The organism is Enterococcus sp. DIV1096b (genome assembly GCF_050498765.1).
GTDB classification, from domain to species: domain Bacteria; phylum Bacillota; class Bacilli; order Lactobacillales; family Enterococcaceae; genus Enterococcus_D; species Enterococcus_D entomosocium.
In genome coordinates this window covers 576715-634385 of the sequence record NZ_JBMHEK010000001.1, presented here as the reverse complement: position 1 = coordinate 634385, position 57671 = coordinate 576715, and the positions used below count along the sequence as shown (strand labels likewise).

Sequence of the window (57671 nt, the reverse complement as noted above, 5' to 3'; positions counted from 1 at the left end):
AGTTGCAATACTCATACAAATAGTCTTCCAGCATGTCAATGCGCTGATCGGGTAATGCTTTGCGGTTATCCTTTTCAAAAAAGCCTTTCAAGCGTAGCTGTTCATAACCCCAATCACCTACGATATAATCATAGCGTGCCAAAACTTCACTGTAACGCTCACCAAGTTTTTCAGGATCGAAGCCTTCACGATAATCCATGACCAATTTGTATTGTCGATTGCCAATCATTAATTCTTCATCATTCAACAAAGTCACCAACTCGCCTTTTTGCGGTTGTTTCGCTGGTTCTTCAATAATTTCTTCTAGTACAGATGTCATTTCATCTGTGATCGTTTGTTTTTCGGTCATTTTTTCACCACCTGCTGTTTATTATACCTTGTTTTATTCCTCAATGATAGTCGCGGTTTTCCTCAAAAAACCACTGGAGGAGTACCAACTACTGAATAGGGTATTTCTGACTCAAGTAATCACCGACCACCGTCCGAATAAAGTCTGGAAAAAGAAACTCAACAGTTCCAGCAATCTCGATCGTCGGGAAAAACGGAATAAACAAGTAGTGATCCACAAGAGTCAACGTGTAGCTTTGAGAGACATCAACTGGTTCTTGCTTCCACAAAACTTGGTGGTTTTTTTCATCAAAGCGAATGCCTTCATAAACCAGTTCGCCAAAAATCTTCCCTCGAAAGCCCATCCCCATAATTGGGAAATTGCGCAAAAAGTTGCGATTTTTTTCCATCTCTAAGACCAATCGAATGACATCCGCGCCTTGCAGCGTCACTCGAATCAAATGCATCGGATGGGGCAAAATCGTGTGCAGCTGATCTTGATCGACCCGTCCTTGTGGTAAATCATCTAAAAATAGCCCCGTATTTAAGATGGCGGCATCCGTCTGTCCTTTGGCACATAATGCCAAAAGAGCCTCCCGAACCAAGGAATGTTCACTTTGCCAATCCCTCGTAAACGCTGCTGGAATTTCTGCCACCTGATTTGCCCGCAGCAAGCGATGGCCGATCGATAGATATTCGGCGATCTCGTCCTCATCTTGCGGAAAAGCCACCAACGAATCCGTCGGAATCACACGTGCGCGATGCTTGATCGGGCGGTGGTGATCATCTAAGACCACTTCGACTTCGCCAATGTTAAAACCAAACTTGCCAGCTGCGCCAATTTGAACCCCATTGATGACTTCGCCCTTTTCAAACAAATGGTGCGTGTGGGAACCTAATATAACATCTAACTCTGGAAAGTCCCTCGCAATCTGGCGGTCAGCATTGATGCCTAGATGGCTCATCAAGACCAGCAGATCGACCTCGGGGCGCAAATGCTGCACCAATGAAGGCAAAATCTCCAAGGGTTCGCGAATGTCCCAACCGTTGGGGGCATATGTTAGCGGAAACGGTGCCGTAAAAGCGATCAAGCCGATTTTGGCTCCTTGATTGCTTTCCATGATTTTGTATTCTTGTGCCCACTTTGGCGGACGCAAATCCTTTTTATCAAATAAGTTGCCTAAAATGACCGGAAATGCTGCTTGGTCATACAGATGCTGCAAGACCTCTTTGGGATTGCCGACTCCCTCATTGTTCCCAATCGTCACCGCATCATAATGCCCTTGATTCATCAAGTCGACATTCGCCTTGCCGTCAGTTGCTTCTGTCAAAGGATGCCAGCGATCGACAAAGTCGCCTAAGTCGACCGCGATCACTGTCTCTTCGGTCGTATCCGCTTCTCGTTTTCTTTGATCCAAATAACGCCGCATCTTCGGCCAATGTTCTAGGTGGGAATGCAGATCGTTGGTATGGATAATCGTAATTTTTTCCATTGTGCGCCTCTTTTCAAATACGTCGCCTGAAATCACTATCCGTTTCTCTTGGCATCAAGGGTTGCCAGTAGAAAGACGACGGAATTCTCTACAAAATAAGCATAGCATAAAATCTCTGGGAAACCATTGGAATGCTTGGAAAAGAATGGTGACTTTTTGTAAAAAAGAAACAGTTACAGTGACAGTTGTTCAAAAGAAAAAATCACTTTTCTGACTGTAAAAAGGAAAGTGATTTTTTCTGGTTATTTGGGGGAATTGCAACCGATAACACGGCGGAGGCAATTCGTTGAAGCGAAAATAAAGAGTTCTTGAAACGAAGATTCTATCGAATATCGAGAGCAGGTAATCCATGTTTCAGTTCGTCAGAACTACTGATTCTTTGAGAGTATAAAAATCGCCAACGGAAAAGTTATCAGAGTAAGGTTCTAAACAGGAATAAAGCCTTTGTATCAAAAATACAACTTAACCCTCTGAGAGCTGCTATCGATTGCCTAGATTTAAAGCAGAATACAATTAGAACAGCCCTTGGTATCACAAAGACTTTCAGACAATAAAAAAACCTAAGACAGTCTGTCTCAGGTTTGAATGATCATCGATTCAATTAGTACTACTGCTTTCTTCAAAAGCAGGCAGTTTTTCAATCAGACACATGGAGAATCCTGCTTAGTGCTGCTTCCTTCCGGATCTGACACGCTTCACAAGACCTCCATTGTCCTAGCCTTTCGGCAAAACTTAGTATAACGTATTTCGTTAGAGATTGCCAGCCTTTTTTTGTTTTTTCTTTTCTCGTAATGCTCGGAAAAAATCTGTTAGCAGCTGGCCGCATGCTTCTTCTAAAATGCCGCCTTCCACATAGGACCAATGGTTGAAGCGCTCATCTTCCAATAAATTCATCAATGTACCAGCAGTGCCGCCTTTGGGATCGTAGGCACCAAAATACACTTCTTCCACCCGTGCCAATAACATCGCCCCACTGCACATCGGGCATGGTTCCAAGGTCACAAACAGCTGCGCTTGTTCTAAGCGCCAACTTCCGACAGTGCGACAGGCTTCCTCGATCGCAAACATCTCCGCATGCGCTGCGGCTTGTTGCTGCGTTTCTCGTAGATTGTGCCCACGACCAATGATTTTGCCATCCAAGACGACGACAGCACCGATCGGTACTTCTGCCACACCTTCTGCTTTTCGGGCTTCTTTGATTGCTTCTTCCATAAAGAACGCTTTTTCCTCGGCAGTCAAGGTACTTGTTTTTTCCACGACTTCACTTTCACTCCTCTACCTCGCACCATTTCGTGCATTTCCTTGTTAGTATAACGAAAAACGCTTAGAAAGACGAGAAAAACTCGCAAAGACCGATGTCCCTGCGAGTTTCAAATGGAATGATTGGCTTAAAAGACGGAATCAACAAAGCTCGTCAACTTGTCTTTGACATGTTCTGTCGAATCTTTGATGTTGTCTCCGTAAACAGAGATTTTGTTGCGGCCCTCATTGACTTTTTTCATCACACCTAACAACGAATCCAATTCATTGTCAGACAAGCCGTCTACGACATCCAACAATTTTTCATTGCCGTTGAATTTGTCATCGACAAATTTCTTTACTTTGTGTCGGTTGCAAGCGAAGCGTACTTTATTGAATACTTTGTCTGATACAACGACGGCAGTAGTGATCCCAGCGATCGCTGCAATGCTTAATCCAATCGTTACTTTTGATGATGTTTTCATATCGATCAGCTCCCTTATTTTGCTACTTCCATCATAGCACGAGGACTGAAATAAAAACACTATTTCGTTTAAATCGCTTTGAATCTTAATCCTTTTGGAAAGAAGTTTTTCACAGTTCCTTGGACTTGTTTTCCAAAACCGACGGGGATCTCATCGACTGTCAAAATCACCCATCCAGCATTTCCTGGCACGCTCATGGTTTCACCTGCCACATACTGCTGCCATTGCGGCAAAGTGATCGGCACTGTCGGTGCCCCTTCTTCTGCATGGATCGCCAATGCCAACGCATAACTAGGTTCGATCCGATTCTTTTTAACGACGCCGACATGCAAACCTGGGCGCATAAACTTGATCCCTTTTAAAGAAGGCATTTCTTCAGGAACGAGCCAGAGGTTTTCTCCTAGCAGCTGAGGTGTCGCATTCAGTGCCTGTAAAAAAGGAAACTCCTTGCGAAAGGCTTGCCACAACTTTTGAGTCGTTGCATCCAATGGGCTCTTGGCTGTCGCTCCTTTGCCTTTTTTCTTCTTTTTCACTGGCGCTGCTTCTGCTTGGGAGGTCAATTTCGCAGCGAAATGACCTTCTCCTTGGTTTAAATGCGGCCATAAGCGGATGGTTTTCTCGATCCCAGATGCAGCTCCCCACTCGCTGCGCCCATGAGATACATTGGCCAAGTCGATCGCTTCGATTGTGAAGGGATACTCCTCCATTAACCAAGCCATCATCGCTTCGTTTTCTTCAGGGGCAAAGGTACAGGTGGAATAGATCAGCTGGCCCCCCGGTTTTAGCATCGCAACGGCTTGTGCCAAAATGTCTTTTTGCCTGATCGCACACTGATCAGGTGTTTCTGCCTGCCATTCTTCTAAGGCGACGGGATCTTTACGAAACATCCCTTCACCAGAACATGGGGCGTCCACCACGATCTTGTCAAAAAACTGAGGAAAATGGCGGCTCAATTCTTGTGGAGCCTGATTGGTGACGACTACATTCGGAAAGCCCCAACGCTCCACATTTTCTGATAGGATTTTGGCACGCTTCGGGAAAATCTCATTTGCTACAAGCAGCCCTTTTCCTTGTAATTGGCTTGCCAGCTGCGTTGTTTTGCCTCCCGGTGCCGCACATAAATCTAAGACCCGCTCCCCTGGTTGAGCGGCTGCGATCGTTGCCACGATCATCGCACTAGGTTCTTGGCTGTAGACATAGCCAGCTTGATGGAGCAACGAACGGCCTTTGACTTCGCCAATATAAGCCGCTTCTGCATAGGGGGCGGGTACAGCAGCTGGTCCATATTTTGCCAGCATCGCTTGTGCGTGCGGCTTAGCAACATTCAAGCGAAAGCCTTTGACTGGCTGATTATCGGTTAAAGCGGTAAAAAAAGCTGGTGCTTCTTCTCCTAGCAACCGTTGGTATTTTTCAATAAATGGTGTTGGTAATTGCATACTACCCCTCCTCGGCTTTTTTATTCTAGCGACTGAGAAGCAATTATGCAAGAATTCCTTGAGCAAATGGCAAAAAAACTGCAGCTGAGTGAAGTGGGCGATTAAATCGCTTCGACTTCTCTTTGCTGCAGACCTTTTTTTATTTAAAAATCGCTTTTTTGACACTGCTTTCGATGAATGGCTCAGAGACACGGTTGTCCCAGAATTTGATCAGTGGGCCCACTAAAAAGGCACTGATGAAGGTTCCGATCCCGATTGGCCCGCCTGTGAAGAGCCCAATCAAGGCAAAGGCAACGTCTTGAATCACCCGCACCACTCGATAGTTGGCTTTCGTCTGATCGACGATGGTTGGGGCGATCGCGTCGTAGGGGGCGCTACCCAAATTCGCTGACATATAAAACGAAGCACCGAAGGTAAAGAAGATGATCCCGATCAACAAGAACAAGCCTTGCTGCCACCAGTTATTTGGACCGACGGATAACCAATCAAAAACGTTGGTATAAAAGTCGATGAAAAATCCTGTCAGCACCATATTGATGACCGTCCCGATGCCGATATGACGACGGCCAAAGATAAAAATCAATACTAGGACAGCGATATTGATCATCAATTGATAGACCCCAAGGGATAACCCTAGCAGCTCGCCGACACCGATATTGGCTGCTGTGTATGGGTCTAGCCCTACTCCGCCGACCCGCAGCAATGCCGCCCCGAATCCTAAAATGGCGACACCAATCAACGCATAAAGCGAGCGTATTCCTGTTTCTTTTTTCATTAAAATTTCCCCTTTTTTCTCATCTGTTCTTTCAAGTATAACGAGAAAAAAGCAAAATGGGAATTTCAACGCTTCACAGGGCTTTTTGTATGGAAGGGATCTGGCTTAGTCATCTCCTTTGCTTCTATTGAAAAGCCAGCGGCAATAATCATTGCTATTGCGTATCTTAGTTTTCGTTTCTTACAGATACGCGTGCCTCGTCCATTACTCGGGCTTCACTGGAACCATCACTTCAAATATCTGCAATTCTTTTTGTGTGGTAAAGACTTCATCTTGCCATAACAATTCCCAAACATCGCCATCGATTTTCAACTGCTTCTCTTTTAGAAAGGCTTGGATGCGGTGGGTAAAAGCGGCAATTTGTTCTTCTCCCTCACTGACAAATCCAGAAACATACGTACCAGCGGGACGTGTGATGATCAGCTTTTCCGGATAGAGATGTAGCCGATCTTGGGGAATCAAGATCAATGCCCGATAAGGCGATGCGTGAAAAGTCTGATCCTCCAACGTCGTTCCTGCACTTAAAAAGCCGATGGGATAGCCACTGAAGGCATCTTTATAATCCACTAGCGGATAAAAACGGGCGTACACTTGATAAGCAGATTCTGGATCATCGCCAGCGATCTCTTCGGAAACGATAAACGCCTCTGCTTCGTGCTGCGCTATCGTAAAGGTCTCAAAATCGGCTTTCTGTACTTTTTCATAGCGCTGGATGTAGCGATCGAAGGTTCGTTCCAATTCTTGTAGCGCAGCGATTTTGTCACGGACTTCTCCTCGCCGTTCCACAAGTTCCTTTTGCGTGTATTCCGGGTTGCGGTTTTTCAAAAATTGGCGAATGTCTTGCAAGGGCATGTCTAAAGAACGCAACATCAAAATCACGTCTAACTCAAGGCATTGTTCAAAGCCGTAATAGCGATAGCTGTTTTCACCAATCGATTGCGGTTTGAACAAATCGATTTGATCATAATAAATCAATGTGCGCCGACTCACGCCAGCATAAGCGGACATCTCACTGATGGTCAATTGTTTTTTCAAAAAAATTTCACTCCTTGCTTGACTGTAACGTAACGTTACAGTTTATTCTACCATAGAACGACATTTTTGGAGGGAAATCATGAAACAATTACAGTTATTTTATAAAGAAGAACGACGCTTCTTTTTCAGTTTATTTCTTTTGATGCTAGTCCAATCCTTCGGCACACTCTTGTTGCCGTATTTTCTGGCAAAAATCATTGATGAAGGAATCTTAAAAGTCGACACGACGGCCATTTGGCACAATGGCTGGTGGATGTTTGCCATTGCCATCGGCACCGTGATTGTCTCGGTAGGCGGTAGTTATTTATCTGCCCACCTTTCAGGAAAATTCGGGCATTTTTTGCGGATGCGCTTTTTCAAAAAAACACAAGAACTCTCTGTATCCGCTGTTGATGGCTATGGTACACCCACTTTGCTGGCACGTACCACCAGCGACATCAACAACATCCAACAAATTTTGATGATGGCGCTGCAAATGATTTTGCCAGCCCCAATGATCGTCGCAGCTTCGATTTTTCTAACCGGCACCGTCTCTTTACGGATGATTTGGGTCCCAATCGTAGCGATCCTATGTTTTTCAATGATCGCTTATGGGGTGATTCGCAAAGCGATCCCATTATCACAAATCACGCAAAAACTAGTCGATAACATGATGCGGATCTTACGAGAAACCTTTACCGGCGCTCGGGTGATTCGGGCATTTGACAAAGCGGCTTACGAAAAAGAACGGACAGATCAAACCTTGACGGAATATGCGAAAACCATGATTAAAGTCAATCGCCTCTTTGCTGTCTTGAATCCGACCGTCAACTTAGTAATGGGACTCTCGATTTCGACCATCCTAGTCTACGGCGGCTATCAAAGTCTTCAGGGCCACCTAGCTATTGGTAGTATTACTGCCATTATCGAATACACGATTTTGAGCCTTTGGTTTTTGACCATGGCAGCGATGGTGATCGTGATGGTGCCTAAAGGCTTGACTTCCTTACAACGAATCGAAGAAGTCTTAGAAGAACCAATTGATTTGATTGACGGTGACCAAACCTTAAAAAAATCCGCCTTGTCAGAAACGATCGCCGCTTTCAATCACGTGCAATTTACGTATGAAGGCGCCGAAGAACCTGTCTTAGAAGATATCAGCTTCGAGATCCACCGAGGCAAAACGACAGCGATCGTTGGCGGAACCGGCTCTGGCAAAAGCACCATCGCCAAAGCGCTGTTGCGTTTCAAAGATGTGACTGCTGGTTCGATCACGCTTTTTGGCCGCAACATCAAAGAGATCTCACAAGCCGAATTACGGGACCAAATTAGTTATGTCCCGCAAAAAGCGCTCTTGCTTAGCGGCACGATTCAAGAAACCTTGCGTTTCGGCAATCGTCCAGCAACCCATGAGGCGATGGCAAAAGCCGCTGAAGTTGCTCAAGCCAAGTCATTTATTGAAGGCTTGCCTGAAGGTTATGAAAGTCCGGTTGCTCAAAAAGGCAGCAATTTCTCTGGCGGTCAAAAGCAACGATTGAGTATTGCCCGAGCGCTGACAAAGCCCGCAGAAATCTACTTCTTTGACGACAGCTTTTCTGCTTTGGATTATCAAACAGACGCCAACTTGCGGCGTGCATTGAAAGAATACACGAAAGATGCCGCCGTCATTATCGTGGCTCAACGGGTATCGACCGTCAAAAATGCCGATCAAATCATTGTCTTGGATAACGGCAAAATGGTCGGTAATGGAACCCACGAAGAATTATTACGCACTTGCCAAACTTATCAAGAGTTTGCCTCATCTCAAGGAATGGGAGGAATGAAGGATGAGTAAACAAACAATGGATACACCAAAAAACATGAAACATACAAGCCGGCGCCTACTTCGATTACTAATGGAACAAAAAGCCCGCTTTCTGCTGATCATCGTCTCTGCCTTGTTCTTTTCCTTACTAATGTCCATCGCCCCTTTGATCTTGGGACGTGGACTGGATAATCTGATCGCCTTGTTTCAACAAGAAGGCTGGCAAATCAATGATTTTTGGCAAAGTATTTTAGGCCCGGTCGTCCTATTAGCGGGAACATGGCTTTTGATCAGTCTCTTTTCCTTGCTACAAGAGTATACGATGGCCAGTGTCAGTGAAACCCTGACCTTGACTTTACGCAAACAAATCAGTGACAAATTCAATCGCCTGCCTATCAGTTTTTACGACAAACATCATACCGGCGATATTTTAAGCCGAGTGATTCTCGATTTAGATAAAGTGTCCGAAGTCTTACAAGTCGGTTTGATGCAGCTGATCACCGCAACCATCAGCATTACCTTCGGCTTGATCGCCATGCTTTATCTCAGCCCATTACTGACGATCGGTGTGGTCCTGATTTTGCTTTTGAGTGCTTTTGTGACCACCGTTCTCGCACGAAAAAACTTGAGCTACTTTACCAAAAACCAAGAAACATTAGGTGCAGTCAGCAGTCGTGCGGAAGAGTTTTATACCGCAAATCCGCTGATCAAATCCTATAACCAGCAAATTGCCGTTGAAGCGGAAATGGCGGAATTGAGCGAAGCTCAATTTAAAGCTTTTCGTAAAGCACAGTTCGTCAGTGCAGCGATCCATCCTTTCGTGCGCTTTATCAATCAAATCGGCTTTATCTTAAGCGCCGTCGTTGGTGGTCTGATGGTGTTGCAAGGGCAATTATCCATTGGTCTTGTACAAGCCTATCTGCAATACATCAACCAAGTGTCTGAACCGATCACGCAAGCTTCTTATATTATGAATACCTTGCAAAGTGCCTTAGCATCTCTCGAACGAATTTTTGAGATCCTTGATTATCCTGAAGAAGAAACAGCGACCCAGCAACTGCCGGTACCGCAAACCATCAAAGGAAAAATCGATTTCCAACACGTCTCCTTCGGCTACAACAAGGAAAAACTCCTGATGGAAAACGTCGAATTTTCCGTCAAACCAAAACAAACGGTTGCGATCGTCGGACCAACAGGCGCTGGAAAAACCACCATGATCAATCTTTTGATGCGCTTTTATCCTTTGAACGGTGGAAAGATTTTGCTGGACGATCAAGACATGATGTCCTTTTCGGCACCGGCAGTACGGAAAAAATTCGGTATGGTGCTGCAGGATACATGGCTGTTCCAAGGAACCATTGCTGAAAATATCGCATATGGCAATCCCGATGCCACTCGGGAAGACATCTTGGCTGCAGCCAAAGCCGCCCAATGCGACCACTTCGTGCGGACCCTGCCCAACGGTTACGATACCGTCATTAGCTCCGAAAGCGAACTGTCTCAAGGACAACAACAATTATTGACGATCGCCCGGGCGATTTTAGCGGACCCAACGATCCTGATCCTTGATGAAGCCACCTCCAGTGTCGACACTCGGACGGAACAAATGATCCAAACGGCAATGGATCGTTTGACCCAAGGAAGGACCAGTTTTATCATCGCCCATCGTCTTTCTACCATCAAAAATGCCGACTTGATTCTAGTGATGAAAGACGGCTCCGTCGTCGAAAAAGGCTCCCATACTCAATTGCTGGCACAAGATTCCCTTTACGCCCAACTATATAACAGCCAGTTTGCAACAGCTTGATGAAAAAGCCGAAAGGTCCAACGATGTCTATGACGAATCGTTGGACTTTTCGGTTATTTGCTTTTCATCCCTAAGTAGCACAAGTGTTCCTGTACAAGAAACACTTGTTACCTACCAAAAACCTTTCCCTTGCCTTGCCAGTATCCATATTCCATAATCAGACGTGAGAGACGATCCACCAAACAGACCATATGGGAGTGTTACGAATGAAAAATTTTCAGATGACGTTTATTACTTCTACTACCACCATTCGTTGGTTGAAACTATTGAATCTCTTGGAACGGCATAAGACCCTTTCGAATCGTGAATTATCAAAAGCTGTCCAGAGTTCGCGGCACACGATCATTTATGATATGGAGGGGCTACGGAGCTACTTTGGAAGTACGCTAATGATCGAATCCACGTCGAATGGCTATTCTCTTCACGAATTACTACCGAAGGAATATCTTGAACGAAAACGAGCGCTCCTTCAGAATGAACCGTTATTCGTTATTCTTGAGCATCTGTTTAAGGGAGAATATCGGACAGTTTCCGAATGGGCAGACTATTTTTATCTTTCTGAAAGTTCCCTTTTACGCTATTTAACGCTTTTTGAAAAAGCCCTGAGGCCCTTTCAGTTATCTGTTGATCATAAGAATTTCCGTCTGATCGGATCAGAAGCGGATATTCGCAAATTTTTTCATACCTTTTATTATGAGTCAGACGCTACGCCTCATACGGTACGTCCAACGATCGCTGTACAAAACATCGTCTTAGATTTTTTTCGAAATATACGCGGCAAAACCAATAATACGGCTTCATTTTGGTATATCAGTTATTGGTTGTATATTGTCCTTGAGCGTACTCAAGCAGGAGAAACTGTCATTGTCTCCGATCAATTAAAAAAGATCGTCTTGGCAGATGAGCTCTTCCAAGAAATCCAGCCCCTCAATCAACGACTCCAAACGGCTTTTTCCTTGTCTTTACCGTCAGAGGAGCTGGTCTACCTTTTCGCTCTACTAGCAAGTAACCGTGGGATAAACAACTATCTCAGGGAAATATCATTTGTTAACCGCTTTGACCATTGGCCTGAGCTAAAAGAACTGACTGCCAATTTTTGCCAGCTCCATCAGATTTCCGATCATGATCAGTCCCGAGAGTTTGTTTTTCTCCATTCTTTCTTTATAACAGAAAAAATAAAACAGCTGATTTCCCCTACCTATAATCTAAGTATGGAAGAAATTTCCAGTTATGCACAAACGCAATACCCTAAAGAGTATGAGGAAAATACAGAGTTTCTTTTTAGGCAGCCCCTCTTTGAAGCAACCGCTCTGTCAGCAATCAGTGCCCGCTTCACTTTATACTTTGAAGGATTAAAAGAAAAATACTGGGGCAACCCACGCCGAATCGCCTTTCTTTTAGAAGGGGATGCGCATATTTGTCTTCACATCAATGCTTTTGCCGTAAAATATTTTGGTCGATATCATATTTTGCAATTTCCTGATTCCAGTGAGTTTTCTTTGGATTATGTGGAACGAAACAAGATTGATCTAGTCGTGACGAATTACGCAGAGTATTTGGAAGAGTATATTTTAGATGTTGAATGCCTCCTGATAAAATCGATCCCAGATGCAGATGATTGGAACAATTTCTTGAAAATCATCAACCCAAAAATCATCCATAATTTTGCGTTGCGAAACATCGAAAAAAGCACCTTTTCCATTCGTTTCTTATTGCCGACTAGTATTCTTTCTTCACTCTGGCACACTACTTAACGACCATTCAATCGTTGCACGGTACCATCCCAACTTGGGATTTGCACCAGCAGGCACTTCCAAGGCGACACTGGTGGCTGCCGTCTCTTGATCACCAAAACGATAGACCCATGTTCCCGTACTCTGACTGTCGCCAGTTAGTAGAGGCTGCGCTTCACCTGGCGTCAAAGTTACACTATCATTCACCGTGGAAAGCTCTGGCATACTGGCATTGGAATTTGCTGAGGTCGTCATAAGCCGTTGATTGGCTAAGCTGATTTGAGCACCGATCAAGGGCTCATTGTCTTCATTTTGGAAGCCCTGCGAATCAAGAGTCGCCGATAAACGCCAACTCGTCTCTTCTGCATCGTTACGCTGATCCGTGATTTGCACATAATTCGGACGTTCCTTAGTTTCGGTTGCCCCTTCGGCAAGATTCATATGCTGAGGCAGTGCGTGATACGTTCCTTTGGCACTGCGGATCGGCACCTGACCAAATCGGAACTGGGAAACAAAATCAAGACTGAGCAACCCTTGGTTCTCAGGAATGACCGACGGATTTTCTGGATTCACTTCTACATCCGGTTCTAATGGATCAACCGGTGGCAGTGGTCCAGTCTGGGCGATTCGCAGGGTAGTTGCAGCGGGAAACACAGCGTCCCGAAAAACAACTTCTGAGGCTGGATTCTGATTGCCGTGTTCGCCATTCGTTGTCGGCGGATTGATCACTCCAGCTTCTTTTGCCGAACCAGCAGAATCTTTCAGAAAGACTTGGATCTCATCCCCCGCTTTTAACTGCCGATCACTTACATCAATCGTAAATGTTCCATCTTCATCGATAACCACCGCCTCTGTATCAAACCAGGCGCCATTATGTGCAGCACTTAGCTCAACCTCTTTGTCTTCCGTGTGGCCATGGATCTCAGTTGTTTCTTCAAGAAGTACGTAGGAAGCAAAAGCTGCGGGCGTTGGCGGCAAAATAGGGAAAACCTGCACAGACTCGGTCCGTATTTGATGTTGGGCACCTTCTGTCAGTTCGCCGCTGGTTAATTCGACAGCGATGACTCGGACGATGGTTCCTGCTTCCAAAGGAGCCTCAAGAGGAATCTCAAAAATCCCTCCTTGCGCCTCTTCTCCATAGATACTGATCCCCGGTGTTTCTTCTGTATGTCCGACGGTTTTTGCAGTGACTTCTTCCTTCTCACCATCTGCTGTTTCAATTTCAACGGTCACTTTCGCTTCATCATCCCAAGCAGGGCGAGTGCCATCAAAACCAACAGGCAAGCTGACTCGCCCATGAATTTTTTTGTCCGCATTCGTCGGCACCCGTAACTCATCGACGATCGCCAACGCGCATTGTTTGAACTTACGCGAGAGTACGCTGTCAGTCCCTGATTGCCAAATGTCTCCGTATTCAATCTTTTCCTATATTCTCTACATTACACTGGAACGCAGCAAGAAAGGGTTACAAGTCGAACTTTCACCTGAACTAAAGGACATCTTTTATGCTTATCATTCATTGATTGCTCCAGATACATTAAGAGAGATCCTTTATTCCTATTTTCATTACCATCTGCCAGAGGACGAAATCATTTATTTGTTACTTTGTCTCATCTGTCGCCGAAAAATCAATCATCCTTCGATCGAAGAATTTTGCCGAAAGTATAATCGCTGGCCTGAGATCCAACAAGTGACAAAAGATTTCTATGCCCTAAATCAAGGCAATTCCTATGATGAACAAAAAGATTTACACTGGTTAGAATCATTTTTTACGATTGTGAAAATACGCGATATGCTCTCGCCCATCATGAATGTCAATATTGACGATCTTACGCAATTCGTCAAAGAGAAGTTTTCCTACGAATATAAGAGAAACTATGCATTTTTGGCAAAACACAAGCTAGTCAAAAAGCTGTATTCATCCTCCTATCTTGACGATTTCTGTGCCAGCTTAACGATTCATATGGAAGCGATCAAAGAAGAAAATTGGGGATCACAACGGACGATCGCCGTGATTTTTGAAGGAAACGAATATGTTTGTGAATATGCCGAAAGTATCGTGCGAAAATATTTGGGTCGCTTCCATACATTGTATTATCCTAATGCCAGTGAACTCTCTCCAACCTATTTAAAAGAAAAGCAAATTGATCTATTAGTCACCAATTATTCGGAGTATACGACAGAATACTTACTGGAAGTAGAATGCGTTCTTCTAAAATCGTTTCCAGATGCGACAGATTGGAATCGATTACTTAATCAAATCAATCCACGGATCTTGCGTCTGGTTGTGTTGGACAATGCGTAAGTCAACTTGCTAGACACTATCTTGTGGAATCATTACGGTCACAAAGCATTTCGAAGTGTTATTTTATAAAAACCATTCTTACCCAACGAGTGGTTGACACTCTGATTTATCTCAGCGATCACAGTGTTCATTTCTCGCTGAGATAAATCAAGCCATGGGGCGCTTTCTGGTTTGTGCCGATCCCTGCCATTTGTCGGTAATAGACATTTTTGTCCTTTTTGATCATTTCGACGATCTCTTCTTCTGCTAATTCGATTTCTTTAAAAAAGTCGTGTCGGAAAAAATCTAAAAACATTTGCAGTTGGGCATCGATTTCTAGCAAATCCGCCATTTGTTGTAGCACATTATCGTACTCGGTATAGCAAATTTCTTTGAATCGTGTTTGCAACTCTGTACATACTTGTTTGATTAGGGGAAATTCCTGCAAGTAACAAAGTTCGCTGTAATTTTTTAAATAGGCTTCTGGTGTCATATGTCCTTTTTTCATCATGATTGCATCATTCCTATCTTTCATCTGAGAATTATTTTGCACCTGGACCATTGTTAAAGTTTAAAGTCGATCAATGACATGAGTCTGCGCCAATCGGTTGAGTTCGGGATTTTATTGAACAATAAATACACGCCAGAACAAGAAAAATTCGACATATGCTCATTATAATTTGTGACGACGATATCAAATTGGTTCGCCTCAAAATAGCCGGGATTGATATCTAATACATTCGGAAAAAAGAGTTTCTGATAACTGCCTAGATACTTACGAGCAGTGACCTGAATTCGTTGCGAGATAAATTGATTCCCTTCTAACAGGAACGCAATTTTTTTAGGCTTCCCCCAGTACAATTCTTTCACACAGTCCATGTGAATGGTAAACACTGCGCTGATATCTACGATCATGTCTAAAGACAGACACTTCAGTTGTTTGAATTGTTTTTGTAAGAACGCTGTGTTTTGTGCCATTTCCTCTGGAAAATGTTTTTTTACAAATGAGATCAAATCGGGAATCACTTTGTTCAAGACCGGTGAAAGTTTATTTTTTAGTAAGATCGTCGCAAAAAACGACTGGATCAAAACCGTACTATATTCCAGCGCATACGGCGGTACGCCTGCCTCCTTTAGATAACGTTGGGTTAGTTGCAGGATCTGCGAGTCTTTGCCTAACTTGTTGCAAAAGTCCCTTTCCATATCAATATCAAACACCGTCCGTTTTCCCATCGATAACGCATAAAAGTAGATGATTTCTTTTTCGGCGATCGTCGTTTGCAAATGGTTCGATAGCATCGTCTTTAATTTTTTCAGCTCAAGATAATACTCTTTACGAAACTGCTTGACGATGGCTGGATCGATCGTGACGTAATGGCCATGAGAGGTTCGCTCTAAAATGATATAAAGCATGTAACTGATTTCCTCAAAGGCAAGATTAGAGAAATTGCTATCGAATTCTTCTTTTTTCAAGTTTAAACCGATCTCATGAATGATCAACGGCGGAAATACGGTATGCGGCGTACTATCGGATTCATAATAAAAGTTCAGAAAAAAATGGCGAATATTGACTTCCTCACCAATAAGATCAACGGTGGTTTTATTTAATGTCAGTTGGTACTGTGCTAAAATTGGGTCGATCTTTCGAAAATACCGCATCAACGTGGCAGGGGAAATAAACAAAATGTCTGACCACTCATTGATGGTCAATATTTCCCCTAAGAAAATGCTCTCAAAGATGCGAAACAACGGCTCGTTACTGATCAAATTCCGTTTTTTTTCTAAGTAGCTTTCTGTGTCGATGACTTGTAGCTGATAGCCACTATTTGACGTTTCCATTTCGATAGCATCTTCGAAATACTCTTTAATGTTTTGTAAATCTTCAATGATGGTTCGGCTAGAGCTTTTGATCACTTTTGACAACCCACGGATCGGTGTATGAGAAGCGTGCTCCATATGTTCTAGCAAATGTAGCCACCTTAGCGTCGTTTTACTAATGACAAAAGATGATTGGAATTGTCTCATAGATTCGCCTTCCTCTACTCGAAATAACTTTTTAATTCAGCCACGATTCGCTCACTGGCTTGTCCATCTCCATAGGGATTTTTGGCTTGCGCCATCTGTTTGTATGCTGCCTCATCAGACAATAAATGAACGATTTCTGAATACACATGCTCCTCATGGGTACCAATAAGTTTCAAAGTCCCTGCTGCCACCCCTTCTGGGCGTTCCGTCGTTTCACGTACGATCAAGACAGGAATCCCCAAGGAGGGTGCTTCTTCTTGAATCCCTCCTGAATCGGTCAAAACAAGGTAGCTGCCTGCCAGTAACTGATAGAATGCAGGGGCATCCAATGGTTCGATCAGCTCAATATTTTGCTGCCCTTCTAAATAGCGCTTGGCTAGTGTACGGACACGAGGGTTTTTATGCATCGGAAAGACCATCGTCAGTGCGGGATAAGCAATAGCGATGCGTTTTAGTGCACGAAACACTTGTTCCATGGGTTGCCCAATATTTTCTCGCCGGTGCATCGTAACTAAAAGGATTTTTTTCTCACTGATTGGTTTTCGGTCTTTTTTTTGTGCCAAGGTGTGGTACAAAGCATCAATAGACGTATTGCCAGTAACGACGATGCGGTCTTGTGGATGATTTTCTTTTAGCAGATTTGCCTGGCTTTGATCTGTAGGGGCAAAGAGAAAATCTGCTAGTTGATCAATCAACCGGCGATTCATTTCTTCTGGAAACGGATCATTCTTGTTACCTGTTCGTAGCCCAGCCTCCACATGACCAATCAAGATCTGCTGATAAAAAGCGGCCAGCGCAGCTGCCACTGCCGTCGTCGTATCGCCATGGACCAACACTACGTCTGGTTCTTCTGATTGAAAAATACCTTCGAGTCCTTCTAAAATACGACTGGTGATACTAGACAAGGTTTGATTTTCTCGCATGATAGCCAAGTCGTAATCAGGGGTCAGCTCAAACGCCGCTAATGTTTGCTCAAGCATTTCTCGATGCTGCCCTGTCACGACGATCTTTGATAGAAAGCGTGGATCATTTGCTAGTTTTTTTATGACCGGTGCCATCTTGATGGCTTCTGGTCGTGTACCAAAAATAGATAATACCTTTATTTTTTGCATCGTACTTCTCCTTTTTTTCAGCAATTTGAGCATTAATCAAGTTGCTTTTTGTAAATCTTCTGCCAGCGCTTCATATACGACGTTAAGGCATACTGTTGCTCAATCGTTGCTCTGGCTTGTTGGCTGCTTTTGATTCGTTCTTCCTCGTTAGCTAACAGACCGCTCAACGTCTCGATCATTGCTTGAATATCACCGGCAGCTACTAGGTAGCCGTTTTCACCCGATTGGATCAACTCTGGGATTCCCCCAACCTTCGTCGTTACATTGGGGATACCTGCCGCCATGGTTTCTAAGATCGCCATCGGCAAGCCTTCGTGATAAGAAGGGAGAAAATGGATGGCTGCCTTACGAAAAACAGCTGGTAACGCATCGGTTGCTACCCACTCATTTAAGAACACATTGGTGAGAGCCTCTTCTTGGAGCTGTTGGGCAACCTGTTGATTTTCTTGATCGCCAAATAACATAAAGCGAATCTCGGGAAAGGAAACAGCCATTGCTTTTGCAACTGCCAACAGATCAAAACTGCCTTTTCTTTGCCCGATCCTGCCAAGAGTGATGATCCATTTTGCGGTGGGGTCATAAAAGGATTCCTCCGGCACCGCTACGGCATTTGGCAAGACCTCGATTGAGGTATCGGTAATCGTTTGGTAAAATGCTGACCAGCTACTACTTAGCACTACGAGCTGATCCACCCGAGCTAAGGTAAAACGGACCCACCACTTTGCCCATGAAGGACTGTTTTGATAAAACTGGTCAAATTGCGAAGCATGCATATGAAAAATCGTCTTGCAATGTTTTGGTGCTAGCAACAACAGCAAACTCTTGCGATAGAAACTGCCCTTTTGCGCAACGTGGAAATGAAGGATCTGGCACCTTTCTTTTTTGATGTGCCGACGAAACGTAAGAAACGCTTTGAGCTGCGTCCAATATTTTCCTTTTTCCGACCAAGTCTTATGGACGACGAAACGCACGTCCTCTGGCGCTTTTGCTTTTTGGAAATTATGAATGACCGTTGCGATCCCCCCTTTTGCTGCTGGATCTGGACCGATAAGTAAGATATTCATGCTTTGTTGATTTTCCTTTCTTGTACAAATCTAGTTACCTGCTTTAGTTCCTTGCGATAAAGAACAACGACGAAGAGCATCAGCAGCAAAACGAGGCTCTTTTCCAGCCAAAGAGTCCGATTGAATGCCGTAAACAGCGCAAAGCAATACAGCATGATCGAAAGGCTGATTTGGCGTTTGACTGAGAACCCCTGCCAATAGGTCATCGAAAAATATGTACGGGCAAAAAAGAAGACCAAGTACCCTAATGCCGTAGCACAAGCCGCTCCTGTGGCGCCAATTGTCGGTACGAGTAGGAGATGACCAAGGGATGCGGCTAAGACCGCCAGCAAAGAGGCAGCAATATTCAAATGACTTTTCTTATAAAAAACGATCCCGAGATTGGTCGTTTCACTGATCGTCATCATCAAGGGATAAAAACATAACAAGGGAAACAAGTACTGGGCCTCTAAGTATTCTTGCGACAATAAGATGACGATCGTTTCTTTGAAAAAGACCATCAGTAAAAAGAAAATCGACAAGACGAACATGATAAAGTGACTGACTCGTTCGTAATAAATCAATGGTTTGCCTTTTTTGAACCATTCATAGGAGGTGGGAATCCAAAAATTGGCAAAACTAACTTGTAGAATCATCAAGGCACTTGCCACTTTGAATGCAGCCGTGTAGATACCCAAAGCGGCAAAATCAGCAAAATAGCGCAGCATCATTTTGTCGATAATCATTAACAGGCTATAGAGGAACGTTCCCACCACCGTCGGCAAGCCAAAACGACTCAGCTTTTTGATCAGGTTGCGATCGATGTGGCGAATGAGCGGCACAAAAAGCACCAGGTTTGCCAGAATCAACAGACAATCACCGATAATCTGACCGAAGAGCATGCCATAGACCACCGTAATAAACGTCGGCGGACCAAAAAAGAGAAACAGCAACGTGATGAACAAGACCATGAATTTCACCAAAATACTGTAAACGGAGAACTGGATCGCTTTGTTTTGCATTCGAACCGTTAACAAAAGAAACCGTTCAAAAATCAGCAGTCCCGACGAAAGAGCAAATAAATAAATCGCACGGGTGTACTGTGGAGACTCAAATAAAAGCTGCGAGAAATCTGCCACAAAAACCACTAGGATCAGCTGAAAGAAAAATGAACCGAGCAACGGGACGAGCATCGCTTGTTGCAATAACTCGCGTTTGTTTTCGTGGTCATGGTATTCCCTCGTAAAGGCTTGGTCGAAGCCGAGATAGATCACGTATATCAAAAAGGTCTGTGCAAGGAAAAACATACTGGTCTTCCCATATTCTTCGGGTGTCAAAAAGCTGGTCGTTACGGGCAAAAGCACCAAGTTTAAGACCGCCGAACCTAACGAACCGAGGGAGAAAAAGCCCAGCCTCAAAAGTAATTTTTTCAATCAGTTGTTCACTCTTTCTCTGTTAAAATAATGCCTCCACAAATCAATCCTAAAAAGGTGGAAGACAATGCCGAATACAAAACATGCCCGGCAAAAAAACTATAAAAAAGCACCACGATCAAGGCAAAACTATAAACCGATCGTTTTCGTGGCTGAAAGGCCAAATAGACAAAATAGGCGAGCATTAGCAGCAATAACGCTATTCCCAGTAGGCCTTGCCCGAAAAGGGTGTCGAAGAAGTCCATTTCAATTAAGCCAAGACGACCAAAGTGTGCCAAACGGTATTCAAAGCCTTGGCCAAAGACCATGGTAAAGTGTCGGGCCTCATCATTTAAGAAGGCGTTCATCCCACCAATCAAAAAATCACTTCTTGAACTAGAAAATAGCCGGATCAAGTCCCCGTCGAAAAGATGATAAAAATACACCATGCGAAGATAGGTTCCTTCGACGGCTTGGATCAGCAATGGTAGTCCTTGAATAAGCAGCCAAGCAATCGTAATAAAACTCAGAAACCAGATAAACAATTGTTGCAGAAATGCTTTACGTTCAATGCCTAGCACCAATCGGATTAAAAGATAGAACAACACACCGACACCATAAAACACGCCGGTTTTCGTACCGACCAAGACCAAACAGACGAAATTTCCAGCGAATAAACTAGCCAAAAACAGTGAAAACTTATGGGTCTGTTCTTTGATCGAAACAATTAGTGCCTGGACTGTAAAGGTGATTGAAACAATAAAGGCAAAGCTCGTATCATTATTGGCAAAGAAATAGCCTTTATACCCAGCATCAGAATTGTCATAAGTTTGGTAGCCTAGCCCTAAAAAATAAGGAATCAGTAGCCCCAAGGTGAAGCAGACACTGATAACAATAAACAAGCTGTCGTAGTGCAGTTTGGAGAAGTCGTTTTTTCGTTGATAGACATAATAAGGAATCAGTACCCATAAGAGGTATTTGATATACACCGATAGATCCTCGATCACCCACTGCCAGCTGTACCCTAGAAAAAGTGCTTGTAACAGAAAAATCGTAAGCGTCACAGCGATAAACCCATACGTTAAATATGTATAGTAGCTATGGGGAATCTTTTCTGTCACGATCATAATCACTAAGAACAAAAAGAACAGCAAACGGTAGAACACGCCAATGGGAAAAGGAATGCCCAGACTTAGAAATAAGCCGTTTAAGACGTCGATTATCGGAAAAATGGCCACAATCCCCAGGAAGAAGCGGTGATGGCTTTGCTGTTTTGATTTCATGCGTTTCTTCTTTTTTCTCCCCACACATACTGTAAAAAGCGTAAATTTCCTATGATATAGCGATCAAACATCCTGACTGGCTCTTGCGCAAAGCGATAAAACCATTCCAAACCTGCCCGCTGCATCCACAAAGGCGCTCGTTTGGTTTTGCCTGCGACGATATCAAAGCTGCCGCCAACGCCCATCGCAAATGGCACTTGCAACACTTCGCTGAATGTATCGAGCCAAATCTCTTTTTGCGGGCTAGAAAAAGCGACAAACAGCAAGTCTGGTTGCGTCCGTGCAATCTCTTTTGCCACGTCCAATGATTCGACTTCGGAAAAATAGCCATGGTGAAAACCCGCTATGTTCAGGTCGGGATAGAGCTGTTGGTCATGTTTGACGACGGCTTCTACGACTTCGGCAGTTGCTCCTAAATAATAAGGACGCCAGCCTTTTTCTGCTGCCAATTTGACCAGCTCGCGAAAAAGATCGATGCCTGTTACCCTTTCTGGTACCGGGCACCCTAAATATTTCGCTGCCCAGACAATCGACTGCCCATCAGCCGTGATCAAAGTTGCCCGATTGACGATCGATCGCAACGAGGGATCTTTTCGCATCAAGTTTATTTTTCCCGCGTTAATTGAAACATGCTGTGCGGGCGTCCCCTGTTCGATCATTTTCTCGATCTTAGTAATGGTTTCCTGAAAGCTTAAGGAATCGAGATTGCTACCTAAAAGTGATACACGTACTTGTTGCTCCATTAGAATGCTCCTTTGGGTAAGAAAACAACGCCAATCGTTTTCATAATTATTTTCAAGTCCAATAACCAGCTCAGGTTATTGATGTAATAGAGATCCAATGCGACCATCTCTTGAAAACTCAATTCGTTTCGTCCACTGACTTGCCACAACCCTGTGCACCCGGGTGTGACACACAATCGTTGCTTGTCTTTTTCTGAATAACTGACGACTTCTCTTTCTAAAGGAGGACGGGGGCCGACCAGTGCCATCTCCCCTTTCAAGACATTGATCAATTGGGGCAGTTCATCAAGACTCGTTTTTCTTAAAAAACGGCCTAAGCGCGTCACTCGCGGATCTTTCTTCAGCTTGAACATGGCCCCTTCAATTTCGTTTTTATCAAGGTATCGCCCTAATAATTGATCGGCATCAGGCACCATCGTTCGAAATTTGTACATCACAAACGTGGCCTCATTTTTGCCAACACGAACTTGCTTAAAAATAATCGGTGCCTGCCAGTTAGAAAATTTGATCCCTATACAAATCAGCAGTAACAGCGGGCTAAGGACGACTAATAAGCCCAAGCTAAAGATAGTTTCTATCGTGCGTTTCCAACGTAAATAGCTAGTCGCTTGAACCCTTGACTGCTTGTCTAAAGCGGGTCTTTCCACAAAGTTCCCCTCCTTAATAATAGTAATTTTCACCCGTGTCCGTGCCATTCGCCACGACACCTAAGATGTTTGCGTTAACTAGGCGTAGCTTTTTGACGGCATTTTTTGCGGATTGTTTGTTCGTTTTATCCGCATGAACGACTAAAAGTACACCGTCGACTTTCTTGGCTAGGATCAAGGCATCCGAAACGACATTGACTGGTGGCGTATCAATAATGACCACATCGTATAGTTGTTTGACCTCTTGCAAGGCTGCGGTCATTTTCGAAGAAGCGAGCAGATCATTAGGGTTTGACATAATGGCTCCACTAGTGATGATTGAAAATTCGCAATCTTCTAAAATCACTTGTTGGACACAGCTTTCGATCGAGATGTCCCGTCGGATATAGTTGGACAAGCCCACGTGCATTTCTTGTGAAAACAAATAATGTTGGGTGGGTTTACGCAGATCCGCATCGATCAATAAGGTTCGGTTCCCTTTTTGGGCATAGGCGACCGCCAAATTTGCCGAGACCGTGGATTTTCCCGTACCGCTTTCTCCTGAAGTAATCAAAATCGTTTGAGCATCTTGTTGTTGGCATAAATAGTCGACATTTTCGCGAATCAACTTGACTTGTTCGCTGATGATGGAATAATTTTCTTTCATGCTACGCATCACACACGCTTCCTTCCTCTAAAGCTTCTCGACTGGATGGTTTTAAACGAAGCAACTCGTTTTTCTTTGCTTATCTCTCCGATGACCTTTACCCCTAAGACCTCTTCGATTTCCGTATTCGAAGCAAAACTGCCCTCAAAAACCAACAGGAGGAACACATACGTAAAAGCGAAAAGAAGACTTAAAAAAGTGGTCAAGCTGTACAACAAAAACTTGTTTGGACGAGCAGGCGTTTCTTGTGGCAAAACGGTTCCTTCTGCTAAGATCGTGACATTATCAATGTTCATGATCTTAGGGATCTCTTCACTAAAAACGCTGGCGGTCGTATTGGCGATTTCGGCTGCGATCTTCGGACTTTGATGGTAAGCGTTGATTTCGATGATCTGCGAGTTGGTGGCATTGGTAACACTCAAAATCTTCGACAATTCAGCCACATCGTAGCTTCCCTCTAGCGCCTCACTGACTTCATTTAAGATGCGAGGACTCATGATGATCGTGCTATAGGTACTGACGAGTTGAAGGTCTGCCTGAATCGTCTGGTTTTCCAGACGATTGCCAGCTATCGTTTCTGACTGACTAATCAGCAACTGTGCACTTTTTTGATAAATGGGTTCAGCAAACAGGGTTAGATAAAACAACATCGCTAGTAAGGGAATATTAATGATCATAAGGATCCAGCCTATTCGTTGCTGAAGGACTTGCTTCAATTTTTTCATATTTATTTCTTTATTCATTGGTTTTCCCTTTCAATAACAGAAATAGCAATCAAACCATTTACTGGGCGCTTGGTAATGACCCAAGAGAATAGGCAGCCTCGAACCTCGTTTTACCTGTCACAATATTTTTCGTGTCAAAAACGATTTTTTGTTTCATCGCTTGAATGGCTGCCGGCGCTATGTCTTTAAAGGCATCATGGTCACAGAGGATCAATGCCAGATCACTGTCTGTTAGTGCTGCTTCAATTTGTGCAACATCAGAAGTGGCGACATAAGGATCATAGGTAGTGACTTGCAGAGCTTTCTTTTGTTTCAATCTTTTGGCGATCTCAACAGCCGGACTTTCTCTGGCATCGTCAATGTTGCCCTTATACGCCAACCCTAGGACCGCGATTTTGTTTCCACCATGAATCGCTAAGATTTCTTCGACTTTTTTTATAATGAATTCAGGCATCTCTGTATTGATCATCCGCCCCAATTGAATTAACTTCGCGTCATCAGGTGCTGCCGCGACAACAAAATACGGATCGACTGCTAAGCAATGACCGCCGACACCAGGTCCCGGTTGATGGATATTGACCCGTGGATGCTGATTGGCTAACTCAATCACTTGGAGTGCATCAATGTTTAGGCGATCCCCAATTTGGACCAATTCATTGGCTAGTGCAATGTTCAAGTCGCGATAGGTGTTTTCCATCAATTTCGATAGCTCAGCGATACTTGCAGAAGTCTCCAGCACGTTTCCTTTGACGAAGGTCTGATAAATGCGTTTGCCTTGTTGGGTGCAAGCGCTCGTCATGCCACCAATGATTCGATTGTTCATCACCAGCTCTTCAAAGATTTTCCCTGGCAAAACTCGCTCTGGGCAATGCAACAAATAGAGATCTTCTCCAATGGTATAACCTGCTTTTTCAAAAAATGGTCCAACGATGTCTTCCATCGTGCGGGGTTGAATGGTCGATTCAACAATGACTGTGTTGCCTTTTTCAAGATAGGGTAAGATAGCAGCCATCGCCGCTTTCACGTAGGACAAGTCGCAACTACCAAATTGATCGGCGATATTTGGCGTTGGTACGGCAATAATAAAGACATCCGCTTTTTCTGGAACCAACTGTGCATTGAATGTCTTTTTCGCTAAAGCTTGTGCTAGATAGCGATCAATGTCGGGTTCTTCGATTGGTGCCTGACCTGCTTGAAGTGATTGAACGACTGTTTCTGACACATCAACCCCAACGACTTCAATCCCATGGTTTGCAAAAGTAAGTGCTGTGGGCAGCCCGATATACCCCAATCCAATAACGTTTACCTTCATTCGCTCTTAACATCCCATTCTGCTAATTGTTCTTCACCGGGTTTATAAATCAGTTTTTTCGCCACTTGTCCTTCTTCTAAAGCAAAGGAAACTTGTCCAGTAATGGTTTCACCTACAGCGATCTCATTGCCAAACATCGCCATGGTATGATCAAGTTCAAGAAATTCTCCCTCTTCAGTTTCTAAAAGAAAATCAATCGAACCTAATCCAGCGGCAACTGACCCCATATTTTCTGCTGTGATGGTAAATGTATGTAATACTTGTTCCCCATCTTCTGTTTTCTTTTGATTGATTTCTTGTTTGTCGATGATGATCTTTAATCCACCAATGATCGATTGCGGCTCGGCATTGCTTTGATCCGTGATTTGTTCGATTGGTTCGCTGCCTTGGGTAGTATCCGTCTTTGCTTGGTCATCCGTCGAGCAAGCCGCTAAAAAACTCCCCATGAGGGCAAGGCTAAAGAGGCTAACGATTTTTTTCTTCATGTTCATTTGCTTTCTCTCTTTCTATCAATGAAGAGCCCCTTGCAACAGGCAAGGTACAAGGGGCTCTCGTAGTTTCTGTTTCTTATTCTGTGATTGAAACGGTTGCTTGTGCAATCTCTCGTGTACTTAAGTCAGCAAAGCGATGCAATGCATAGATCGTCATCTGGCTGTCTTTTGTCACACTGTTGGCTTGTTCTTGGTTCAAGTAGGCGGTAAAGGTACCATCCGCAAAACCGCTCACCCACAGGATCATGCCATCAATTTCAAGTCGACCAAAGTTGATGTCATCTCCTGTATAGGTTCCCGTAACGATTCGATCACCTAATGTGTAAGGGTTTGGCGTAATTGTGCCAACAAATTCTTTGTCGATAGTGACTACACTGCGATCCAATTCGGTGTCTACCGGACGGCCACTAACAACCTCCCGATGGTAAGCAACCAATTCAACTGTTTCCGCATCGCGAATCAAGTCGCGGGTCGTTTGATTGACAAAGTAAGTAAACGTCTGGTTTGCGGTGTTAAAGGTGCCTCCCCATGAAATTGAACGTCCATCAACGATCAAGTTGGCGAAATTCACATCGCCTGTAAAGGTTCCAGTAATTTCACTCTCTGTCACTTTGAAGGCTGCTGGTTGAATCGTGCCTGCTGCTTTGACGATTTCTATCGGCTGCAACACCAGCTTATGATCAATCGTTTGTCCATCGACTGTTTCACGATGGTAGGTTTGCAATTCTACTTTCGTTGCCGTTCTGATCTGTTCTCTAAATTGTGCGTGAACAAAGAATTCAAAGCGGCCAGTTTCTTTATTGAATGTGCCACCCCAGTTCCCTACTGACTGTCCATCAATCACTAAGTTGGCAAAATTGATATCTCCCGTAAAGGTTCCCGTAATCATGGTATCGGTGTAACTGTATTGATCCGGTGTGATCGTCCCTTGAAGTTGATCAATCACTGTTACTTCTTTGGTTTCTAGCACTTCGATGGCTTCCGTGTTACCGTTAATTTGGCGGTTCAACGCTTGGATCTCAACTTTATCGCCCGCTTTGATTCCAAGATTCGCTACATAAAACGAGAAGGTGCCATCGGCATTGAAGGTACCACCCCATGCATTAGAAGGCGTGCCATTGATCACTAAACGTGCAAAATTGACATCACCCGTAAAGGTCCCTGTAATCATTGTTTCGCCAACACGGTATTGATCCGGTGTGATCGAACCAGCCAAATCTCTAGTTAATTCAACGGTTGTCCGATCAAGTACTTTGCCATATTGATCCAAGGCTTCGATTTCTACGACATCATCTACGGATTGGATGCGATTGCCGATAAAGAATTCAAACGAACCATCAGCAAAATTCCCACCACGAACGGATGATCCATTTACATACACACGGGCAGATACAACATCACCGGTATACGACCCTCTCAGGAACTGATCGGCCGAAGAAACATTGTAGCTTGCTGGTGTAATCGTGCCTTCAGTGTTTGCTGGATCAGTGACAACGATCGTTGAAGCAATATTTGATTGCAATCCATCGATGCTTGCTTGAGCAGTAATAATTGTTCCCGCTGCTTGTTGATCAATCTCTACTTCAAAATTGCCATCACTGTCAACAGTGGCATTTTTCGTTTCAGAATCGCCTATAGTAATTTCCACATGTGCATCTGGTTCAGCTGTTCCGCTAACGGTAGTGGATGTGGTTGTCACCTCATTCAATGTTGTTTCGGCGATCGTTGCTCGATCAACCATGGTTTCTGCAATATTTGATGAAATGCCATTTAAGGTTGCTTGGGCGGTAACTACCGTACCAGCTTGTTGTTTCTCAATCGTCAATGCATAGATGCCATCACTACCCACTCGTCCATTCGCAATGATCGTGTCACCGGCTTTGATCGTAATCTCAGCATTCGGCTCAGCCGTTCCCGTCACACTTGTGGAGTCAGTATTTAGCTCGGAAATCGTTGTTTCGGCAATCGTTTCTTTTTCACTATCCTCTACAACTGTTTCTGCAACCGATTGAATACCATTGGACGTTGCGGTAACAGTCACTTTTGTTCCAACTGCTAATGGTGCGTTCGGAATCGCAAATTGATAAGTTCCATCACTTGCAACGCGTCCCGTTAAACTTCCTTGTCCTTCAATAGTGACTGCTAAATCGGCATTTGGCTCAGCTCGCCCCGTAATGCGCGTTGAGCTTGTGGTTAAGTCGTCAATGGTCGTTTGTTGAATCGTTGCGGTATCCACAAAGTCACCAAAAGCGATTTTTCCGATTTGAGAACTATTGAATGTTGCGTTAAAGATTGAGTCATTAGATTCAATTCGCGAAGTAACTTGTTTGTTCGTATAAGTATTTAGTGAGAAAGAACCTTGTCTAAACTCTGGATAATTAAAGCTGGGCTCTCCTGAAAAATCAGCTGATCTTCTCCAAGTTTGCATTCCTGTCGATGAGTGGATCGTGTAGTTCGTTGTTCCTGGATAGGACCCAATTGCGGTTCCATTCGTATGATTGTTTTGGATTCGAACATTTGATCCTTCCTGGAAAGTGCTTGATTGTCCAACGTTTACCGTTGAATACGTGCTTCTTCCCACGACATCCAGTGTTCCCCCAGTTAATACGGTCAAAGCACCTCGCAACCCCAATGCTTCTTGTGTTTTTTGCGTATTTGGCGCACTTGTGATCTTAAACGTTGCGTTCGAATTAACTACTACGCTTGAGGCACTTCCTTCGATCAAGACTGCTTTTGCTGTATTTGAAGGATTGTTTTGAGTAACGTCTAATAAACTGCCTTCACCTAAATCAATTCGACCACCACTTGCAAGATAAATCGCACGAGCTGTTCCGTTGTTATTTGCAACTACAGAAGCACCACTGCCGATATTCATCCGGACATTCGAAGTAGCCCAAATCAAGGAACCTGCATTTAATCGGTTTTCGCCAAAGAAATTAGCTGAAGAATTGCTAGCGGCTAAATAGAGTAAGCGCCCCGTTGCATGACTATTTTCATGAGTAACGTTTGTGAAGGAAACACTGGACGTTCTATTTTGATAGATCGTATTTGTTGCATGAGCCACGATTCTCACATTTCTGATACTTAATCCTTGATTTACCGTATTTCCATACAACCGAACATTATTCCCGAAGGTTAACGTATGACCATTACCTTCAATCGTTTTGGTCGTCCCTGTCCATGTCACACTACTAGTCATCGTGATGTTATTGGCTAAGCTGATTTGTGTAACCGTCGCATTGGCTAACGCTGTCCGTAATTCAGCATCAGATGTTACTTGGACACTTGCCCTTGTTGAACGGGTTTCAGCAGCGTCTTCTGATGATTCGTTAGAATTACTTTCTGAGGTTTCTTCATTTGGTGCATCCGCTTGTTCATCATTTTCTGCGACTTCATTATTTTCTGAAGAGTTCTCAGTAGAAACTTCTGTTTGAGCTTCTTCACTTTCAGTAGGAGAACCCTCTGTTTCCTGAACTGCTTGCTCATTGGTTGCTGTATGGTCATTTTCTGTGCTTTGAGTTGCTTCACTATCTGATAATAAATTTGGAGCTTCTATTCTCTCTTGTGTCACTCCTGAAGAATTATCAGTTTTTTCTGTCGCCATTGCATTTATTGGCAACGCCGATAAAGTTAAATGACTAATCAACAATAAACCTGTGACTTTTTTACTAAATTTGTTATTCATAAGTAACTCCTTTTTCTCTATTCTTTCTCTTGTACTTTAAAGATTCATTTCACGTTTTTATCAGTCACCCTTTCTTACTCCCTCGAAAAAAATCAGTTATAGCTCTTATCGGAACAACCTATTCGATACAAACTCTCTAAAAACCTAAATTAGAGCTATAAAATAATGCTTTTTTGACGAAATTTTATCGTTTTTAACGAGATTAAATTTACCATGGTTGATCATCAATCGATAAATCAAGATTTGCAAACCTGTATGAATAAATTGATTTTCATTTTCTTTTTAAATAGGGCATTTTAAAAGTTTGTGCAAAAAAAAGTGTTATAAAAAAAGACGATTCCTTATCATTTAAAAAGGATCGTCCATTTTTGTTATTACCTGTAACCACTTGACTCAATACGATGGATACAAGGTTTCTGCCTACTAATTCTTAGTATTATCACAAACATTTTTAACAACAGTTCCTTTCAACAGAACGCTTCTTTTCTTCAAAAAAGGTCCCAAAAAAAGCAAAATAAAAGAAATTGTATGTAATTTTACACATCTTCTAAAAAAATTCATTTTTCTTTGGTATACTAAACATAGATCTGCATATCATTAGATTTACGTTGCCCGTTAGTGAAGTTTCAGGCAACGTTTCTTTATGGGGGATAGATAAAAATGGAAGAGAAAAAGATTTTTGAGAAGCGGTGGTTATTAGCTACCAGTGAACAACGAGAGAAATACCATGCCTTGATTGCCTCTTACCCTTCGATCGAATGGACATTCAAAGAAAAAAGCTACCTTTTATGGCTTTGTCAGTTAGATAGTGATACGTTCAAAACCTTTGAAGCAATTTTTGATAAACTAGTAAATGCCAACTAACTGTTTCAACGTAGGCTGTTCTTTCACCAAAATAACCCAATCTTTTGGTATTCAGGAACAGTGGGCCTATTTTCAGATAACTCCCTTTTTTATTAGATGAACGAATAAAAGCCGCAACCGTTGATCGCAACGGTTGCGGCTTTTCCTTTTAATTTATCCACACATGTCCTCGTCATGCTCTTTTTCAACACGTATATTAGGCTGTGGGAGCGTTTAACGCTTGCCCTAACTGAGGATCGATTTTTTCAATCACTCTTTGCCAATCTTGATGATCGGGGATTGCTTTGAGCAAAAGATAATCTGTCGATAAGATGAACTCTGATAAATATTCACTATAATTTGTAACCACAAGATCAATGGCATTTCCCTTCAAATAATCGGTCGTCAATTCATTGATTTTTGGAAAAAATACCAGATGATCATTGCCGACATAACGCAAAAAGCGCGCACGAATCGTGTGACAGGCATAGAGATCGCCTTCTATTATCAATGCGATCCGTCTGACTTTTTGAGCATAGAGCTCCCTGATTGCTTCACTGTAAAGGGTCAGTGCCGCACAAATATCTACCAGATACTCCTGCTTGATCCCAAGAATCGCTTGGTGCTGCTTCATAAATGCCAGATTCCTTTGATAAGCGGCAGAACGATGCTTCTGCGCTTCATTTTTTACTTCTGTTAGCAAGTGATTTAAAACGGGCGCCAGTTGCTCATTGATTTTCTTTGACAGGAAAAAGGCGTGGATCATCGTCTTGACCCGTTGGGGCTCTTGAAAGGAAATGCCCCATTCTTGAACGAAGCGCTGACTCAGTTCTTCGAGTTCAGGATACAGTCCAAACGATGCAACGAATTGCTGCTCTTTTTCAGGCTCGGTCAAAGTCCGTTTCATCACGGTCACTAAATAAAGCCACATAATTTCTTGTTGCGGCAGTCTTACTCGGTATAGCGCTTCGATTTTAGGTGCTAAGTCATTCATTACGGCAAATGCCTCATGGGTTTCGATGATTTTTGCCAACGATTGAGAAATCTGAACCGTCTTTCCCAATTGGTAACGCTTGATCGCAATATACAAGCTATAATAAAAATCACTCGGAGAAACGCCTGTATTCACCAGCTCTGCGGGAATTTCTGAGAAGACATCACTGACTAGTGCAATCAGTTCTTTGGGGGGCAAGAGCGTATGAGGGGTGACATCTGATTCATAATAAAAATCTTTAAAGAACTTGCGAATATTGGCTTCGGAGCCACTCAAATTAACCGGTTGCAAGATCCACTCCACATGATACTTTCGCAACGTCACAGAAGCAGTATTCAAATAACGACGCATCGTACTTTCTGATACATACAAGCGCTGCGCCCACTCTTCAACCGAACAGAATTCACCGTGGAAAATGGCTTCCAAGATTTGATACATTCCTTCTTCTGCAACAAGCTCCTTTTTTTGGGACAAGTATTTTTTCGGATTCGTTTCCCTAAAATGATAGCCATTGGCTACAAGCGAAAATTCGGCTGCCTCTTGTAGATAGGTTTTCAATTCTTTGATATCCGAGCTGATCGTCCGTTGGGTCACATCAAGTTTGTTTGCTAAACTTGCGATGGAACAAGTCCGTTCTCGCTCAAAAGTATTTAACATTTGAAGCCAGCGAACGGTCGTCTTATTTAGCATAAAATTTAACTGCAATTCTCTCATTTTCCCCTCCGTGTTTCTTCCTCACCGACTAGTGTCTTTACTATAGTACAATATTTAGGTGCATAAAAAAACCTTCCTATTTCCCAAATTCACATTAAGAAGCTTCTTGAATGTGTACTTAAGTGAACAAACAAGGTATTCTCTATGTAGACTTATTTTTGTGCAACTGGAGGAATTCGTATGACAAATATGGTTTATGGGTACGCACGTGTCTCCACAAGACAACAGGATCTCTCGCGTCAGTTAGATTTACTTGACCGGTATGAGTGCAATAAAATTTATACGGAAAAGATCAGTGGTGTTCGTGCGAATCGTCCTGAATTAAATAAATTAAAAAAACGAGTGAAAGAAAACGATAAAATCATCATTGAAAGTTTCTCGCGACTAGGAAGAAGTACCAAAGATCTCATTGATCTTGTCTACTTTTTTGAAAAAAAAGGAGTAAAGCTTATCAGTATCAAAGAAAATTTTGATACGCAAACCCCACAAGGGAAATTGATGATGACTGTTTTCCAAGCCTTTAGCCAATTCGAACGAGACATCATCGTCGAACGGACCAAAGAAGGCTTAGAATCCGCTCGTGCTAGAGGAAATATCGGTGGTCGCCCACGAATCGATCCTGGACTGATTCAACACGCATTGAACCTTTATCAAAAAGAAGGAAAAACCGTTGTGGATATCTGTGCCCAAACAGGGTTAAAACGATCAACTTTTTATCGTTATCTTAGTCTGGAAAAAGAAGAGATCGTTTCTTGAAGGAATAGGTTCTTCTAGATTTTTAGTTCAAAATCAGGGTAGATCAGAAAATTTATTTAAATATGGGTAGCAAAAAATCACAGGAAGAGAACTATCTCCTAACTCTTCCTGTGATTTTTTCGATTATTTATTGTTCTTTCCTTTATTTGGAATGAAAATTGTTAAATGATCGTACTCTTTATCGTTATGATCATAGGCTTTCACATTAGTTAGTCCAAAGATGATGATTGTCTTAAATCAGCGAGAATCTCATCGTATCGCTCGCTATTCAAAAACTCATCTACTGACTGAAAATGCGCAGACGGTGCAGCTTTTTTTGCTCTTTCTTGAAGCTCTTTTTGAGTAATCACTAATGACGTTTCATCTGCTGATAAATCACGAATAGCAACATTTGTAACCTCAATATCATAACCTAGTTCTTGAACTTTTTTTCTAACAATCGCTGCCCCCATTGCTGAAGAGCCCATTCCTGCATCACAAGCAAATATAATTTTTTTAATTGAAAAATCTTTGCTAATTTTCCCTTTTCGCTTCATTTCCTTGGTCTTTTCTTCTGCTAGGAGAAATTCTTCATTGTTCTTATCCGACGTTCGATTTGTTAATTTATGAACAAGGGAAGCACCAATAAATGTGACCGCAGTTGCAACAGTGATTGCCAATAAAATACCAAAGTGGCTCCCCCGAGGAGTCACAGCCATGAAGGCAAAGATAGAGCCGGGCGAAGCTGGGGAAATCATTCCTGCTCCAGTAATCATTAGTGTTGCAACGCCACTCATTCCTCCTAATATAGCTGGAATCAGCAATAACGGATTCATCAGTACATAAGGAAAGAAAATTTCTGCTATTCCTCCAAAAAAATGGATAACGATGGCCCCAGGAGCGGTTTTCTTAGCTGTTCCTTTTCCAAAAACCATATATGATAACAAAATACCTAGCCCAACACCTGGATTATCAATTGCAAACATCATGGAACGACCATTTTCAGCTACTTGCTCTAAACCGATTGGTGCAAAAACACCAAAGTTAATGGCATTGTTCAAAAACAAGACTTTTGCTGGCTCCATAAAGATGCTTACTAAGGGCAAAAGATGGTTTTCAACAAGTACATTGACTGCATCAGTCATCATATAGTTCAATGTATTGAATATTGGACCTACTAATACATAGCCAATAACTGTCAAAATAGCAGCATAAATGCCCCCACTAAAGTTTTTAACAAGCATTTCAAACCCAGTTTTTACCTTTTCTTCATAAATGGAATCGATTTTTTTCATCCCCCAGGCAGCACTCGGTCCTACTATCATTGCGCCTAAAAACATCGTAACATCAGCACCTACGATCAACCCCATAGTCACCATTGAAGCTACTACTGCCCCTCGAGTGCCATACACTTGTTTCCCACCTGTATACGCTACTAGCAATGGTAGCAAATAGTTTAGCGTAGGTGGCACGATTTCATTAAATTTTTCATTAGGAAGCCAACCTGTGGGAATAAACAATGCCGCTAATAGTCCCCAAGCTATAAAAGCTAGTATGTTCGGCATGATCATACCGCTTAAAAATGAGCCCATTTTTTGCAGTTTTACCCGGATCCCAGCACTTGACACCATATTTGTCCTATTCATCTTATTCTCCTCTATCCTTAATTTTTAGTGACTTCGTCTTCCGCTATATCTTGATAACTAAAATATTCAAAAGTAGCTTCTTGCCTCATCCCTGTTAAATCATTGCAGTGAACGCCTACAAAAGCACCCGTAAATGCACTTCCTGTAGGTCCCAAGAATGGTTTTGCAATGTAATCATCTGAAAGTTTGTAAGTATCAAACATGAAAGAAAGTTCTTTCCAATTCTTCCCATCCAATGAATAAAAAAACTGATAAAAACGAGCATTGACCTTAACTCTCAGATACACATTCCCTTCTTCAGTGAGAACGATTGGATCTCTCAAGGGCCAACTAAGTTTTGCTCCTTCACATTTTAAAATTGTCAAAACTTTCCCTAATTGCTCGTTAGCCGTAACCTGTAGCGAGGTCCAATTCTTACTGTTGTAGTAACAGACCAAACCAGCACTTTGTTGAAAATACGAAGGGGAAAAATCAACCGCTATTTCAGCTATAAAATTTACAGATTCAAATCTACGGGCAAGTAAGGATTGTTCGAAAACTGAATACAAGGATTCCTGTCCGTATAAAACCAATCCTTTCTTTGTTATCTGTCCCATTTTTTGGCTAAACGGAATTCTTAGGGTTTGAAACTCGGAAGGAATCCCCGAAGCGAAATAATTCTTTTTAGGTGTACTGGACCAAGGGTGCTCTAGTAGGTTTGGTGTGGGTACGTACTTTTGCGCAACTTTTCCACCAGTCACGATCGGCCAATCGTCTACTGTCCATTCAATTTTTGCTAATGCCGATTCACGCCCTAAGGTACAAAATCCTCTTTCTTCAAATAAGCCTTTTCCTTTTCGTTTAATTGGACGGCTTGCTAAGTATGCGATATACCATTCCTCACTATCCGTTTTAATTAATGACGCATGTCCCGTTTTTTGCAAATCATTTTCGGGAGAATACCAAGCGGTCAGGATAGGATTATCAGGGTGTACTTCATACGGTCCATACAATGATATCGAGCGGGCCACAGTAACTGAATGCCCCCACTGGGATCCTCCCTCCGCTGTGAAAAGATAATAATAACCATTGATAAAATAAATATGTGGCCCCTCTGTTTTCTCTAAATGGGTTCCTTTAAAAATAATTTCTGGTTTTCCTACCAATTGTTCTTTCCCCTCATCAAATTCCTGAATAGCGATTCCGTAATTCCAAGGATGATCATTTCTAAAATCATAGATCATATTCAATAGATACTTTTTCCCGTCATCATCGTGGAAAAGCGACGGATCAAAACCACTCGCATTTAGAAAGATTGGTTCACTCCATGGACCTTCTATATCATCAGCGGTTACTAAATAGTTGCGGACATCTTTAAAGGCACGGTGTTCACGCATAATTGAATACACCAACCAAAATTTTCCGTCTGCGTATGTCAAACAAGGAGCCCAGACGCCACCACTATCTGGAACACCAACCATATCCAGCTGACTTATTCTATTTAACGGACGAACAAGTAAACGCCAGTTCTTTAAATCTTTCGACTCGCATATCTGTACACCGGGAAACCACTCGAATGTCGATGTGGCAATATAATAAGTATCCCCCCTTTTACAAATTGATGGATCTGGGTTAAAGCCTTTTAATATTGGATTTTGAATCATAAAATCATCCCCTTTTTTGAAAACGCTTTCATTCAGTTCCTATCTAAAGTATACTTTTATTAATAAATTTAGAAATGGTTTTTACCACGTTAAACTTACCAAAAACCACGGAGATCAAACTATGAAAAAGAGCTTATATAATCATCTAACGTTTCTACCGAATTTAGATACTAGTGTCCGTTTCTTTTCGGCACATACATAAAAAGTTCCTTATGGCTGGACTAGCTACTTAGACTCTCATAATGCTTTTGAAATCCTACTTATTTTATCTGGGAAGCAGAAAACCACGATCAACCAAAAGGAGTATTTATTGGATGCAGGAGATATCTTGATTATCCCTCCGGGTATGCTCCACTTAAATGCCTGTTACTCAGAAAATGGCTTACGCTACTTTACCGCACATTTCGATATCGATGAACCCGTTTTACGCTATGTACTAATGAAGAATATTCCCTTGATCTTCGAAAAACACACAGCTGAGAACACTACACTCCAAGTAATCATCAATGAATGGATCGATCTCTATGATAAAGCACCTAGTTTTTCACTTTCTGATAAAATCTTAACCATTCAAATTTTAACAAAACTGATTTTTGAACTTATAAGATTCACTGAACTGGATCCTAAAAAAAATACCAACATTCAAACGCTTAGTATCGCTAGAAGTATTGCAGAAGTTATCAATCACAATTTTCATCACTTTTTTGAAAGAAAAAATACTGAAAAGATCGATATCTTGATTAAAAAAATTTATGCTGAAGCGAATGTGTCTCCAAGTTATGGTCTTGAAGCTTTTAAAAAAATTTACGGTATTTCACCAAAAAATTATTTGGACTCACTTAAATTAAAAGAAGCCAAACGACTGTTAACTATCCCTGATATTACGATAGAAAGTATCTCGGAAAGACTTGGCTATTCGCACCCCGCACACTTTAGTCGACAATTCAAAAATTGGGTAGGCGTTTCACCAAACAGCTATCGCAAAACGAATATTGCCAATTTTGTATCCTGAATCATTTGTTACTAACAAATAAGGAATAGCGTAACAGCACCTTTATCTGCTGTCACTCTATTCCTTTAATATGCTTTACTATCGAAGTTGTCATTCCTCTAAACTATTTACCCAAATGCGTGTTGAAAATACTTTTCAACAATCCCTTTATTAGAAAACTATCATAGCAGATAAATGAACAAGTTAAAATTCAGTAGCCATTTGGATTACACTTTTATCTAGTTCTAATTTAGCAAGTTGTTTTGTTGATCCAACTGCTATTTTTTCTGTGATTTTTTTCGATAAAAAAGGATCACCCCACCGATTAAGAATACAATCCCGGTAACGCTTAGGAAGACACTACTTATTTCTCCTGTTTTCGGCAGTTGCTTAGCTGTTGAGTACTTTCTTTCAGTGGTGGTTTGCGGCCGGTAGCTGAGAGTTCATTTGATTGTTCTGATGGACCATTTTCATTTTTTCCCACACCCGCTGTTTCTGATTCCCCGGTCTCAGGTCCCGACTGTATTGGCTCTTCAGTCGCTGAATTAGATTCTTCCGTCTCAGGTATTTCTGTCTCAGGACACTCCTCTTCTGGAAGATCCGTTTCTGGTGCTTCGGTTGGTGGTGTTTCGTTAGGCGCTTGGCTGACTTTTGCTTGTACAGTAATGACAGCACGGGCGGTCACTGCTCCGTATTGGTAGGAAACCATGTATTGACCAATTTTATCGGTGTTCACTTTGCCCTGAACTTCTACTTCTGAGTACGCTACTTCTTCGCCATCACGATCAGTGGCAGAATCAAAGTTTGTTTCTGGCTGCCATTCATCACCTTGATCCATCGTTGAATCGTGAACGTTCAGGGACGTTTGATCCGCCTTGACGGTAATAAGGGCTTTGCTTTCTATTCCGTGATAGCTGTAAGTGACCTCGTACTTGCCAGCTTTCGTTGTATCGACAGTTCCCGTGGCATTGATATCCTCAAAATCAACAGGTTTACCATCCCGATCTGTTGCGCTATCGAAGTTGTCTTTGCCTGTCCAGTTTCCCCCTGTGTACAACTCACTATCGTGGACTTTGACTGTAGTTTGATCGGCTTTGACGGTGATAAGGGCTTTACTTTCTACGCCTTGATAGCCGTAAATGACTTCATATTTGCCTGCTTTCGTTGTATCGACAATCCCTGTGACAGTGATATCCCCAAAATCAACAGATGAACCGTCTCTATCTGTTGCATTATCGAAATTATCCTTAGCTGTCCAGTTATCCCCTGTATACAACTCACTATCGTGGACTTTGACTGCCGTTTGGTTGGCTTTGACGGTGATAGTGGCTTTGCTTTCTACGCCGTGATAGCTGTAAGTGACCTCGTACTTGCCTGCTTGCGTTGTATCGACAGTTCCCGTGACAGTGATATCCCCAAAATCAACAGATGAACCGTCTCTATCTGTTGCATTATCGAAATTATCCTTAGCTGTCCAGTTATCCCCTGTGTACAACTCGCTGTCATGGGCAGTCACCTTGGTTTGGTCGGCTTTGACGGTGATCACAGCTTTTGATGCTACTCCATCATAACGATAAACTACCTCATAGGACCCCGATTTTTTAGTATCTACGCTTCCTTCAACGTTCACATCCGCAAACGAAACTGGGTTGTTATCCCGATCTACGGCTTGATCAAAGTTATCTTCTGCGGCCCAGTCATCGCCGACGTATATCGAAGAATCATGAACCTTAATCGCAGTGAATCGTGGTTTTACGAGTATCGTTGCTTCTTTACTCACATGATTCAATTGATAACTGATTTTATACGTAGCGGCTTTGTTAGTATCTACTTGTCCGGAAACACGACCACCCTCAGCAATAAATTCCTCATAAGTCAAAGTTTTGCCTTCTTTTGAAATAGCTTGCTCAAAATTATCCGCCGCTGTCCATGTATCTTGTTCATAAATCGTGGTATCTTTCACGGTCAGATCGGTATAGCCAGTCGGTGCTTTTTGATAGACGTACGTCACCGTTACTTCGCCACGAGGAAGAACACCTTTTGCATTCGTTGGCAGTTGACTGGTATCAAGGATGTACCCCGGAATTTGTGGAATAAACGCACTTGTAGAGACATCATAAGGCTCATTGGTACTATCATTGATCGTTTGGGAAGGATAGATTTCCATACCAGTCTCATCCACATATTTAATGGTCAGATGGCTATTTGTAAAGCGAATATTATATGTTGCTGTAAACAAAAGGTTACCGTTAGCGTCGGTATATTCTAAAACCGCTGTTAAACCGTAGTAGTTGATCGTAAAACCTGTGAAGCTTGTCCAAGATATATTTAATTGATTGGTACCAGTCACTTCACTTGTATGCCATAGTCCCACCAGCATGTATACCTTATCCGTTTTGTAGACATAAAAATCTTCTGTCAGCTGCGGGTCTTGGTATAGTGTTTGGTGTGCGTATTTTTCCGGGATTGGCAAATCCAAAACCAGTGCTTTATACTTGATCGGATCATATTCTACAGTCAGATCGTAGTTGAAACTCTCGATACTCTTCGTTGATTCTGCAGCGAGAGGTTGACTATTCGTAGATTCTACATTGGTTTCAGCAGATGGGGCAGTAACTGAAATTTGAGTTTTTTCTGCAGCATCAGCTGCGTTAGATTGATTTGTTTCTGAGTTTGAAGTGGTGGTCACCACTTCACTTTCGGTTGTTTCAGAAGATATGACGTCAGCATTTCCTTCTTGGGTATCTGTCTTTTCTCCTGTGTTCATGCTTCCTGTTGAATCTGCCAGCAAGGGAACCGATGAGTCTATGAATGGTGTTTGCTGCTCTGTTTGTTGTCTTTCTGTTGCCTGAGCGATCGGCCATGTGCTTGGAAAGGTTGTCCCTAAAATCAGCATCCCTATTAAACCGCTCTTAATTATAACTACGCGTTTTTTCATTTTTACTTTTTCTCCTTTTTCTTTTTCCAAACTTTATTCACACTTACTTCCGTTCCAATCTGTCCAAATTTTGGTTGACTGCAACTGGCAGGGGTGTTTTCTATAAAATAACTCCCTTAAATGACTGTCCTTCGCAAAAATATGTGGGCGCCGCATCTTTAACATGAATTCCTTCAATTTTCAAGGGATAAGACTTCTTGAATGGCCCAGAGTATTATATAATTTGCTTAAAACGAATGGTTTTTATATTCGATCGCTGATCGCTCCCACAGGGTCTTGAAAGAGGTGGTGACATCAATGTTAGAAAATTTATCCATCAACTTACATCGAGATAAGGCATTTTCTCGTCAAGTAAAAATTCTGCAAGTGCTAAATGCAGCACCCGCAGGATATCACCCGCAAGAGTTGGCGACATTATTGGGACTTTCCTTGCCTACAGTCTCTAAAGAATTAAGTATTTTAAGCGACAGTTTGCCGAAAGATCTGGTCAAGATCAAACTTTCTGGATCCAACATCGTTTCGATTGAGTATGCACCAAATGCTTCAATCAATTCTGCCATTCAGCTTTTGGGCATGGAAACGTTGGAGTTTAAAATCATGTCTAGTATCATTGATAATAAAAAATACTCTATTCACCGAGCAACGATCGAATTTGGCTATTCCCGCAGTCATCTGTTGCGAACGATCAGTTATATGAACAAATCTTTACAAACCTATTCTGTGACCATCGCAACGAATCATCTTGATTTTATCGGTACCGAAGCCGATATTCGCTTTTGTCTGTTTGTCTTTTTCTCCGCTTATGGCGATAGCACGATCTTAGATAAAGACAGCCCTGCAGATGCGCGTCTTCTGGTCCAAAAAGCAAAAGAAGCCAACAAAAAAGATTTGCATTACAGTCATTATCGACTTGCCCTATGGCTAAGTATTGCCAAGCGTAGGTGGCGCTATTCTTACTTTTTGACATTGCCACCGTCTTTAGAACGCAATCTATTAGAGAAAGAACGCTTCGCTGTTTTCTCAAAAATATTAAACGAACATTATTTGAAAAAATACCGGATCATCCACTTGCCGCAACAAGAACTCCTTTGGATCTTCCTCAATGCTCTCCACTGCATTTCGTATAGTACGATGGATATTAATGGGGAAAGCGAAGCGGATTACATTTTTCATCATACAGAGAAACCAGAAATTCTCGCAGAAGTTGCTGCCTTTTTAAAGAAACCTGGAATAGCTATCCTTCCTGCAGCATCACACAAAATCATCGCATATCTCGTAAATCTCCGCTTGTTAACGATGATTTCTGCGAATTACGAATTTGCCGATCCCCAGATCAAAACCTTTGTTGAAGCGACATTCAAGACGGACTACCTTGCTTGGAATAAATGGTTGAAACAGTTTAATGAACAAAGTCGTTTCTTTTCGTTTACTCACTTAGAGCATGTCGCAGTTACGTTGACCTTGTTAAGCGAACTTTCTTCTAGCAATCAGTTGAAAAAACATCTCAAAGTGGCCTTTGCTTTTCAAGGTGGTGCTGGATTAGATGCCTTTTTAGCCGCATCAACAGAGCTATTCAAAAATGACCATACAGAAATCAGTTATTTTTTTGAAGTGGCTCCTGATGAACAAGAATTGATCCATCGAGAAATTGATTTGATCGTTAGCAATTTTGACTTGCATCTGAAAAGTAACCCCAAATTTCAGCAACTACGAATTTCCAATGTTCCTACCCTTTCGGACTGGACGATCATCCACAAAACGATTGAACAGCTGATTCAGCCAAGAATCACACCGATTCATTGACCTAAGGCAACTGTCGGCCTTCTTGAAGGAAGCGCCGTCAGTTTTTTCATTGCATGGTTTGCTATTTTAGTCCTTTCCTAAGTATCCATTTTTCTTTTCTCTTAGCGTGTCTATTTTTTTCACATCCGAAAAAAATCAGACCTTTTTTCAAGATTCCTCTCCTAACAAACGCTTTTCTTTTCAAGCGCAGCGTAAAAATTCATTGTCTTGTTTTCGTGTGCTGCTCGTAATACCTGAAAAGTTGGGATGTTTGGTGTATTTTTTATGATAGAAATTTTAGCAGCTACTCTTAGCCCCAAATGTGAAAAGCGTTATTTTAAAAGCAAAGAAACATACGATCAAAACAGACTGCATGTTTTAAATAACTTTTGTATCTATTTTTTTTATTTACTAGAAAAAAAAGAAATCTTCTCCCCGCTCCTTTTTTGTATAATAGGTAAAAAGAGAGGGGGACCAATGTGGATTTTATCAAAGAGCTGCACTCCTTTAAAACGATCGTTGAAGAAGGTACGTTTACGAAAGCTGCTGCTAAATTAAACTATGCCCAATCGACGGTTACGAACCATATCAAAAAGTTAGAAGAAGAGTTAGAAGTAGCGTTATTTTTGGAAGGAAAAAGCAATGTACTCACGTTGGAAGGTGAATTGTTGAAACAGGCGGTTCCTGGTCTGATCGCTCAGTGGGAGGAGGTCAAAGAACAGTTGCTCAATGCTTCGAACACAGTCGAATATTCTTTACGGATGGGCATCGTCCCCCCTTATGACATGTTGATTTTACCGGAGCTTCTCCATGTATTTTCCCACCAATACCCAAAAATAAAATTCGAGATCATGGTGGGATCCACGCTGGCATTAGCCGATGCATTAAAAGAAAATCGTATTGATTTTGCGTTATGCTCACTTCCTCACGAAGATTCCTTTGTCTATGAAGAACTTTTACAAGAAGAAATCTGCTGCATCACTTCGATCACGAACCCATTGATCATTAAGGAATTAGCCGACCTTACAGGAATCCATCTATACAGTTCCGGCGGTGACTGTCCTGCACTTAGAAATATCGAGGGCTACCTTGACCAGTGTGTACCTTCGCTCCAATGGGAATATGTCAGCAGCAGCACGACGATTCCTTATTTGATTGAACAAACAGGCTTCTGCGGTCTAGTCCCGCGTTCGATCATTGATCAAACATGCGCTCAAGTAAAAATTTTATCACTGCCTTTACCGAATCTCCGCATGACGATTGGCTTACTGTCAAAGCAACCATTGACACTTTTCCCGAATATTACAAAAAAGTTTGTCTTTGAGTTAAAAATGCGCTTACTGTAATTGTTATAAAATCAGTTTGATCACGATCGATTTTTATGCAGTTATTCTTCAAAAAAAAATGATAGTATTTATTCTAGCAGCAAAGAAGCAGCGTGAAAACAAATAGCCGCACAACCTCTTTCTGTTCTACAGACGTTGTGCAGCATAGCTTTTCATTTCGCTTATTATTATTCAATCAGATGATTACCTCTTGTTTCGCCACTCACTTTTTGTTATCATTTTACTTTTTTTATGCAAACTGGTACGATTATTCATGCTATCCGCAGGAGATAAAAAAGCCACTGTTGTTCTTTATATTTCAGAATTTTTTACCGATTATAAAAAATAGAAACGTTCTTTCATCCTTTCCAATGTATACTCTACTTTGGAAAAGAACAATCACCAAAAAAGGCTGGACTTGAAAACCGTTCGATCATGTTTTTAGTAGCAGGCAGTTATTGCTCAAGGAGCCTATTTTTGCAATTGTCAGAAAAAATAGACGATGAGAAAAGGAGGAAAAACTATGTTTATCATTGAAGCGATCTTCAGCTTTCTAAGAGACACATTAGGTGTGATCCTGGCCATTCTCTTAGGGACGCTTTGTTTGTCGATGGTGATCAATCTGATCGTTATCGTTGTAAAAAACACCTATTCAAAATTTAAAAAGAATTATTAACGAATCGCTGTCTTCTAATAGATAGCTTTTTTAGATAGTTTTTTCAACCTCTCAGGTCTCTTTTTTGCCTTTGTAATATCTTTTTTCAAACTCAATCCAAGATTTGCTGAATTCATGGTTGGAAAAGGCACTTTTTAAGCCTGAGCGCTGCTTAAAGCGAAAGACCTCTTCGCGGTCCATCCCCAATTCCTTGGCAATTCGTTCATCCGACCACTCGTTAGCGACCAACTGCTGCACGATGTTTCCCATCTTCTCGATGCCATGGGTACCACGTGCTCGATTGTGGCGAATCGTTGAAGCGATGCGATTCTCAAAAGGCTTATCGATCACTGTGACCGGAACGCTTGGCAACGCCAGGCGGTCTTTTGCTACGACATACCGATGAAACCCATCGATCAAAATATACTTGTCCTGCTCCTTATCGTGGTAACAAACCAGTGGCTGCGTAAAGCCATCTTCCCGAATCGACAGTTCCAGCAAATCCATCTCTGGAGCAGCCACGGTGTTGGGATTATACGTATTCGCGTGAATCTTGCTGACTGGGATCAGCTTCGCCGCTAACACTGGAAAATCGATATCGCTCATGAGGTACTACACTCCTTTTTAGAAATGAATAATTTTTTGTTTGTCGATAGACCGCAAACCCTTTTGACTCCAAAAGTGCAATTTCACTAGGCTGGTTACTAGAAGCGAGAATCTCTGCTTCTGGGTAGTTGCGGCTGATATCCACCAACATTTTCCGTAAAAGAAACTTTTTAAATTGAGCAGTTGGATCTTTTTCATAAAATTCCCCTAGCTCAACTTTATTGACGCCTTTTTCATAATAAGAAAAAGCGGTCACCCGTTTTTCGTCATCAAGAATCACATACCAGTAGCAGTTCTCATCATTGACTAAGTACGGAAATTGCTGCTGATACACCCGTTCCGCAAAAAAAGCCCCCATCAATTGATAGAATTGGCTTTTCTTATACGGTGGAAAAAATAAAACCAATCGTTCGTTCACAAAACCCTTCCTCTCTAGGGACACATTCGTCCATCGTCAGGTGATTTTTTTCGTTAAATACTCATATTTGGCATTCAATTTTTTTAACTGATACTTGGGTAAATGCTCGATTCCCAACGCCGCCCCAAAATCGACCGCCAACTCATACAATTCCGTCTCATCTTTTTTCGTCAGACTGTATTGTCGCGTGCTCAAAGAAAAATCATTTTTTTCTAACGCACGAGCGATCCCTTTCCAGTCATGCCAGAGCACTTCGTTTTTCAGCCACTCCTTACGTTTGGTCACATCGGGAATGTCTTCCACTTCGATTCCGTGCTTTTCTCGATAATGATCAATCAAGATCGTGATTTTGCGGTAATAATGGTCCTGTAATTTCTTTGAATAAAGTCCAATTGATTCCAGTAAAAAGACCGCATACTCTTGCCAAGTCATATGACTTGGCTTTCTCGTATTGTAATGCGCCAATAATCCCGTCTGGGCATACAATCGACCAAAATTGGCTCCTGACACGCGGTTGACGACCCGTTCCCACGTTTCCGGTTCCACCAGAGCATATTGATATAAGCCTTTTCGTTGCTGCATACCATAAGGCTGACAGATTCGCATTTGATGAATCGGAACGCCATGATCATATAATTTTTCATAAAAGCCATTGATCGGCCAGTCAAAATGGGCATAGGCGCCCCAGACATCTTCTGTCTTCCAATCATAGATGGGGTAAAAATTGACGACCATGGAATCTGCTACTTGCCGTTTGATCCAGCATTGCTTCCGAAAGTTATACTTTGGCGAAGTTATCGACCGATATCGGTATAGACTTTCCTGTGTTCGGATGCCAACGCCACAAGCAACGGGTTCACACTGATGATAGTTTGCGTACCAGTGAGCAAAGTTTCGTAAGAACTTATCTGGATTCATATTTGCACTCTGATAGATTTCCATCAATGATTCATCTAAATCAGCAAGTGAAATCGCATCTTTTGGCATCATCTGTACCCACTTCTCACGTTCTTGTTCATCCCACATCAGCCATTGTGGCTGAAATACGCTAGTGTTGTTGTCCTCATAAAAGGGCAAACAGAAGTGAAAGGTTTGATTGATAGTTGGTAACGCTTTGATTTTTTCCATGAACGTTCTCGTAGCATCATAATTTGCCTCGATATCTAAAATCAGCAGATCAAAAGTTTTCTTTTTTTGTCGGGCGACTTGGTCAGCCAACTGAATCATGGCACCGCTATCTTTTCCACCACTGAAAGAGAAATAAACATGGGGAAAGGTATCAAAAATATATTCCAGGCGCGTCATCGCCGCTTCCAGCACATTATCCTTACAATATTTCTTCATAAAAGCTCATGTCCTCATTTTATTTGTCCTTTTTTTGAATAAGTATTACATTCTAGTATAAAGTTTCACTTAGCTTCTTACAAGGACTTAAGGGAGATTTTGCATTCGATACATGCAAATAATTGTTAGCTATCATTGCAATGTGTTCCCCATTGCTCACTACTATTCCTAGTAATCAAGAAAAATAGTAGAAAAATTCCTTCTGAAACAAGTTTTATTGCTTTTCTTGATTCATTCAGCCAAAAGGGTTTGAAGGACTTTTTCAATACGCTTCACTTGTTTTTCATTGAAGTGGGACAGCCATTCTTGATCCGCAAGTAAACGCTGAATCTCTTGCTGAAGGTCTTTGTATCGACTGGCTTCCTGGATGTTTTCAGTCATCTTCAAGAAATTACTAATTTTTTCTCCTTTAGGCAGCAGTACATACTCTTGCTTGATCCCTTCAAACTTGTCTTCATGATCAATCACCAAAAGTTGACTGATCAAATCATGAGCGATCCACCGATGATAGGAGTTTTTATGGGTATGCAATGCCCAGATCCGTTCCCATTCATCATAAATCAGCTCAGGGTTTTTAACGGCTACTTCTTTAATGATCAAATAACTATTAAAATACTCATTGATATGATTTTGACCATCAACGACATTCTCCACTAGTCTATCTCTTACCTTTCGATCATCGATCGTCGTTTGCACAAACGGTTGGGGATCAAAGGATGTTGTCTGGAAATGACCTGCGATTTCTAGGTAGTCCATGCTTTCACCTTCTTTAAAAATTATAAGATTATTTTACAGGTTTGAACCTCTATGTTTATTTTAACAGAATCTATGTGCGAAAAAAGTGGCTTTTATATTCCCCTTCTTTTATCAATCATCCATTCTGATAACGTAGGTAGACTAACGCCACTTTGAATATCATACTTTTTGGAAAACCCAATTTAAAATTGAAAACAGCTGGAAAGAATCCTTTCGATCCTTTATCCACTAACACTGCTATCTATTGATTTCTTCCGTTCGTCTATTGAGCGCTAGGAAAAGTGCAAGCTTCCTTTTATATCTTTTTCTGAAAGGAGCCCTTCACAAGAGAACCTGCTGGCAACTACTTTCTCGTTAAATTCCCAATGTCACTGACACAAAAAAGGAAGTCCCGCGTTCGGGACTTCCTAACGTTCTTTTCTCTTCAAATACTATTTCACGCACAGCTGCGAGATGCTGGATCACGCGTCCTTTCTCCGAATACCTCGGTCGGTAGGCATTTTGATCCATTGTTCTGGTGGACGCTTTCTGATTTTTTTTGGTGCAAACATCAGTTGAATAGTTCTTTTGACAAAGTTATTTCGGTATACGTTTTCCATAACTTCCACGCCCTTTTCAATTGATTTAGGAAGCGGTGACGTCGATCCTTCTTCCTATTTTTATTATAAGCCCCAATCCGGTACAAAACAAACAATTCAGCTGCTGTTTTCTCCCATTCGTTTAGATGAAATCTGTGGTTGCTGCTAAAAAAAGAGGTACATATTCTTGAATAAAGTTCAATAAGCCACCGCATATTTATTGAAAAAAATAATGAAAAATTGCAGAAAAAGATCGAAACTACTCGAGACAAACGCCAAAGGGCTGTGTTTTTGAATGAAAAATCGTTTCACTTTACTTTTTCTTAAATTTTAATTATTATTCTTTTGAAATAAGAATAATGAAGGAGATAAAAACATGGAAAAATACCAAGTGTTCCCTGGTCAAAACTATCAGGCAAATGTTATTGGCTTTACCGGTTTACAAGAAGTTAGTGTGATTCATGTTTACGAAAATACTGCAACTGTTCTAATCAAAGAAACAGCTGAAACAGGTGTTGCTAAGCTATGTAATTTTCTAGTTGGTGCCACACAATTAGTTAGTTGATCCTCTTTTATTAACCAAAACATGAGGAGCCATTTGCCATCCAACATGTTGTAGGAAAACGATTTGAAAGTAGTCCTTTGTGAGCTTGCTCTTTTCCTATTCATCAATTACAGCAGTATTTTTATTTATCTACTCAATATCTCTCTACTTTATATATAAATAGTGTTAGAATGAACAAAAGGAAACGTATCAGGCTTCCCCCAAGAGAATCTTCCCCAAGTACTCTTGTCTGATACGTTTCCTATTTTTGTGGCGAAAAAGCCACAGACCAATGGTAGCCCTTTACTCTGTGAAAAGCAAGCATTCAAAATTGATTTTTTCTTTATTTTTTTATTTTATCTCCTCAAATTCCCTTTAAAAATCAGGCAAAAACACACCTCTCGTAATAAGGTGTGTTCTTTTTTTGACAATGATTATTCACGAATAATAAGTTCATAAGGCAGAATGATCTGTTCTTGTTTTCTTTCTTGAAACAAGCGAAAGGCTTCTTTGCCGCACTGATTCAGATGAAACTCAACGGAAGAAAAATGCAGCATTTGACTGATAAGCAGGTTTTCTTGTCCAATCACGATGGGTGCTGTCCCGTGGGAGTATTGATTCAAAATCATTGCTGCGATTTCGTCTCCATTTGTGATCACCCCATCGATTCCTCGTTCTTTAAAAAAGGCTGCTGCGGAAATCCCGTCTTGTGCTTTGATACAATCCCAATAAATATCGGCTTCCGAAAAAGCAGGAAACAGCTCCTTGGCTTTTGCGATGGTATTGACTGAATTGCAGCTAAGACGTTTGCTGCGCCCGAGCGTCAGTCCCAAACGTTTTACGCCTTGTTCTTTTAAATAATTGATACTAGCTGTCACAGAGCCGACCAAGTCGATCGCAACGAAAGGAACAGCAGTACCGGTCGAATTTTCACAAAAAACGATCGGTCCTTTTTCCATGTAGGGATAAAACGTCTCGATATGATTTGCACGGGTAATAACGATCAATCCGTCAAACCCTTTTGCAGCGAATTCTTCTAGATATTCTAGTTCCAATTTCCGATCAAAATTGGTCGGCAATAACGTCACTTTGTATTTTTTAGCAAAGGCTTCTTCCATAATGCCATTTAGAATCCCATCAAAAAAGGCGTGATTGACAAACGGCACGATGACCCCAATATTATAGGTTTTCCCCGAGCTGAGCTTTTGGGCGATCTTATTCGGTTTGTAATCCAGTTCTTCCATCACCGCCAAAATCGCTGCTCGCTTTTGCTCATCGACATAAGGATGGCCATTGATCACACGAGAGACTGTCGTGATCGAAAAACCAGTGATTTTTGCTATATCGCGTATCGTTGCCATTTCCTTCATTCCTATCTGTTTGTTTTACGATTGACCTAAGTCTACCATAGAAAATTTACTGATTCACTTTCGACAAATTTTCTGAAAAGGTCCCTTGGTTGATTGTACGGTATGAAACGAGTTTCATAGCAAGACTTAGACTCCTTGAAAATAAAAGAAATTTATTTATAAACAAAAACTGATTGCTTAGCAAGCTACAAGCGCTACTTAAGCAATCAGTTTTTCTACTGTTTACTGAATCATTTCTTTTGATAAGCTTTTACGTTTCTTCGTATACCTTCGCATCAGTAACTCGATTCCCTTATCCGCAAAGCGTTGCATATAGGCGGAAAAATTCAACAAGGCAATCAAGAGAATGAGGTTGAGATAGCTGGTATTGCCTAGGTTAAAGAGGTCACGACCGACGATCAAGGCAGCAAAGTACAAGATCTGGGTGCTGAAAAAAATCATCGTTCGATAGCTGTTGATAGCTGGATAGACTTTTTTCTGGATCAAGCGATAGTTCCAAGCGGTAAAAATAATGCTCATGATCGATAGAGCTTTGCTGCTACTGTTGAACCAATAGCCAAAGTTGATGATCAGCAGAGTTCCTACCGTAATCGTCAATGCTGTTGGAAAAGCATTTTTGAAAATCGTTGTCATAAAGTCCCCTTTGATCCGATTGAAGTCTGGTTCAAAGTTTAAAAAGAAGGTCGGAATGCCGACAAAGCAGGCATTGATGATCGTTAATTGGATCGGCTCAAAAGGATATGTCGTTCCTGATAACAACGTCCCCATAGTGATCATGATGGAGAATAAGACTTGCACTAACACCAATGAACCTGAGCGAGTAATGTTATTGATTACTCGGCGGCCTTCATCCATGACCGATGGCAAAGCATCGAATTGATTTTCCAAAAGCACCAAATTTGATACTTGGCGCGCAGCATCGACACCGGAAGCCATCGCGATGGAACAGTCTGCTTCTTTCAGCGCCAAAACATCGTTGACGCCATCGCCAGTCATCGCGACAGTATGCCCTTGTTCTTTCAAGTAGAGTACCATTTCTTTCTTTTGTTGCGGCGTCACTCGACCAAAAATCTGATAGTTGCTGACAGCTTCTTTTAATTCGGCTGCAGTTAATTTTGATACATCGATAAAATCAGCAGCCCCTGGTAGATTGACTTTTTTCGCGATTTGACTGACTGTCACTGGATCATCGCCAGAGATGATCTTGCATTGGATTGCTTGTGAACGAAAATACTCCAAGGTCTCTTTGGCATCTTCACGGATCGTGTCTGACAGTAAATAAAATCCTAACGGTTCAATATCCGTCGGCAGTCCTGCCTCCTCATAGCCTTGCGCACTGTGCGCCAAAACGATCACCCGGTAGCCTTCTTCTGCCAGCTGTCTTTCCTGTTTTAAGACAGCTTCATGGTTGGTTCCCAGTAAAATCGACGCAGCTCCGATGAAATAAGTGCCTTGCCCTTCAAACGTGACGCAACTGAATTTGCGGTCAGATGAAAAGGGGACGACTTGCTGCATCTGGTACGTCGTTTTTTCTGAAAAAAAGGTTCGTAGCGCCATTGCCGTTGGGTTCTGATCGGGTAGCTGAGCCATTAAGTTGCCGGTGATTTCTGCCAACGGTGTTTCCGATTGAAAGGAAATCGTCTTTTCCACCGTCATCTTGCCTTCGGTGATCGTGCCGGTTTTGTCTAAGCAAAGAACATCGACCCGTGCCAAAGCATCAATGCAGTTCAATTCCTGCACCATCACTTTTTTGCGCGCCAGGTAGACGGCACTGATGGTCAATGTGACACTGGTCAATAAAAACAAACCTTCGGGGAACATCCCTACAGCTGCCGCCACCGTCCGTAAGATGGCGGTGTTGAAAGCCGCATGAGAGAAATAGAACTGTTTGATAAACAAGAGGGTACATAACGGTACCAAAATCAAGCTGATCCAACGAATGATTTTATTCAAACTGCCTTGGATCAAGTATTTTTGTCGTTTGATGGTCTTGGCTTCTTTGTTGATTTTTGCGATATAGTTATCAGCGCCTACGTGGATCACTTGGCACAACGCTTCACCAGCAGTGATAAAACTGCCAGAAAACAACTCGTCTGCCGGCTGTTTGTGGATCGTATCCATTTCACCAGTCAGCAAGGATTCATTGACTTCTAAAGATCCTTGAATGACTTTGGCATCCGTCGGCACTTGATCCCCGCTTTTCAGTCGTAACACATCATCCATTACGAGTTTGTGGATCGGCAAATTCTCCAGCTTACCATCCCGATAAACATCGGCTTTGGCAACTTTTAGCAGTGCCAGCTTATCTAGCGTTCGTTTGGAACGAACTTCTTGAAAGAGATTGATGATCACATTGCTGAAGACAACAAAGACGAACAAACCGTTTTGATAAGAACCCGTCAAACAGACGAGAAAGAATAGGACACAGTTGATTAAATTGAAAAAGGTAAAGATATTGGTAAACAGGATTTTCGGGTACGTATTCGTCGTATCCTTTTTTGTCTTATTGACTTGACCGCGCTGCACCCGCGCCTTGACTTCCCCTGACGTTAAGCCAATGGTTTGGTTGTTTTCGATGATCCTCACCCTTTCTATTCATAGTCATTTACTTTTCGTTTGCTGAATATTCAGCAAACGTGCATCGGACTTGGGAATGGTTTTGCGTTTTTTTATAAAACAGATTGGCGGCGATTGCGTAAGATACGCCATCGACTGCCGGCTTTTTTTCGTAAAAAAACAAGTACTGTCTAAAATATAGCATACCCTTTTACGAATTGGCGTTTCATTTTTGTCACCTTCGCGTCACTTTAGCACTTAAAATAACAGTTTATTTTATTAACTCCACTAACTAGACATTAAGCGGTCACAGGCTTCTCCAGTTATTTCTTACGATGACACAAAACAAAAAAACAGCTGATCTTAACGGATCAACTGTTTAACAATTCTTTAAGTCAGCTTTTTCTAGCAGCTATTAGCAGCATCATTGGTCGGCGCATTTCGTCTTTCATTCCCGGTACTTTCAGTAATTCTTCTGGCGGCTGCGGCTCAATCACTTTTTCTAAAATAAAGCCGTTTTGCAATAAGGTCATTAAATAGGTTGTCAGGGTACGATGGTATTTCGTCACCGTTTCACCTAAAAATTGCGCTTGCCGCTTGCCTTCATAATAGTAATGATCGACTGGGAAATGCTGGATTCCCCCCTGCATATCATACTGCCAATCTTGCGATCCTTCCGCAGTATAAACAGGATGCTCCACCGAAAATACGAGTACACCACCAGGTTTCAGCCAGACCGATATGCTTTTGATCAATGTTTCGAACGTTGCCACATAGTGAAACGCCAATGAACTTAAAACAACGTCTATTGTGGCTGGAGGAAGTGTCACTTCTTCCATTGCGACACATTGATACGTTATTTTCGGATCAGGGTACCTTTTCTTAGCCTCCTCAAGCATCCGTTGAGAAATGTCAGTTCTTAGTACTGCTGCCGCTCCATGGTCTACAGCATATTGGCAATGCCATCCATACCCACAACCTAGATCAAGTACCTGCTTTTTTTCGAAATCAGGCAACATTTTTTCTAGCGTCTGCCATTCCCCAGCTCCTTGCAGGCCTTTTTGTGAACGAGTCATTTCACTGTATTTAGTAAAAAACGTTTGGTCATCATATTTGTTTTCTTTCATCATTTGTTCCTCCCATGTAAATCGTTTTTTGCTGGTCTTGATCTACATGGGCTTAGGCAATTTTTTGGGAAATAATGCCACCACACATCAGCTTTTTCCTCCTTGCTCTGATTAACGCCATCATAGCACGATTTTCAGTCTCTCACAATTGATAGCAAGCCATGTATGCTTCTTTGCCATTGTTTCTCAATAAACCGTTTTTTTATGTACAGCAAAAAATCACACTATGAAAAGGGTGTGATTTTCCTGTTCGATTCATTCATTTCTCTATTGATCAATGCAGTGCTTCCTTTTTCCATTTTCGGATTTTCGTTCGGAAATTGGTAAAGGGTGCTACTGTATTGATATGGATCCATTTATAGACTGGCCACTGTGCTTTGGTGGTTGCCCAATCCCGTTGCCCTGCTTCAAACAATTCCTGATCGGATAAGCCTTCGATCCACTGGCAAAGTGCCGTCACCTTTTGGTCTAAGAGCTCTTGCTGCTGTGCTAAGGTCAAACTGCCATATGTCTGATAAAAGGATTGATACAATCCACCAAGGTTGTTCCATTTATACCCTTCAGCAGGTGTGTGAACGCTCATCCCTTGTTGTTCCTGTGTTTCCCATGACAATAACAAACTGACCCAGCCGATTTGGTAAGACAAATTTTCTGAAGGGGTCTTGTCGACACTTGCTATCCGTTGATTTCGTAACGCTTCGGGAATTTCAACAAATTCTTGGCGAAATTTTTGGTAACGTTCTGTGATCTCTTGGATCAAGTCTGCTTTGCTTTCGTACTGTCTCATTGACTGTCCTCCTATTCAGGAAAATGGTTACTCTTTGTCGCTTTCTTCAATGGCGATAAAAATCGTTACTTCGCCGTCTGGCGCATACTGTTCGAAATCAAAGGAATACCTGCGCTGCAACTGCTGGTTTTCTTCCTCTGACCAGACTTGACGCCAAGTAGTCAGAATGCCCTGCGCATCGCGCCGATCGACCGGATACTTTTTCCAAGTATATTTTTCTGTATCAAAGTCTGCTTGCTCCGTTTCTTCGAAACAAAGCGAAACGGCATAGTCTCCTTGATAGTTTGACTCATACTCGTGGTAAACGCAAGCGATGACCGTTCCTTTTTCTGCGGCTTTCTTGACCGCCTCGCTGTTTTTCTCCCATAAGCCAGTGATTTTTGCTTGAATCGCTGGATCAGTAAAATTATTGGTTCTTTCCGTTTCTATTATCGAAAATTTCATTAGTGTTCCTCCTTCTTTGCCTTTATGATACGATAGAAACCTAGACACCTTCTGTCAGTGTTTTATCATCTTTTTATAAAAGGAGTAAACCAAGTGAGCACGACACGCCTGTTCGGCCTTATCTACCACCTGTTGAATCATGAAAAAGCAACCACTTCTGAATTAGCCAAACAATTTGAAGTCTCGACTCGCACCATCACCAGAGATATCAATACCCTAAGCAGTATTGGCGTACCCATCTATACCGAAACGGGTCGAAATGGCGGCGTCTATTTGTTAAGCAGTTTTGTGTTGGATAAAATGTTATTATCAGAGGAAGAACGGAAAAACCTGCTGTTGGCGTTGAAAGGGATTCGCCAGCTGACGCCACAGATCAGCGGAGAATCATTGGCAAAACTGCAATCCTTATTCCAGCAAAACGATGCAGACTGGCTAGAAGTTGATTTTTCCACTTGGCATCGGCGAGAAAACGGCAACGACACGTTTGATTTATTAAAAAAGAGTATTTTAACGAACCACGTGATCACCTTTGACTATATCAGTAAACAGGGACCGCAAAAACGCGTCTGTCAGCCTTACAAACTGCTTTTTCGTTCGCAAGCATGGTATCTGCAAGCCTTCGACCAGCAAAAGAATGCCTTTCGGACATTTAAAATCAGCCGCATGAGTCAGGTCCACGTCACTGAACAGCATTTTTTTCCGGTCACTGCGCCTGATTCTGCCATTGAACTGACTATTGACACCTATCCCGCTCGTCTATTCTTTCAAGCCGACGTTCTTTATCGGGTATATGATGAGTTTGATCATCAGGATATTACTTTGACGGAGGAAGGCACTGCTGTAGTTACCGTTGATTTACCCGAGGAAAGCTGGGTGGTGCCCTATTTGTTCTCTTTTGGAAAAAGCCTACACATTTTAAGTCCCCCTCGACTAAAGAATCGTTACCAAGAAGAAGTTGCTGCGATTTATGCCAATTTGACTGAGAGCGAGGGTGCGAACTGATTTTTCAAGAAATGGATCCCTATTGAAAGGAGTGTTTGATTTGAAAGAAGTGATCGTAGACTATGGCGGGGTTTCGCTAGCCCGCCTTTGCCAGCAGTTGGAAGAACAGCAGATTCACTTAAACGCGTATGCCAACCAGCTCTTGCGCCATCCCCACCTCTCCCTCAGTGCCGATAAACAGCGTACTACTTGTGTGATTGTTTCCCTTAAAGAACTGGGACTCACACAAGGTGGCTCGTTGACGGAGATTTTTGCAGCTGCACCTTCTTATGGACTGACCGATTGTACATTGGAAATGGCCTTACACTTTCGCCTCAGTTATCATCAACTGGCAAATAGCACCGGACTGCAATCCCAAGGAAAAGCGCCAGCTGCCGCAATCACGATCGCTTCTATGCCTTTGGAGAAAACCGATGATTTCCCCAAAGGATTCTACGTTCGCCGCATCGATGGTTGTGACTGGTTGCGAGGCTATACTTGCGATGCACGCCACCAGTTTGCACCGGATGACCTGTTTTTGTTTCAACGACGAGACCCGCTGTCAGAGACCTTCAACTGAAGGGGGAACAAATAGTTACCAATCAAGCGTCCCCATTTCCCCTTACTGCAATCATTCTGCAAGATAGGGAGAATCCAAAAGGACGAAAGGAGAAATAGATGAACTTAATACCAATGAAAGACAGCGACTACGCTGCCTACTTAGCCAATGCTGTTTTCGAATACGCCAATGACAAAATCCAAGCAGGCACATGGGCCAAAGACGAGGCCCTCTCCCTCGCCAAAGAAAGCTTTGCTTCTTTACTTCCTCAAGGGACTGCCACTGAAAACAATCACTTGTTTTCTTTATTTGCAGCTGATTTTAGTGAACCGATCGGGGTGATTTGGATCAACACAGCTGCCCAGAAAGCCTTCATCTATGACTTTATCATCGAGGAAGACCAGCGAGGAAAAGGCTATGGAACCAAAGCGTTACAAGCTTTGGAAAAGTGGGCGATCCAGCAAGGCATCACTGAGATCGGCTTGCACGTTTTTGCCCATAATCAATCTGCGTATCAGCTATACAAAAAAATGGGCTATTTGGAAACAGATATTACGATGGTTCGACGTTTCGCTGAATGAGTAGTGTTGAATAGGCCCGATCATTAGTACGAAAAAATTGATCGATCAGTTCCGAGCCAAACAAAAAGAAACGACGAAAAATCATCGTTTCTTTTTGTTTCTATTTACAGAAAACTACTCTTTCAGTTGTGGCTTCTTCAAAAGTATCGCCATTGTTGAATCTTCTTCGCTATAAGGACTGCCTTTAGCATCGCCAAATACCTCACAGATATCAAAGCCTGCAGCCTGAACTTCCCTCAGCAATGCATCTTTTGTAAAATAGGTCGTCCATAAGTAATAATTTGTGGTCTCACCTTCTGCTAAAATCGTTGTTTGCTCCAGCAAGACGTAATCAGGATATTTCCATCGTTGATATAGCACAAGATGGGGCTCCCCCCGCCAAAACCCTTCTGATTCGTGACTTTCCCAGGTCTGCTCTTCATTAAGCGTTAAAAACTGTGCAATCGTAAATACATCGAACAAAAATTTGCCACCCGGTTTTAGATGCGCCAGCACATTTTTTAGCAGTAGTTTGCGTTCCTCTGGATTTAAGGCACCATAGTCGCAATAAATCAAGGTAATAAAATCAAATTGCTGAGGCAATGCCATCTCCAAATAGTTATCAAATAGATAGGTAATATTTAGTTCCCGCTTATTCGCAGAATCTCTCGCATAGGTAAGGGATCTTCTGGAGTAATCAACGCCTGTCACTTCATAGCCCAGCGCTGCAAATTTTTCCGCGTAGATCCCTGGTCCGCAGCCGATATCAAGAAGTTGCGTCTGTTTTTCTGGCGGAACAAGGCGACTGATCCATCGAACGGATTCGTTGATAAAGTCAACCTTTCTACTAGCTCCCTCAAAATCAGGATCCAAATGAGCCTTTAACATTTGCTTGGAAATATACGCATCGTCCCAAAACGCCTCTGCCATTTTTTTATAGAGCGGTGGCCGCTCGATTGCCTTTCTCAATTCTTGGTACATCTTATTTTCCCCTTTCAAAATAATTGAAAAACAAAAAAGACCGCAGATTTCACTCTGCGGTCAACCTTCAAACGATGAAGATCAAAAAGCGAAGAGTAAAATAAAATCAATGATAGGCACTTCAAATAAAACTGCATGCAGTCAATTTTTTGCCTATGAAATTGATTTTATTTACTCTTTTCCAGTCCTACCCCTGTTAACGAAGGAATAACAGCAGATAGGCCGGAGCCATCACCTTTTTCTCTTGTTTTTCTGCCTTTAGTTTAGAAGGCG

General features: G+C 42.2%; 49 protein-coding genes, 1 other RNA gene and 2 pseudogenes (1 of these 52 running past the window's edge). 15 read left to right on the top strand and 37 right to left on the bottom strand.

What is annotated here, in order from left to right; genetic code table 11:
* The 8 genes from IGJ17_RS02930 to IGJ17_RS02895 form a co-directional block, all read right to left on the bottom strand.
* Window positions 1–349, bottom strand: partial view of a YutD family protein gene (locus tag IGJ17_RS02930; protein ID WP_005231988.1) — the 5' portion only. The gene continues 272 nt to the left of window position 1, outside the view; the window shows 349 of its 621 coding nt (coding positions 1–349); the start codon lies at window positions 347–349; its stop codon lies off the left edge, out of view.
* A gap of 88 nt (window positions 350–437) precedes the next feature.
* Window positions 438–1820, bottom strand: a complete 1383-nt coding sequence (locus IGJ17_RS02925) for a bifunctional metallophosphatase/5'-nucleotidase (RefSeq protein ID WP_008378070.1) — start codon at window positions 1818–1820, stop codon at window positions 438–440.
* A gap of 634 nt (window positions 1821–2454) precedes the next feature.
* Window positions 2455–2541, bottom strand: an RNA gene (ffs, locus tag IGJ17_RS02920) — signal recognition particle sRNA small type.
* Window positions 2542–2570: 29 nt separating this feature from the next.
* Window positions 2571–3077 carry a tRNA adenosine(34) deaminase TadA gene (tadA, locus tag IGJ17_RS02915; RefSeq protein WP_005231990.1) on the bottom strand — a complete coding sequence of 169 codons (507 nt, stop codon included), beginning with the start codon at window positions 3075–3077 and terminating at the stop codon, window positions 2571–2573.
* A 131-nt stretch (window positions 3078–3208) separates the two neighbouring features.
* Window positions 3209–3544: a hypothetical protein gene (locus IGJ17_RS02910; protein ID WP_005227636.1), complete on the bottom strand. Its 336-nt coding sequence runs from the start codon at window positions 3542–3544 to the stop codon at window positions 3209–3211.
* 68 nt (window positions 3545–3612) lie between these two features.
* On the bottom strand, window positions 3613–4980 hold the full coding sequence (locus IGJ17_RS02905; protein WP_008378065.1) for an RsmB/NOP family class I SAM-dependent RNA methyltransferase: 1368 nt from the start codon (window positions 4978–4980) through the stop codon (window positions 3613–3615).
* A 139-nt stretch (window positions 4981–5119) separates the two neighbouring features.
* Window positions 5120–5755 carry a YczE/YyaS/YitT family protein gene (locus IGJ17_RS02900; protein WP_008378064.1) on the bottom strand — a complete coding sequence of 212 codons (636 nt, stop codon included), beginning with the start codon at window positions 5753–5755 and terminating at the stop codon, window positions 5120–5122.
* Window positions 5756–5959: 204 nt separating this feature from the next.
* A complete protein-coding gene (locus tag IGJ17_RS02895) occupies window positions 5960–6763 on the bottom strand; it encodes a MerR family transcriptional regulator (RefSeq protein WP_016619937.1) in 804 nt (267 codons plus the stop codon).
* 106 nt (window positions 6764–6869) lie between these two features.
* Between IGJ17_RS02895 and IGJ17_RS02890 the strand changes: the two genes are divergently transcribed.
* From IGJ17_RS02890 to IGJ17_RS02880, 3 genes are all read left to right on the top strand, one after another.
* Window positions 6870–8603 carry an ABC transporter ATP-binding protein gene (locus IGJ17_RS02890; RefSeq protein WP_061053783.1) on the top strand — a complete coding sequence of 578 codons (1734 nt, stop codon included), beginning with the start codon at window positions 6870–6872 and terminating at the stop codon, window positions 8601–8603.
* Window positions 8596–10380 (top strand): ABC transporter ATP-binding protein, encoded by a 1785-nt coding sequence (locus IGJ17_RS02885; protein ID WP_139960444.1) that lies wholly within the window; start codon window positions 8596–8598, stop codon window positions 10378–10380. Before IGJ17_RS02890 ends, IGJ17_RS02885 begins: the two co-directional genes overlap by 8 nt.
* 206 nt (window positions 10381–10586) lie before the next feature.
* Window positions 10587–12134: a helix-turn-helix domain-containing protein gene (locus IGJ17_RS02880; RefSeq protein WP_139960443.1), complete on the top strand. Its 1548-nt coding sequence runs from the start codon at window positions 10587–10589 to the stop codon at window positions 12132–12134.
* On the opposite strand, the gene IGJ17_RS02875 is transcribed toward IGJ17_RS02880, so the two are convergent.
* Window positions 12114–13439, bottom strand: a complete 1326-nt coding sequence (locus tag IGJ17_RS02875; protein WP_422705400.1) for a WxL domain-containing protein — start codon at window positions 13437–13439, stop codon at window positions 12114–12116. The genes IGJ17_RS02880 and IGJ17_RS02875 overlap by 21 nt on opposite strands.
* Window positions 13440–13518: 79 nt before the next feature.
* Between IGJ17_RS02875 and IGJ17_RS02870 the strand changes: the two are divergent.
* Window positions 13519–14418 (top strand): annotated as a pseudogene (locus IGJ17_RS02870) (helix-turn-helix domain-containing protein); the annotation flags it as partial.
* Window positions 14419–14545: 127 nt separating this feature from the next.
* Here IGJ17_RS02870 and IGJ17_RS02865 read toward each other — a convergent pair.
* The 13 genes from IGJ17_RS02865 to IGJ17_RS02805 form a co-directional block, all read right to left on the bottom strand.
* Window positions 14546–14908, bottom strand: coding sequence for a DUF7006 family protein (locus IGJ17_RS02865; RefSeq protein ID WP_008377996.1), 363 nt, complete (start codon window positions 14906–14908; stop codon window positions 14546–14548).
* 53 nt (window positions 14909–14961) lie between these two features.
* The gene (locus IGJ17_RS02860) at window positions 14962–16422 is read right to left on the bottom strand and encodes a helix-turn-helix domain-containing protein (RefSeq protein ID WP_008377994.1); all 1461 of its coding nucleotides are present in this window, start codon (window positions 16420–16422) and stop codon (window positions 14962–14964) included.
* 14 nt (window positions 16423–16436) lie between these two features.
* On the bottom strand, window positions 16437–17534 hold the full coding sequence (gene wecB, locus IGJ17_RS02855; RefSeq protein ID WP_061053768.1) for a non-hydrolyzing UDP-N-acetylglucosamine 2-epimerase: 1098 nt from the start codon (window positions 17532–17534) through the stop codon (window positions 16437–16439).
* A 32-nt stretch (window positions 17535–17566) separates the two neighbouring features.
* On the bottom strand, window positions 17567–18598 hold the full coding sequence (locus IGJ17_RS02850; RefSeq protein ID WP_008377990.1) for a glycosyltransferase family 4 protein: 1032 nt from the start codon (window positions 18596–18598) through the stop codon (window positions 17567–17569).
* Complete coding sequence (locus IGJ17_RS02845; protein ID WP_139960442.1) at window positions 18595–20010, bottom strand: lipopolysaccharide biosynthesis protein; 1416 nt, start codon at window positions 20008–20010, stop codon at window positions 18595–18597. The genes IGJ17_RS02850 and IGJ17_RS02845 overlap by 4 nt, the downstream gene beginning before the upstream one ends.
* An 8-nt stretch (window positions 20011–20018) precedes the next feature.
* Complete coding sequence (locus tag IGJ17_RS02840; protein ID WP_422705401.1) at window positions 20019–21272, bottom strand: O-antigen ligase family protein; 1254 nt, start codon at window positions 21270–21272, stop codon at window positions 20019–20021.
* Window positions 21269–22015 (bottom strand): WecB/TagA/CpsF family glycosyltransferase, encoded by a 747-nt coding sequence (locus tag IGJ17_RS02835; RefSeq protein ID WP_139960440.1) that lies wholly within the window; start codon window positions 22013–22015, stop codon window positions 21269–21271. Before IGJ17_RS02835 ends, IGJ17_RS02840 begins: the two co-directional genes overlap by 4 nt.
* A complete protein-coding gene (locus tag IGJ17_RS02830) occupies window positions 22015–22662 on the bottom strand; it encodes a sugar transferase (RefSeq protein ID WP_008377982.1) in 648 nt (215 codons plus the stop codon). The genes IGJ17_RS02835 and IGJ17_RS02830 overlap by 1 nt, the downstream gene beginning before the upstream one ends.
* 13 nt (window positions 22663–22675) lie before the next feature.
* Window positions 22676–23317, bottom strand: a complete 642-nt coding sequence (locus tag IGJ17_RS02825; protein WP_008377979.1) for a CpsD/CapB family tyrosine-protein kinase — start codon at window positions 23315–23317, stop codon at window positions 22676–22678.
* Window positions 23317–24051 (bottom strand): YveK family protein, encoded by a 735-nt coding sequence (locus IGJ17_RS02820; RefSeq protein ID WP_139960439.1) that lies wholly within the window; start codon window positions 24049–24051, stop codon window positions 23317–23319. Before IGJ17_RS02820 ends, IGJ17_RS02825 begins: the two co-directional genes overlap by 1 nt.
* A gap of 40 nt (window positions 24052–24091) precedes the next feature.
* Window positions 24092–25345, bottom strand: a complete 1254-nt coding sequence (locus tag IGJ17_RS02815; RefSeq protein ID WP_139960438.1) for a nucleotide sugar dehydrogenase — start codon at window positions 25343–25345, stop codon at window positions 24092–24094.
* Window positions 25342–25836, bottom strand: a complete 495-nt coding sequence (locus tag IGJ17_RS02810) for a hypothetical protein (protein ID WP_008377972.1) — start codon at window positions 25834–25836, stop codon at window positions 25342–25344. The genes IGJ17_RS02815 and IGJ17_RS02810 overlap by 4 nt, the downstream gene beginning before the upstream one ends.
* 76 nt (window positions 25837–25912) lie before the next feature.
* Window positions 25913–29521, bottom strand: coding sequence for an immunoglobulin-like domain-containing protein (locus IGJ17_RS02805; protein WP_139960437.1), 3609 nt, complete (start codon window positions 29519–29521; stop codon window positions 25913–25915).
* A 660-nt stretch (window positions 29522–30181) separates the two neighbouring features.
* Between IGJ17_RS02805 and IGJ17_RS02800 the strand changes: the two genes are divergently transcribed.
* Window positions 30182–30385: a hypothetical protein gene (locus IGJ17_RS02800; protein WP_005232004.1), complete on the top strand. Its 204-nt coding sequence runs from the start codon at window positions 30182–30184 to the stop codon at window positions 30383–30385.
* A 196-nt stretch (window positions 30386–30581) separates the two neighbouring features.
* Here the strand turns inward: IGJ17_RS02800 and IGJ17_RS02795 are convergent, their stop codons facing one another.
* On the bottom strand, window positions 30582–32072 hold the full coding sequence (locus IGJ17_RS02795) for a helix-turn-helix domain-containing protein (RefSeq protein ID WP_139960436.1): 1491 nt from the start codon (window positions 32070–32072) through the stop codon (window positions 30582–30584).
* Window positions 32073–32252: 180 nt separating this feature from the next.
* On the opposite strand from IGJ17_RS02795, the gene IGJ17_RS02790 reads away from it, so the two are divergent.
* The gene (locus tag IGJ17_RS02790) at window positions 32253–32828 is read left to right on the top strand and encodes a recombinase family protein (protein WP_139960435.1); all 576 of its coding nucleotides are present in this window, start codon (window positions 32253–32255) and stop codon (window positions 32826–32828) included.
* 209 nt (window positions 32829–33037) lie between these two features.
* Here the strand turns inward: IGJ17_RS02790 and IGJ17_RS02785 are convergent, their stop codons facing one another.
* Window positions 33038–34438 (bottom strand): PTS mannitol transporter subunit IICB, encoded by a 1401-nt coding sequence (locus IGJ17_RS02785; RefSeq protein WP_422706598.1) that lies wholly within the window; start codon window positions 34436–34438, stop codon window positions 33038–33040.
* 32 nt (window positions 34439–34470) lie between these two features.
* A complete protein-coding gene (locus IGJ17_RS02780) occupies window positions 34471–36096 on the bottom strand; it encodes a glycoside hydrolase family 43 protein (RefSeq protein WP_422705403.1) in 1626 nt (541 codons plus the stop codon).
* A 247-nt stretch (window positions 36097–36343) separates the two neighbouring features.
* Between IGJ17_RS02780 and IGJ17_RS02775 the strand changes: the two are divergent.
* Both IGJ17_RS02775 and IGJ17_RS02770 read left to right on the top strand, forming a co-directional pair.
* Window positions 36344–36499 (top strand): annotated as a pseudogene (locus IGJ17_RS02775) (AraC family ligand binding domain-containing protein); the annotation flags it as partial.
* A 36-nt stretch (window positions 36500–36535) separates the two neighbouring features.
* Complete coding sequence (locus tag IGJ17_RS02770; RefSeq protein ID WP_258185872.1) at window positions 36536–37108, top strand: helix-turn-helix domain-containing protein; 573 nt, start codon at window positions 36536–36538, stop codon at window positions 37106–37108.
* Window positions 37109–37365: 257 nt separating this feature from the next.
* On the opposite strand, the gene IGJ17_RS02765 is transcribed toward IGJ17_RS02770, so the two are convergent.
* Both IGJ17_RS02765 and IGJ17_RS02760 read right to left on the bottom strand, forming a co-directional pair.
* Window positions 37366–37455: an LPXTG cell wall anchor domain-containing protein gene (locus tag IGJ17_RS02765; RefSeq protein ID WP_258185873.1), complete on the bottom strand. Its 90-nt coding sequence runs from the start codon at window positions 37453–37455 to the stop codon at window positions 37366–37368.
* Window positions 37452–40025 carry a bacterial Ig-like domain-containing protein gene (locus IGJ17_RS02760; protein WP_422705404.1) on the bottom strand — a complete coding sequence of 858 codons (2574 nt, stop codon included), beginning with the start codon at window positions 40023–40025 and terminating at the stop codon, window positions 37452–37454. The genes IGJ17_RS02765 and IGJ17_RS02760 overlap by 4 nt, the downstream gene beginning before the upstream one ends.
* Before the next feature lie 297 nt (window positions 40026–40322).
* On the opposite strand from IGJ17_RS02760, the gene IGJ17_RS02755 reads away from it, so the two are divergent.
* The 3 genes from IGJ17_RS02755 (at window position 40323) to IGJ17_RS02745 (ending at window position 43808) form a co-directional block, all read left to right on the top strand.
* Window positions 40323–41828 (top strand): helix-turn-helix domain-containing protein, encoded by a 1506-nt coding sequence (locus IGJ17_RS02755; protein WP_016611300.1) that lies wholly within the window; start codon window positions 40323–40325, stop codon window positions 41826–41828.
* 458 nt (window positions 41829–42286) lie between these two features.
* Window positions 42287–43153 carry a LysR family transcriptional regulator gene (locus tag IGJ17_RS02750; RefSeq protein WP_008377960.1) on the top strand — a complete coding sequence of 289 codons (867 nt, stop codon included), beginning with the start codon at window positions 42287–42289 and terminating at the stop codon, window positions 43151–43153.
* Window positions 43154–43655: 502 nt separating this feature from the next.
* Complete coding sequence (locus tag IGJ17_RS02745) at window positions 43656–43808, top strand: hypothetical protein (protein WP_008377957.1); 153 nt, start codon at window positions 43656–43658, stop codon at window positions 43806–43808.
* 51 nt (window positions 43809–43859) lie between these two features.
* Here the strand turns inward: IGJ17_RS02745 and IGJ17_RS02740 are convergent, their stop codons facing one another.
* The 4 genes from IGJ17_RS02740 to IGJ17_RS02725 all read right to left on the bottom strand — a co-directional run bounded on the left by IGJ17_RS02740 (window position 43860) and on the right by IGJ17_RS02725 (window position 46911).
* Window positions 43860–44393 carry an IbrB-like domain-containing protein gene (locus IGJ17_RS02740; RefSeq protein ID WP_034871891.1) on the bottom strand — a complete coding sequence of 178 codons (534 nt, stop codon included), beginning with the start codon at window positions 44391–44393 and terminating at the stop codon, window positions 43860–43862.
* Entirely contained in the window at window positions 44320–44811 is a 492-nt protein-coding gene (locus tag IGJ17_RS02735) for a hypothetical protein (protein ID WP_050790962.1), read from the bottom strand. Before IGJ17_RS02735 ends, IGJ17_RS02740 begins: the two co-directional genes overlap by 74 nt.
* A 36-nt stretch (window positions 44812–44847) precedes the next feature.
* A complete protein-coding gene (locus IGJ17_RS02730) occupies window positions 44848–46155 on the bottom strand; it encodes a DUF3440 domain-containing protein (protein WP_008377955.1) in 1308 nt (435 codons plus the stop codon).
* A 231-nt stretch (window positions 46156–46386) separates the two neighbouring features.
* Window positions 46387–46911 carry a hypothetical protein gene (locus IGJ17_RS02725; protein ID WP_422705405.1) on the bottom strand — a complete coding sequence of 175 codons (525 nt, stop codon included), beginning with the start codon at window positions 46909–46911 and terminating at the stop codon, window positions 46387–46389.
* A gap of 954 nt (window positions 46912–47865) precedes the next feature.
* On the opposite strand from IGJ17_RS02725, the gene IGJ17_RS02720 reads away from it, so the two are divergent.
* Window positions 47866–48054, top strand: coding sequence for a hypothetical protein (locus IGJ17_RS02720; RefSeq protein WP_005227564.1), 189 nt, complete (start codon window positions 47866–47868; stop codon window positions 48052–48054).
* A gap of 413 nt (window positions 48055–48467) precedes the next feature.
* Here the strand turns inward: IGJ17_RS02720 and IGJ17_RS02715 are convergent, their stop codons facing one another.
* From IGJ17_RS02715 to IGJ17_RS02695, 5 genes are all read right to left on the bottom strand, one after another.
* Window positions 48468–49394: a LacI family DNA-binding transcriptional regulator gene (locus tag IGJ17_RS02715; RefSeq protein WP_008377949.1), complete on the bottom strand. Its 927-nt coding sequence runs from the start codon at window positions 49392–49394 to the stop codon at window positions 48468–48470.
* 231 nt (window positions 49395–49625) lie between these two features.
* A complete protein-coding gene (locus IGJ17_RS02710) occupies window positions 49626–51989 on the bottom strand; it encodes an HAD-IC family P-type ATPase (RefSeq protein ID WP_429961066.1) in 2364 nt (787 codons plus the stop codon).
* A gap of 365 nt (window positions 51990–52354) precedes the next feature.
* Window positions 52355–53086 carry a class I SAM-dependent methyltransferase gene (locus IGJ17_RS02705; protein WP_429961065.1) on the bottom strand — a complete coding sequence of 244 codons (732 nt, stop codon included), beginning with the start codon at window positions 53084–53086 and terminating at the stop codon, window positions 52355–52357.
* A 274-nt stretch (window positions 53087–53360) separates the two neighbouring features.
* Complete coding sequence (locus IGJ17_RS02700; protein ID WP_061053753.1) at window positions 53361–53873, bottom strand: ClbS/DfsB family four-helix bundle protein; 513 nt, start codon at window positions 53871–53873, stop codon at window positions 53361–53363.
* Between the two features lie 27 nt (window positions 53874–53900).
* Window positions 53901–54317 carry an effector binding domain-containing protein gene (locus tag IGJ17_RS02695; protein WP_061053752.1) on the bottom strand — a complete coding sequence of 139 codons (417 nt, stop codon included), beginning with the start codon at window positions 54315–54317 and terminating at the stop codon, window positions 53901–53903.
* A 93-nt stretch (window positions 54318–54410) separates the two neighbouring features.
* Here IGJ17_RS02695 and IGJ17_RS02690 point away from each other — a divergent pair, with 93 nt between their 5' ends.
* The 3 genes from IGJ17_RS02690 (at window position 54411) to IGJ17_RS02680 (ending at window position 56438) form a co-directional block, all read left to right on the top strand.
* Entirely contained in the window at window positions 54411–55319 is a 909-nt protein-coding gene (locus IGJ17_RS02690; protein WP_139960429.1) for a helix-turn-helix transcriptional regulator, read from the top strand.
* Window positions 55309–55878 (top strand): helicase, encoded by a 570-nt coding sequence (locus tag IGJ17_RS02685; protein ID WP_429961064.1) that lies wholly within the window; start codon window positions 55309–55311, stop codon window positions 55876–55878. The genes IGJ17_RS02690 and IGJ17_RS02685 overlap by 11 nt, the downstream gene beginning before the upstream one ends.
* 98 nt (window positions 55879–55976) lie before the next feature.
* Complete coding sequence (locus IGJ17_RS02680; RefSeq protein WP_008377933.1) at window positions 55977–56438, top strand: GNAT family N-acetyltransferase; 462 nt, start codon at window positions 55977–55979, stop codon at window positions 56436–56438.
* A 114-nt stretch (window positions 56439–56552) separates the two neighbouring features.
* Here IGJ17_RS02680 and IGJ17_RS02675 read toward each other — a convergent pair whose 3' ends face one another.
* On the bottom strand, window positions 56553–57398 hold the full coding sequence (locus tag IGJ17_RS02675; protein ID WP_139960426.1) for a class I SAM-dependent methyltransferase: 846 nt from the start codon (window positions 57396–57398) through the stop codon (window positions 56553–56555).
* Window positions 57399–57671 lie beyond the last annotated feature (273 nt).

Bases quoted from the DNA above. Each gene is read 5' to 3' on its own strand.
- IGJ17_RS02815 (WP_139960438.1), bottom strand. From the start codon at position 25,345: ATGAAGGTAAACGTTATTGGATTGGGGTATATCGGGCTGCCCACAGCA.
- IGJ17_RS02800 (WP_005232004.1), top strand. From the start codon at position 30,182: ATGGAAGAGAAAAAGATTTTTGAGAAGCGGTGGTTATTAGCTACCAGT.
- IGJ17_RS02695 (WP_061053752.1), bottom strand. From the start codon at position 54,317: ATGAAATTTTCGATAATAGAAACGGAAAGAACCAATAATTTTACTGAT.
- IGJ17_RS02880 (WP_139960443.1), top strand. From the start codon at position 10,587: ATGAAAAATTTTCAGATGACGTTTATTACTTCTACTACCACCATTCGT.
- IGJ17_RS02720 (WP_005227564.1), top strand. From the start codon at position 47,866: ATGGAAAAATACCAAGTGTTCCCTGGTCAAAACTATCAGGCAAATGTT.
- IGJ17_RS02810 (WP_008377972.1), bottom strand. From the start codon at position 25,836: ATGAACATGAAGAAAAAAATCGTTAGCCTCTTTAGCCTTGCCCTCATG.
- IGJ17_RS02825 (WP_008377979.1), bottom strand. From the start codon at position 23,317: ATGCGTAGCATGAAAGAAAATTATTCCATCATCAGCGAACAAGTCAAG.
- IGJ17_RS02755 (WP_016611300.1), top strand. From the start codon at position 40,323: ATGTTAGAAAATTTATCCATCAACTTACATCGAGATAAGGCATTTTCT.
- IGJ17_RS02740 (WP_034871891.1), bottom strand. From the start codon at position 44,393: ATGAGCGATATCGATTTTCCAGTGTTAGCGGCGAAGCTGATCCCAGTC.
- IGJ17_RS02675 (WP_139960426.1), bottom strand. From the start codon at position 57,398: ATGTACCAAGAATTGAGAAAGGCAATCGAGCGGCCACCGCTCTATAAA.
- IGJ17_RS02905 (WP_008378065.1), bottom strand. From the start codon at position 4,980: ATGCAATTACCAACACCATTTATTGAAAAATACCAACGGTTGCTAGGA.
- IGJ17_RS02715 (WP_008377949.1), bottom strand. From the start codon at position 49,394: ATGGCAACGATACGCGATATAGCAAAAATCACTGGTTTTTCGATCACG.
- IGJ17_RS02910 (WP_005227636.1), bottom strand. From the start codon at position 3,544: ATGAAAACATCATCAAAAGTAACGATTGGATTAAGCATTGCAGCGATC.
- IGJ17_RS02680 (WP_008377933.1), top strand. From the start codon at position 55,977: ATGAACTTAATACCAATGAAAGACAGCGACTACGCTGCCTACTTAGCC.
- IGJ17_RS02840 (WP_422705401.1), bottom strand. From the start codon at position 21,272: ATGAAATCAAAACAGCAAAGCCATCACCGCTTCTTCCTGGGGATTGTG.
- IGJ17_RS02730 (WP_008377955.1), bottom strand. From the start codon at position 46,155: ATGAAGAAATATTGTAAGGATAATGTGCTGGAAGCGGCGATGACGCGC.
- IGJ17_RS02820 (WP_139960439.1), bottom strand. From the start codon at position 24,051: ATGAATAAAGAAATAAATATGAAAAAATTGAAGCAAGTCCTTCAGCAA.
- IGJ17_RS02885 (WP_139960444.1), top strand. From the start codon at position 8,596: ATGAGTAAACAAACAATGGATACACCAAAAAACATGAAACATACAAGC.
- IGJ17_RS02770 (WP_258185872.1), top strand. From the start codon at position 36,536: ATGAAGAATATTCCCTTGATCTTCGAAAAACACACAGCTGAGAACACT.
- IGJ17_RS02700 (WP_061053753.1), bottom strand. From the start codon at position 53,873: ATGAGACAGTACGAAAGCAAAGCAGACTTGATCCAAGAGATCACAGAA.
- IGJ17_RS02860 (WP_008377994.1), bottom strand. From the start codon at position 16,422: ATGAGACAATTCCAATCATCTTTTGTCATTAGTAAAACGACGCTAAGG.
- IGJ17_RS02785 (WP_422706598.1), bottom strand. From the start codon at position 34,438: ATGGTGTCAAGTGCTGGGATCCGGGTAAAACTGCAAAAAATGGGCTCA.
- IGJ17_RS02745 (WP_008377957.1), top strand. From the start codon at position 43,656: ATGTTTATCATTGAAGCGATCTTCAGCTTTCTAAGAGACACATTAGGT.
- IGJ17_RS02925 (WP_008378070.1), bottom strand. From the start codon at position 1,820: ATGGAAAAAATTACGATTATCCATACCAACGATCTGCATTCCCACCTA.
- IGJ17_RS02850 (WP_008377990.1), bottom strand. From the start codon at position 18,598: ATGAATATCTTACTTATCGGTCCAGATCCAGCAGCAAAAGGGGGGATC.
- IGJ17_RS02890 (WP_061053783.1), top strand. From the start codon at position 6,870: ATGAAACAATTACAGTTATTTTATAAAGAAGAACGACGCTTCTTTTTC.
- IGJ17_RS02790 (WP_139960435.1), top strand. From the start codon at position 32,253: ATGACAAATATGGTTTATGGGTACGCACGTGTCTCCACAAGACAACAG.
- IGJ17_RS02900 (WP_008378064.1), bottom strand. From the start codon at position 5,755: ATGAAAAAAGAAACAGGAATACGCTCGCTTTATGCGTTGATTGGTGTC.
- IGJ17_RS02760 (WP_422705404.1), bottom strand. From the start codon at position 40,025: ATGAAAAAACGCGTAGTTATAATTAAGAGCGGTTTAATAGGGATGCTG.
- wecB (WP_061053768.1), bottom strand. From the start codon at position 17,534: ATGCAAAAAATAAAGGTATTATCTATTTTTGGTACACGACCAGAAGCC.
- IGJ17_RS02780 (WP_422705403.1), bottom strand. From the start codon at position 36,096: ATGATTCAAAATCCAATATTAAAAGGCTTTAACCCAGATCCATCAATT.
- IGJ17_RS02795 (WP_139960436.1), bottom strand. From the start codon at position 32,072: ATGAGAGAATTGCAGTTAAATTTTATGCTAAATAAGACGACCGTTCGC.
- IGJ17_RS02895 (WP_016619937.1), bottom strand. From the start codon at position 6,763: ATGTCCGCTTATGCTGGCGTGAGTCGGCGCACATTGATTTATTATGAT.
- IGJ17_RS02865 (WP_008377996.1), bottom strand. From the start codon at position 14,908: ATGATGAAAAAAGGACATATGACACCAGAAGCCTATTTAAAAAATTAC.
- IGJ17_RS02725 (WP_422705405.1), bottom strand. From the start codon at position 46,911: ATGGACTACCTAGAAATCGCAGGTCATTTCCAGACAACATCCTTTGAT.
- IGJ17_RS02805 (WP_139960437.1), bottom strand. From the start codon at position 29,521: ATGAATAACAAATTTAGTAAAAAAGTCACAGGTTTATTGTTGATTAGT.
- IGJ17_RS02835 (WP_139960440.1), bottom strand. From the start codon at position 22,015: ATGGAGCAACAAGTACGTGTATCACTTTTAGGTAGCAATCTCGATTCC.
- IGJ17_RS02705 (WP_429961065.1), bottom strand. From the start codon at position 53,086: ATGAAAGAAAACAAATATGATGACCAAACGTTTTTTACTAAATACAGT.